The sequence below is a fragment of the Comamonas sp. Tr-654 genome (assembly GCF_011752915.1).
Lineage (GTDB): Bacteria > Pseudomonadota > Gammaproteobacteria > Burkholderiales > Burkholderiaceae_C > Comamonas.
Genome location: NZ_VWWQ01000006.1, coordinates 115,344 through 172,620, shown reverse-complemented (window position 1 = coordinate 172,620; position 57,277 = coordinate 115,344). Strand labels below are relative to the sequence as shown.

46 protein-coding genes, 14 tRNA genes and 1 other RNA gene (2 of these 61 only partly in view) are annotated in these 57,277 nt (G+C 60.1%); 44 read left to right on the top strand and 17 right to left on the bottom strand.

What is annotated here, in order from left to right; all coding sequences use genetic code 11:
- Positions 1-1,087: the 3' portion of an acetate--CoA ligase gene (gene acs / locus F3J24_RS18855; protein WP_167009621.1), read on the top strand. Its footprint begins 908 nt before the window's first position; only the last 1,087 of its 1,995 coding nucleotides appear in the window; its start codon lies off the left edge, out of view; its stop codon occupies positions 1,085-1,087.
- Between the two features lie 141 nt (positions 1,088-1,228).
- Positions 1,229-1,684 carry a hypothetical protein gene (locus F3J24_RS18850; RefSeq protein ID WP_003057208.1) on the top strand — a complete coding sequence of 152 codons (456 nt, stop codon included), beginning with the start codon at positions 1,229-1,231 and terminating at the stop codon, positions 1,682-1,684.
- A 108-nt stretch (positions 1,685-1,792) separates the two neighbouring features.
- Here F3J24_RS18850 and argG read toward each other — a convergent pair whose 3' ends face one another.
- From argG to F3J24_RS18830, 4 genes are all read right to left on the bottom strand, one after another.
- The gene (gene argG / locus F3J24_RS18845; RefSeq protein WP_003057205.1) at positions 1,793-3,130 is read right to left on the bottom strand and encodes an argininosuccinate synthase; all 1,338 of its coding nucleotides are present in this window, start codon (positions 3,128-3,130) and stop codon (positions 1,793-1,795) included.
- A gap of 106 nt (positions 3,131-3,236) precedes the next feature.
- A complete protein-coding gene (locus tag F3J24_RS18840; RefSeq protein ID WP_003057202.1) occupies positions 3,237-3,554 on the bottom strand; it encodes a pyrimidine/purine nucleoside phosphorylase in 318 nt (105 codons plus the stop codon).
- A 149-nt stretch (positions 3,555-3,703) separates the two neighbouring features.
- On the bottom strand, positions 3,704-4,450 hold the full coding sequence (locus tag F3J24_RS18835) for a glycine zipper 2TM domain-containing protein (RefSeq protein WP_167009619.1): 747 nt from the start codon (positions 4,448-4,450) through the stop codon (positions 3,704-3,706).
- Between the two features lie 125 nt (positions 4,451-4,575).
- Positions 4,576-4,938: an ArsC family reductase gene (locus tag F3J24_RS18830; protein ID WP_167009617.1), complete on the bottom strand. Its 363-nt coding sequence runs from the start codon at positions 4,936-4,938 to the stop codon at positions 4,576-4,578.
- Between the two features lie 100 nt (positions 4,939-5,038).
- Between F3J24_RS18830 and folC the strand changes: the two genes are divergently transcribed.
- From folC to F3J24_RS18705, 25 genes are all read left to right on the top strand, one after another.
- On the top strand, positions 5,039-6,364 hold the full coding sequence (gene folC / locus F3J24_RS18825) for a bifunctional tetrahydrofolate synthase/dihydrofolate synthase (RefSeq protein WP_167009615.1): 1,326 nt from the start codon (positions 5,039-5,041) through the stop codon (positions 6,362-6,364).
- A gap of 58 nt (positions 6,365-6,422) precedes the next feature.
- Complete coding sequence (locus tag F3J24_RS18820) at positions 6,423-7,373, top strand: SPOR domain-containing protein (RefSeq protein WP_167009613.1); 951 nt, start codon at positions 6,423-6,425, stop codon at positions 7,371-7,373.
- A gap of 28 nt (positions 7,374-7,401) precedes the next feature.
- On the top strand, positions 7,402-7,899 hold the full coding sequence (locus F3J24_RS18815; protein ID WP_167009611.1) for a CvpA family protein: 498 nt from the start codon (positions 7,402-7,404) through the stop codon (positions 7,897-7,899).
- Positions 7,900-8,095: 196 nt separating this feature from the next.
- On the top strand, positions 8,096-9,604 hold the full coding sequence (purF, locus tag F3J24_RS18810) for an amidophosphoribosyltransferase (protein ID WP_003057182.1): 1,509 nt from the start codon (positions 8,096-8,098) through the stop codon (positions 9,602-9,604).
- A gap of 304 nt (positions 9,605-9,908) precedes the next feature.
- Entirely contained in the window at positions 9,909-11,120 is a 1,212-nt protein-coding gene (locus tag F3J24_RS18805) for an O-succinylhomoserine sulfhydrylase (RefSeq protein ID WP_167009956.1), read from the top strand.
- A gap of 150 nt (positions 11,121-11,270) precedes the next feature.
- Complete coding sequence (gene gltX / locus F3J24_RS18800; protein ID WP_167009609.1) at positions 11,271-12,677, top strand: glutamate--tRNA ligase; 1,407 nt, start codon at positions 11,271-11,273, stop codon at positions 12,675-12,677.
- A 67-nt stretch (positions 12,678-12,744) separates the two neighbouring features.
- Positions 12,745-12,820: transfer RNA gene (locus F3J24_RS18795), tRNA-Ala, on the top strand.
- A 46-nt stretch (positions 12,821-12,866) separates the two neighbouring features.
- Positions 12,867-12,942 (top strand) — tRNA-Glu (locus tag F3J24_RS18790).
- A 48-nt stretch (positions 12,943-12,990) separates the two neighbouring features.
- Positions 12,991-13,067: transfer RNA gene (locus F3J24_RS18785), tRNA-Asp, on the top strand.
- Positions 13,068-13,153: 86 nt separating this feature from the next.
- Positions 13,154-13,229 (top strand) — tRNA-Glu (locus F3J24_RS18780).
- 48 nt (positions 13,230-13,277) lie between these two features.
- A tRNA-Asp gene (locus tag F3J24_RS18775) sits at positions 13,278-13,354 on the top strand.
- Positions 13,355-13,362: 8 nt separating this feature from the next.
- Positions 13,363-13,438, top strand: a tRNA-Ala gene (locus F3J24_RS18770).
- A gap of 46 nt (positions 13,439-13,484) precedes the next feature.
- Positions 13,485-13,560, top strand: a tRNA-Glu gene (locus F3J24_RS18765).
- 48 nt (positions 13,561-13,608) lie between these two features.
- Positions 13,609-13,685: transfer RNA gene (locus F3J24_RS18760), tRNA-Asp, on the top strand.
- 8 nt (positions 13,686-13,693) lie between these two features.
- Positions 13,694-13,769: transfer RNA gene (locus tag F3J24_RS18755), tRNA-Ala, on the top strand.
- A 46-nt stretch (positions 13,770-13,815) separates the two neighbouring features.
- Positions 13,816-13,891, top strand: a tRNA-Glu gene (locus tag F3J24_RS18750).
- Positions 13,892-13,939: 48 nt separating this feature from the next.
- Positions 13,940-14,016, top strand: a tRNA-Asp gene (locus tag F3J24_RS18745).
- A 277-nt stretch (positions 14,017-14,293) separates the two neighbouring features.
- Complete coding sequence (locus tag F3J24_RS18740) at positions 14,294-14,692, top strand: hypothetical protein (protein WP_167009607.1); 399 nt, start codon at positions 14,294-14,296, stop codon at positions 14,690-14,692.
- 330 nt (positions 14,693-15,022) lie between these two features.
- Positions 15,023-16,309, top strand: coding sequence for a TolC family protein (locus F3J24_RS18735; protein ID WP_167009955.1), 1,287 nt, complete (start codon positions 15,023-15,025; stop codon positions 16,307-16,309).
- Positions 16,310-16,355: 46 nt separating this feature from the next.
- Positions 16,356-17,564: an efflux RND transporter periplasmic adaptor subunit gene (locus tag F3J24_RS18730; protein ID WP_167009605.1), complete on the top strand. Its 1,209-nt coding sequence runs from the start codon at positions 16,356-16,358 to the stop codon at positions 17,562-17,564.
- Positions 17,565-17,568: 4 nt separating this feature from the next.
- A complete protein-coding gene (locus F3J24_RS18725) occupies positions 17,569-20,658 on the top strand; it encodes an efflux RND transporter permease subunit (RefSeq protein WP_167009603.1) in 3,090 nt (1,029 codons plus the stop codon).
- Between the two features lie 20 nt (positions 20,659-20,678).
- Complete coding sequence (locus F3J24_RS18720) at positions 20,679-21,014, top strand: P-II family nitrogen regulator (RefSeq protein WP_003057166.1); 336 nt, start codon at positions 20,679-20,681, stop codon at positions 21,012-21,014.
- Positions 21,015-21,161: 147 nt separating this feature from the next.
- Positions 21,162-21,237: transfer RNA gene (locus F3J24_RS18715), tRNA-Ala, on the top strand.
- 46 nt (positions 21,238-21,283) lie between these two features.
- Positions 21,284-21,359 (top strand) — tRNA-Glu (locus F3J24_RS18710).
- A 48-nt stretch (positions 21,360-21,407) separates the two neighbouring features.
- A tRNA-Asp gene (locus F3J24_RS18705) sits at positions 21,408-21,484 on the top strand.
- Between the two features lie 91 nt (positions 21,485-21,575).
- Here the strand turns inward: F3J24_RS18705 and F3J24_RS18700 are convergent.
- Together F3J24_RS18700 and F3J24_RS18695 are read right to left on the bottom strand one after the other, a co-directional pair.
- Positions 21,576-22,334 (bottom strand): 3-hydroxyacyl-CoA dehydrogenase, encoded by a 759-nt coding sequence (locus F3J24_RS18700; protein ID WP_167009601.1) that lies wholly within the window; start codon positions 22,332-22,334, stop codon positions 21,576-21,578.
- Between the two features lie 274 nt (positions 22,335-22,608).
- Positions 22,609-23,157 carry a phasin family protein gene (locus F3J24_RS18695; protein WP_003057161.1) on the bottom strand — a complete coding sequence of 183 codons (549 nt, stop codon included), beginning with the start codon at positions 23,155-23,157 and terminating at the stop codon, positions 22,609-22,611.
- Between the two features lie 352 nt (positions 23,158-23,509).
- Between F3J24_RS18695 and F3J24_RS18685 the strand changes: the two genes are divergently transcribed.
- The 7 genes from F3J24_RS18685 to F3J24_RS18655 all read left to right on the top strand — a co-directional run bounded on the left by F3J24_RS18685 (position 23,510) and on the right by F3J24_RS18655 (position 31,622).
- On the top strand, positions 23,510-24,001 hold the full coding sequence (locus F3J24_RS18685; RefSeq protein WP_167009599.1) for a thioesterase family protein: 492 nt from the start codon (positions 23,510-23,512) through the stop codon (positions 23,999-24,001).
- Positions 24,002-24,219: 218 nt separating this feature from the next.
- Positions 24,220-25,455, top strand: a complete 1,236-nt coding sequence (gene pncB, locus F3J24_RS18680; protein WP_167009597.1) for a nicotinate phosphoribosyltransferase — start codon at positions 24,220-24,222, stop codon at positions 25,453-25,455.
- An 81-nt stretch (positions 25,456-25,536) separates the two neighbouring features.
- Positions 25,537-26,955 (top strand): sodium:proton antiporter, encoded by a 1,419-nt coding sequence (locus F3J24_RS18675; protein ID WP_167009954.1) that lies wholly within the window; start codon positions 25,537-25,539, stop codon positions 26,953-26,955.
- A 62-nt stretch (positions 26,956-27,017) separates the two neighbouring features.
- A complete protein-coding gene (locus tag F3J24_RS18670) occupies positions 27,018-27,995 on the top strand; it encodes a D-glycerate dehydrogenase (RefSeq protein WP_167009595.1) in 978 nt (325 codons plus the stop codon).
- Between the two features lie 139 nt (positions 27,996-28,134).
- Positions 28,135-28,542, top strand: a complete 408-nt coding sequence (locus tag F3J24_RS18665; protein ID WP_167009593.1) for a tautomerase family protein — start codon at positions 28,135-28,137, stop codon at positions 28,540-28,542.
- Between the two features lie 279 nt (positions 28,543-28,821).
- Positions 28,822-30,432, top strand: a complete 1,611-nt coding sequence (gene rmuC / locus F3J24_RS18660; protein ID WP_167009952.1) for a DNA recombination protein RmuC — start codon at positions 28,822-28,824, stop codon at positions 30,430-30,432.
- Complete coding sequence (locus tag F3J24_RS18655; RefSeq protein WP_167009591.1) at positions 30,429-31,622, top strand: MFS transporter; 1,194 nt, start codon at positions 30,429-30,431, stop codon at positions 31,620-31,622. The genes rmuC and F3J24_RS18655 overlap by 4 nt, the downstream gene beginning before the upstream one ends.
- A 64-nt stretch (positions 31,623-31,686) precedes the next feature.
- Here F3J24_RS18655 and lapB read toward each other — a convergent pair whose 3' ends face one another.
- The 9 genes from lapB to gyrA all read right to left on the bottom strand — a co-directional run bounded on the left by lapB (position 31,687) and on the right by gyrA (position 43,805).
- Positions 31,687-32,844: a lipopolysaccharide assembly protein LapB gene (gene lapB / locus F3J24_RS18650; protein ID WP_167009588.1), complete on the bottom strand. Its 1,158-nt coding sequence runs from the start codon at positions 32,842-32,844 to the stop codon at positions 31,687-31,689.
- A complete protein-coding gene (locus tag F3J24_RS18645; protein WP_167009586.1) occupies positions 32,834-33,169 on the bottom strand; it encodes a lipopolysaccharide assembly LapA domain-containing protein in 336 nt (111 codons plus the stop codon). Before F3J24_RS18645 ends, lapB begins: the two co-directional genes overlap by 11 nt.
- Before the next feature lie 109 nt (positions 33,170-33,278).
- The gene (locus tag F3J24_RS18640; RefSeq protein WP_043006739.1) at positions 33,279-33,599 is read right to left on the bottom strand and encodes an integration host factor subunit beta; all 321 of its coding nucleotides are present in this window, start codon (positions 33,597-33,599) and stop codon (positions 33,279-33,281) included.
- Between the two features lie 109 nt (positions 33,600-33,708).
- Positions 33,709-35,391: a 30S ribosomal protein S1 gene (gene rpsA / locus F3J24_RS18635; protein WP_003057144.1), complete on the bottom strand. Its 1,683-nt coding sequence runs from the start codon at positions 35,389-35,391 to the stop codon at positions 33,709-33,711.
- Positions 35,392-35,586: 195 nt separating this feature from the next.
- Positions 35,587-37,647: a bifunctional 3-phosphoshikimate 1-carboxyvinyltransferase/cytidylate kinase gene (locus F3J24_RS18630; RefSeq protein ID WP_167009584.1), complete on the bottom strand. Its 2,061-nt coding sequence runs from the start codon at positions 37,645-37,647 to the stop codon at positions 35,587-35,589.
- Positions 37,648-37,753: 106 nt separating this feature from the next.
- Positions 37,754-38,650, bottom strand: coding sequence for a prephenate dehydrogenase/arogenate dehydrogenase family protein (locus F3J24_RS18625; RefSeq protein ID WP_167009582.1), 897 nt, complete (start codon positions 38,648-38,650; stop codon positions 37,754-37,756).
- The gene (gene pheA, locus F3J24_RS18620) at positions 38,650-39,750 is read right to left on the bottom strand and encodes a prephenate dehydratase (protein WP_114864415.1); all 1,101 of its coding nucleotides are present in this window, start codon (positions 39,748-39,750) and stop codon (positions 38,650-38,652) included. Before pheA ends, F3J24_RS18625 begins: the two co-directional genes overlap by 1 nt.
- Before the next feature lie 122 nt (positions 39,751-39,872).
- On the bottom strand, positions 39,873-40,982 hold the full coding sequence (gene serC, locus F3J24_RS18615) for a 3-phosphoserine/phosphohydroxythreonine transaminase (RefSeq protein WP_167009580.1): 1,110 nt from the start codon (positions 40,980-40,982) through the stop codon (positions 39,873-39,875).
- A 129-nt stretch (positions 40,983-41,111) separates the two neighbouring features.
- Positions 41,112-43,805: a DNA gyrase subunit A gene (gene gyrA / locus F3J24_RS18610; RefSeq protein ID WP_167009578.1), complete on the bottom strand. Its 2,694-nt coding sequence runs from the start codon at positions 43,803-43,805 to the stop codon at positions 41,112-41,114.
- A 229-nt stretch (positions 43,806-44,034) separates the two neighbouring features.
- Between gyrA and ompA the strand changes: the two genes are divergently transcribed.
- The 10 genes from ompA (at position 44,035) to F3J24_RS18560 (ending at position 55,268) form a co-directional block, all read left to right on the top strand.
- Positions 44,035-44,682 (top strand): outer membrane protein OmpA, encoded by a 648-nt coding sequence (gene ompA, locus F3J24_RS18605; RefSeq protein WP_003057138.1) that lies wholly within the window; start codon positions 44,035-44,037, stop codon positions 44,680-44,682.
- Positions 44,683-44,765: 83 nt separating this feature from the next.
- A complete protein-coding gene (gene ubiG / locus F3J24_RS18600; RefSeq protein WP_167009576.1) occupies positions 44,766-45,479 on the top strand; it encodes a bifunctional 2-polyprenyl-6-hydroxyphenol methylase/3-demethylubiquinol 3-O-methyltransferase UbiG in 714 nt (237 codons plus the stop codon).
- 5 nt (positions 45,480-45,484) lie between these two features.
- Complete coding sequence (locus F3J24_RS18595; RefSeq protein WP_167009574.1) at positions 45,485-46,150, top strand: HAD-IA family hydrolase; 666 nt, start codon at positions 45,485-45,487, stop codon at positions 46,148-46,150.
- Positions 46,151-46,163: 13 nt separating this feature from the next.
- Positions 46,164-46,540: a transfer-messenger RNA gene (gene ssrA / locus F3J24_RS18590) on the top strand.
- Between the two features lie 217 nt (positions 46,541-46,757).
- Positions 46,758-48,002 carry an integrase arm-type DNA-binding domain-containing protein gene (locus tag F3J24_RS18585; RefSeq protein WP_167009572.1) on the top strand — a complete coding sequence of 415 codons (1,245 nt, stop codon included), beginning with the start codon at positions 46,758-46,760 and terminating at the stop codon, positions 48,000-48,002.
- A gap of 785 nt (positions 48,003-48,787) precedes the next feature.
- On the top strand, positions 48,788-49,852 hold the full coding sequence (locus F3J24_RS18580) for a hypothetical protein (RefSeq protein WP_167009570.1): 1,065 nt from the start codon (positions 48,788-48,790) through the stop codon (positions 49,850-49,852).
- Entirely contained in the window at positions 49,852-50,388 is a 537-nt protein-coding gene (locus F3J24_RS18575) for a hypothetical protein (RefSeq protein ID WP_167009568.1), read from the top strand. Before F3J24_RS18580 ends, F3J24_RS18575 begins: the two co-directional genes overlap by 1 nt.
- Positions 50,385-50,840, top strand: a complete 456-nt coding sequence (locus tag F3J24_RS18570; RefSeq protein ID WP_167009566.1) for a hypothetical protein — start codon at positions 50,385-50,387, stop codon at positions 50,838-50,840. The genes F3J24_RS18575 and F3J24_RS18570 overlap by 4 nt, the downstream gene beginning before the upstream one ends.
- 12 nt (positions 50,841-50,852) lie before the next feature.
- Positions 50,853-54,203 carry a DEAD/DEAH box helicase gene (locus F3J24_RS18565; RefSeq protein ID WP_167009564.1) on the top strand — a complete coding sequence of 1,117 codons (3,351 nt, stop codon included), beginning with the start codon at positions 50,853-50,855 and terminating at the stop codon, positions 54,201-54,203.
- Between the two features lie 441 nt (positions 54,204-54,644).
- Complete coding sequence (locus F3J24_RS18560; RefSeq protein ID WP_167009562.1) at positions 54,645-55,268, top strand: tyrosine-type recombinase/integrase; 624 nt, start codon at positions 54,645-54,647, stop codon at positions 55,266-55,268.
- A 308-nt stretch (positions 55,269-55,576) separates the two neighbouring features.
- Here F3J24_RS18560 and F3J24_RS18555 read toward each other — a convergent pair whose 3' ends face one another.
- Positions 55,577-56,998, bottom strand: a complete 1,422-nt coding sequence (locus F3J24_RS18555; protein WP_167009560.1) for a hypothetical protein — start codon at positions 56,996-56,998, stop codon at positions 55,577-55,579.
- A protein-coding gene (locus tag F3J24_RS18550) for a caspase family protein (protein ID WP_167009558.1) crosses the window boundary here: on the bottom strand, positions 56,995-57,277 show its final stretch. Its footprint extends 899 nt past the window's final position; 283 of the gene's 1,182 nt are visible here — the last part of the coding sequence; its start codon lies off the right edge, out of view; it ends in the stop codon at positions 56,995-56,997. Before F3J24_RS18550 ends, F3J24_RS18555 begins: the two co-directional genes overlap by 4 nt.

Below are 57,277 nucleotides of genomic sequence, written 5' to 3'. Positions count from 1 at the left end.
CGATGTCAGGGACAGCGATGTCTTCTGGTGCACGGCCGACATCGGCTGGATCACCGGCCACAGCTATGTGGCCTATGGCCCGCTGGCGGCCGGTGCCACGCAGATCGTCTTCGAAGGCGTGCCGACCTTCCCCAATGCGGGCCGCTTCTGGCAGATGATCGAACGTCACCAGTGCAGCATCTTCTACACGGCACCCACAGCCATCCGCTCGCTGATCAAGGCGGCGGACTCCGATCCCAGCGTCCACCCGAAGAACTGGAATCTGTCCAGCCTGCGTCTGCTGGGCTCGGTGGGCGAGCCCATCAACCCCGAAGCCTGGATGTGGTATCACAAGCATGTGGGCGGCGAGCGCTGCCCCATCGTGGACACTTTCTGGCAGACCGAGAACGGCGGCCACATGATCACGCCGCTGCCTGGTGCCACGCCTCTGGTGCCCGGCTCCTGCACCCTGCCTCTGCCTGGCATCACGGCGGCCATCGTCGACGAGGCAGGCAACGAGATCCCCAACGGAGCAGGCGGCATCCTGGTGGTGAAGAAGCCCTGGCCTTCGATGATTCGCACCATCTGGGGTGACCCAGAGCGCTTCAAGAAGAGCTACTTCCCCGACGAGCTCAAGGGCTACTACCTGGCTGGTGATGGCGCCGTGCGCAGCGAAGACCGCGGCTACTTCCGTATCACGGGCCGTATCGACGATGTGCTCAATGTCTCGGGCCACCGTATGGGCACCATGGAAATCGAGTCGGCCCTGGTAGCCAAGACCGACCTGGTGGCCGAGGCAGCCGTGGTCGGCCGTCCCGACGACCTGACAGGGGAAGCCATCTGCGCCTTTGTGGTGCTCAAGCGCGGCAAGCCCACGGGCGAAGAGGCCAGGCAGATCGCGGCCGAGTTGCGCAACTGGGTGGCCAAGGAGATCGGCCCCATTGCCAAGCCCAAGGACATCCGCTTCGGCGACAACCTGCCCAAGACCCGCAGCGGCAAGATCATGCGCCGTCTGCTGCGTTCGCTGGCCAAGGGCGAGGCGATCACCCAGGACACCAGTACCTTGGAGAATCCAGCGATCCTCGAGCAATTGTCGGAGACCAATTGAGCTGGCGAATGCCGCTGATCTGAACGCATGAAGACGACAAGGCCGCTGGCAACAGCGGCTTTGTCATTTCTGGCGCTTGCTGATGCAAGCCGATGCGATCTTGGGTTAAAACAAGGCATCTCGGAGTACAAGGAGAAGAGCATGAACTTTCGCACTATCTGCATTGCCATCATCGTGGCCCTGATTGCCGTGTTGGCCGCCTTCAACTGGACGGCGCTGTCCACGCCTGCAACGGTTTCGCTGGGCCTGACCGAAATCCAGGCGCCGCTGGGCGTGCTCATGCTGGCGCTGACGATTTTGCTGAGCGTGTTCTTCATCGCCTATGTGCTGTGGATGCAGGGCTCGGTGTTGCTGGAGGCGCGTCGCCATGCCAAGGAGATGCAGGCCCAGCGCGATCTGGCCGACAAGGCCGAGGCCTCGCGTTTCACCGAGCTGCGCAGCGTGCTCGAAGCCTTGCATGCCAGGGACAAGGAAGAGGTGATGGCCCGGCTTGATGTGCTGGAGGCGCATCTGGTGCAGCGTGCCCAGGAGTCGGACAACAGCACGGCAGCCTATGTGGGGCAGCTGGAGCAGCAGGTGCACCAGATCAATCGCTGACATTGCAGTATTGATAGCTTCAATCGCTTTATCTGCAAGCGATTGAGGCGTATTTGGCATGAAAAAAGCCGCTGCATTGCAGCGGCTTTTTCGTGGACGCGGACCGAATTACTTCTTGTCGTTGCCCAGTTGTGGCAGAGCGTTGGCGCTGCTCACGCTCAGCAGGCCGGCTTGCGAGTAGATGGCCAGCTTGGCGCGGGTGTCGATCAGGTCCAGGTTGCGCATGGTCAGTTGGCCGATGCGGTCGATGGGGCTGAAAGGTGCGTCTTCGACCTTTTCCATGGACAGGCGCTCGGGAGCGTAGGTCAGGTTGGGCGACTCGGTGTTCAGGATGGAGTAATCGTTGCCGCGGCGCAGTTCCAGCGTCACGGTGCCGGTCACGGCGCGGGCCACCCAGCGCTGCGAAGATTCGCGCAGCATGATGGCCTGGGGGTCGAACCAGCGGCCCTGGTACAGCAGACGGCCCAGGCGCAGGCCGTTGATGCGGTACTGCTCGATGGTGTCTTCGTTGTGGATGCCGGTCACCAGGCGCTCATAGGCAATGTGCAGCAGGGCCATGCCGGGGGCTTCGTAGATGCCGCGGCTCTTGGCTTCGATGATGCGGTTCTCGATCTGGTCGCTCATGCCCAGACCGTGGCGGCCGCCGATGCGGTTCAGCTCCAGGAAGACTTCCACGGCATCGGTGTATTCCTTGCCGTTGATGGCCACGGGGCGGCCTTCTTCGAAGGTGATCGAGACTTCTTCGGCCTTGACTTCGACCTCGGGCTTCCAGAAAGCCACGCCCATGATGGGGTTCACGATGCGGATACCGGAGTTCAGGAACTCCAGATCCTTGGCTTCGTGGGTGGCGCCCAGCATGTTGGAGTCGGTGGAGTAGGCCTTTTCGGCCGACATCTTGTAGCCGAAACCTTCCTTGGTCATGAAGGCCGACATTTCGGCACGGCCGCCCAGCTCGTCGATGAAGTTGCTGTCCAGCCAGGGCTTGTAAATCTTCAGTGCGGGGTTGGTGAGCAGACCGTAGCGGTAGAAGCGCTCGATGTCGTTGCCCTTGAAGGTCGAACCGTCGCCCCAGATGTTGACGTCGTCTTCCTTCATGGCAGCCACCAGCATGGTGCCGGTTACGGCACGGCCCAGGGGCGTGGTGTTGAAGTAGGTGATACCGCCGGTGGAAATGTGGAAGGCGCCGGACTGGATGGCGGCAATGCCTTCATTGGCCAGCTGGGGGCGGCAGTCGATCAGACGGGCCTTTTCTGCGCCATATTCCATCGCCTTGCGGGGAATTTCGTCGTAATCGGCTTCGTCGGGCTGGCCCAGGTTGGCCGTGTAGGCGTAGGGCAGGGCACCCTTGTTCTTCATCCAGCGCAGGGCGGCAGAGGTATCCAGGCCGCCGGAGAAGGCGATGCCGACCTTCTGGCCGACGGGAACATGTTGCAGAATGGTTTCCATGAGATTTCTCTTCAAAGTGATAGCTGCAAGCGCTTGATGGGTAAGCGATTGGGGCTGAAAAGGCTTGAAATTCTCGGGTCTGGCCCGGAGCGGGGCCAGGCGCGGATCAGGCGTAGTGGCAGATGTAGTGGTAAGCCTCGGTCACGCGGATGTCGAACTTGGAGTTCGCGGGAATCTGGAAGCTTTCGCCGGCCGAGGACTTCTTCCACTCGTCGCTGCCGTCGAGCTTGTATTCGCAGGAGCCGCCCACGCATTCCATGATTTCTGCAGCTGCGGTGCCAAAGGTCAGCGTTGCAGGCAGCACCACGCCCACCGACTTCTTGGTGCCGTCGGCCAGCGTGAAGCTGTGGCTGACGCACTTGCCGTCAAAGTAAACATTGGCCTTGGTGGTGAGGCTGACGCCTGCGATGGTTTCGGTGGTCATGGAAGAAGTACGCTGTGCGTGGTCGAAGATCAAAAGCATCGATTTTAGGCCACGGGATTTGCACCTGCGCGAATGCTTGGCAAAGGCAGGAAAAACAAGAGCCCCTTGAAGGGGCTCCTGGGCGGCCTGTAAGGCCGGATCGACTCGGGTCAGCGGCGCCAGCCGTGGCCGCCATGCCAGCCCGGGCGGTAGCCGGGTCGGTAGTAGTGGCCGGGGCGGGTGGCGTAGTAGGCACCCGCACCGATGGCTGCGCCGATCAGCAGCGGCGCCACATAGTCAGAGGCCGAATAGGTCGAGCCTACCGAATAGGTGGGCGCCACGGGTTGAGGGGCGTAGTAGCCGCTGTCGTAATTCTGCGGATAGCTGGTGCTGTAGGCGCCCTGGGGAGGCGTCTGGGTGCTGTAGTAGCCGTCGTTGCTGTAGACCGGGTCGTTGGCCACGGGCTGCACATTCAGCGCAATCCATTGGCCGGGCGGGTTGGCGGTCTGCGTGGTGTAGCTGCGACCGTTGTACTCGTAGGTCACGTTGTATCCCACGGTGCGGTTCTGGTAGAAGGTCTGCGTGCTGCACTGGCGCATGTTCTGGTACTGCACCGGGCCGGAGGCTTCGGCCTGATTGCCCAGCATGGCACCGCCGACCACACCGGCGGCGGTGGCTGCTGCACGGCCGCCACCGCCGCCGATGGCATTGCCGATCAGTCCGCCAGCAATGGCTCCAACCACGGCGCCTGCACCGGTGGGGCGAGGAGCGACCGCCACCGGCTGGTCACTGCAGACTTGCTGCGGCACGGCGACTTGCTGGGTGATGGGGGTCGAGGACAGCACGCGGCCGCGCTCCTGGGCATAGGCCCCGGTGGCGGCCACGGCGGCCAAAGTCAAAACTGCCAGAGTTTTCATCAACATCTCTCCTGTCTCTGAAGCTTTAACGCATCAGATCACCAAAAAGTTTAGGGGATCTGCGTAAATCCCAGCACTCGACTCCGTAAAACTAGGTAAAGCAATGTGTGAATGTGAGCGGTTGCTCAGGCGCTTCGCGTCGCATTCCAGTCATCGGCCTTGAAGCCGACGGTGATTGTCCCGTCAGCCCACTCCACCACGGGGCGCTTGATGGTGCTGGCGTGTTCCTGCATCACGGCGGCGGCACTGGCCGCGTCCACGGCACTGTTCCTGGTCGTGTCATCGAGCTTGCGCCAAGTCGTGCCCTGGCGGTTGAGCAACTTTTCCCAGCCCACGGCCTGCATCCACTGGGGCAGGCGCTCGGCGGGAACGCCTTGCTTCTTGAAGTCGTGGAACTGGTAAGTAATACCTTGCTCACTGAGCCAGCTGCGTGCTTTCTTGACGGTGTCGCAGTTGGGGATGCCGTAGACGGTGGTGATCTTGCTCATGGTGTTCGGTATCGGTGAAACGGTTGGAGTCAGATGTAACGCATTTGCCAAGTGCCGGCAGCCATAGGGCCTCTGACAGTGGGCGACAATAGCGCCCAGTATGCACACCATATTTCCCACCTTGGATGCTTGGCTGGCTTATTGCGAGCGCCTGCATCCCCAGAACATCGCCCTGGGTCTGGATCGCGTGCGTGAAGTCGCACAGCGCATGGGCCTGCAATTCGACTGCCCCGTCATCACGGTGGCCGGCACCAATGGCAAGGGTTCGACCTGCGCCATGCTGGAGGCCGTGGCACTGCAGTCCGGCTTTCGTCCCGGTGTCTATACCTCACCGCATCTGGTTCACTTTGAAGAGCGCTGCCGTGTGGGCGGCGAGATCGTCAAGGCCGAGGAACTGATTCCGCATTTCGAGGCGGTGGAGCAGGCCAGGGTCAAGGACGGTAAAGAGGTTGCACTCACTTACTTCGAGTTCACCACGCTGGCGATATTGCGCCTCATGAGTCTGTCCAGGCTGGATGTGGCGATTCTAGAAGTGGGCCTGGGTGGTCGTCTCGATGCCACCAACATCATCGATGCCGACTGCGCCATCATCACCAGCATTGATCTCGATCACATGGAGCTGCTGGGTCCGGACCGCGAAAGCATTGGCCGCGAAAAAGCCGGCATCATGCGCGCCGGTCGTCCCGTCATCGTCAGCGACCCCGTGCCGCCGCAAAGCGTGATCGATCACGCCGCCGAAATCGGTGCAGACCTCTGGCGCTTCGGCAAGGATTTCAATTACGACGGAGACAAGCAGCAATGGGGCTGGGCCGGTCGTGGTCGCCGTTATGCGGGGCTGGCCTATCCGGCGCTGCGTGGTGCCAATCAGCTGATGAATGCCTCCGGTGTCCTGGCCGCCTATGAGGCCATCCGCGGCAAGCTGCCGGTGACGGCACAGGCCGTGCGCACGGGCTTGTCCATGGTGGAGCTGCCCGGTCGCTTCCAGATCGTTCCTGGTCAACCCACGCTGGTGCTGGATGTGGCGCACAACCCTCATTCGGTGGCGGCGCTCACGGCAAATCTCGATGCCATGGGCTACTTTCCGACCACGCATGCCGTATTCGGCGCCATGGCCGACAAGGACTGGGAGCCCATGCTCACCAAGGTGGGGCCTCTGGTCGACCGCTGGTATTTCACCGACCTGCCCACGCCGCGTGCCGACTCCGCGGAAAACCTCAAGGCCAAGCTGCAGCAGTTGCAAGCCCAGGGCGTGATCCGCAAAGATGTGAGCATGCAGACCTTTGCCAATCCCCAGCAGGCCCTGGATGCCGCAGTCGCGGCCACGGAGGCGGCTGATAGAATCGTGGTCTTTGGATCGTTCTTCACCGTGGGCGGAGTGTTGCAAAACGGCACGCCTCGTCTGAACGCCAAACACCTGACTCACTGAGTCAGCGGCCTACCGCCCCGGCTTTTGCCGGGTGGCAGGCCTCAACAAGTCCTCACTCATGGCATTTTTCAATTTCCGTTGGCCTGGCAAAAAAGACGAAGCGGAGTCCGTGGCCGGAGCCAAGCGCCCCAGTCGCCTGGCCCAGGGCGAAAGCGTGGAAGCCATGCGCCGCCGCGCACGTCATCGTCTCATCGGGGCGGCCGTGCTGGTGCTGATTGGTGTGGTGGGCTTCCCGCTGTTGTTCGACACGCAGCCACGTCCCATCCCGGTCAATATCCCGATTGAAATTCCCGATCAGGCCAATTCGGCCCCCGAGGTCGTGCCTGGCACCCAGGTGGCGAGCCAGATGGCCTCACCGTCAGGGCGTGTTGCTGCCAATGCTTCCCTGGATGACGGTGAAGAAGTGCTTGCGCCCTCGGCTAGGCCTGCCACCCCTGCGGCTGCCGCCATTGCGCCGGCTGCTCCTGTAGTCGGGGCTGCGGTGACAGCGGCAGCCGTCGGCTCCGCCGCTGTGGTGGCATCTCAGGTCAAGCCAGAGCCCAAACCAGAAGTCAAGCCTCAGCCTAAGCCCGAGGTAAAGCCTGAGCGCAAGCCGGAGCCCAAGCCCGAAAAGCCCAAGCCAGAGGTCAAACCTGAGGTCAAACCTGAGGTCAAGAAGCCGGAAGCCAAACCCGAGCCCAAGCACAAGCCTGAAGCACCCAAGGTGGACGAGGCAGCCCGTGCCCGTGCACTGCTGGAGGGGCGCAGTACCTCGGAAGCTGCTCCGGCCAAGGAGGCTGCAGCGACCAACGAGCGCTTTATCGTTCAGATCGGTGCCTTCGCTGAAGTCGGCAAGGCCAACGAAATCAAGGGCAAGCTGGGGGCAGGAGCCTTTACTCAGACCGTAGATACCAAGGACGGCAAGCGCACACGAGTTCGCATGGGGCCTTTCAAGAGCCGCGAGGAGGCCGAGAAGGCTGCGGCCAGGGCCAAGTCCCTGGGCTTGCCCGCATCGGTGTTCAAGGCTTGAGCCCGGTTTTTCGGCAACGGTTTGATTGATGAGCACGCTGGACTGGATGTTTGTGGCCGTTGTGCTGGCCTCCTTGTTGCTGGGAGCCTGGCGCGGTCTGGTCTACGAAGTCCTGTCTCTGCTGGGCTGGCTGGTGGGCTTTGTGGTCGCACGCAGCTGGGCGCAAGAGGTGGCGGTATGGCTGCCGCTGGACGGCTGGGACATGCAGCTGCGTTATGCGGCTGGCTTTGTGCTGCTGCTGGTGGGATCCATGTTCGCCTGGGGAGTGATCTCCTGGTTGTCCAAGCAGTTGATTGAGGCCGTGGGGCTGAGGCCTGTGGATCGCACCTTGGGCGCCTTGTTCGGCGTCTTGCGCGGCGGTCTGCTGCTGCTGGTGCTGGCACTGGTGATCCAGTACACGCCGCTGCACAAGGCCTTGTGGTGGCAGGACTCGACTCTGGCGCCCTGGCTGAGCGAGGTGCTGGGCTGGGCGCTGCCGGCACTGCCGCAGGAGTGGGGGCAGTATCTGCCCAGGGCTTCCTCTTGAAGCGAAGTTTTTTGCCGCAATTTACCTCAGGGTGGAAAGTGGCTAAGGCGCTTGCTGTAAAACGCAGTGGGTGCCGACGAGAGTTTGGTGTTGGCGTGATCCGCCATGCCGGATATCAAAGCGCAGGCTAGCCAATGGGTGGCGAAGCAGGCGAGTGTGGCGAAGGGCGACTTTCGCGAACAGATGGAACGCAACTATGTGTGGAATCGTTGGTGTGGTGAGCACCACACCCGTGAATCAGCTGATTTATGACGCTTTGCTGCTGCTGCAGCACCGTGGGCAGGATGCAGCCGGCATCGTGACCCAGCAGGAACGCAAGTTCTTCATGCACAAGGCCAAGGGCATGGTGAAGGATGTGTTCCGCACCCGCAATATGCGTGCTCTGCCTGGTGATGTAGGTCTGGGTCAGGTGCGTTATCCCACGGCGGGCAATGCCTCCAGCGAAGAAGAGGCTCAGCCCTTCTACGTGAATGCGCCCTTCGGTATCGTCATGGTGCACAACGGCAATCTCACCAATGCCAAGCAGCTGCGCCGCGAACTGGCGGATACCGATCACCGCCACACCAACACCGAAAGCGACTCCGAAGTCCTGCTCAACGTGCTGGCGCACGAGATCGGTCGCGCCTCCAGCGGCGCTCCGCTGCAAAGCGAGGAAATCTTCAAGGCCGTGCGTGCGGTGCACAAGCGCATCAAGGGCTCCTACGCCGTGATCGCGTTGATCGCCGGCTACGGCCTGCTGGCTTTCCGCGATCCCTTCGGCATCCGTCCGCTGTGCATGGGTCGCGGCAATGACGGCACCATCATGCTGGCCAGCGAGTCTGTGGCACTGGAAGGTACAACCCATCAGTTCGAGCGCGACATCGCTCCCGGCGAAGCGATCTTTGTGCACAACGACGGCCGTATCGAAAGCCAGCAATGCGCTGAAAAGACCCAGCTCAATCCCTGCGTGTTCGAGTATGTGTATCTGGCACGTCCCGACTCCACCATGGACGGCATCTCGGTCTATCAGGCTCGTCTGAACATGGGTGAGACGCTGGCCAAGCGCGTGATCTCCATGGTGCCTCCCAATGAAATCGATGCGGTGATCCCCATCCCCGAGTCGAGCCGCCCCAGCGCCATGCAACTGGCCCAGTTGCTGGGCAAGCCCTATCGCGAAGGTTTTGTGAAGAACCGCTATGTGGGTCGCACCTTCATCATGCCCGGCCAGGGAGCACGCAAGAAGTCGGTGCGCCAGAAGCTCAACGCCATCAGCAGCGAGTTCAAGGGCCGCAATGTGCTGCTGGTCGATGACTCCATCGTGCGCGGCACCACCTCCAAGGAAATCGTGCAGATGGCGCGCGATGCAGGTGCCAACAAGGTGTATCTGGCGTCCGCTGCGCCTCCCGTGCGTCACCCCAACGTGTATGGCATCGACATGCCCACTCGCTCCGAGTTGGTCGCTCACGGCCGTACGGTCGAGGAAATTCGCCAGGTCATCGGCTGCGACGCGCTGATCTATCAGGACGTGGAAGCCATGAAGCAGGCCGTGGGCAAGATCAATGCCCAGGTGAGCGGCTTCGAGGCCTCCTGCTTCGACGGCATCTACATCACCGGCGATATTTCCGATGAAGAGGTGACGGCGCTCAACGAGGGCCGCAATCGCGGCAGCGAAGAGGAGAGCGAAGACACTTCGCGCCTGTCCCTGCCCAATGCTCAGGAAAGCTGAGCGCTGGCGTTTGATCGCAGCGAATGACTGAGTGTGAAAGGGTTGCTGAGGCAACCCTTTTCATTCGGGAGGACAATGGCAGAGCTGCGCGGTCGGTGTGCTCTTTAATAGTGAGCGCATGACGTATGTCCATAAAGTGTTTGAGCCCGATTTGACTCAAGTTTTGTGGCATGTGAGCAAGGCATATTCAAGGACCGGCACGGCGAGTGCCGCCGGTCAAGCTGGTAGAGCAGCATGCGTGCGGGCCTGATTGGCGGTCTGCAGCGGACTCATGACCGGTACCAACCATCTGGATTTGACGATTGTGACCAACAAGACATTACCCGAAGGTTTGCATCCTGAAACTCTGGCCGTGCGCGAAGCGGTCGAGCGCAGCCAGTGGGGCGAGCATTGCGAAGCCCTGTACATGACCAGCAGCTTTGTGCAGCCCGATGCGGCGACCGCAGCGCGCCGCTTTGCCAACGAAGAGCCGGGTTTCACCTATAGCCGCACCGGCAACCCCACGGTCACCAGCTTTGAAAAGCGTCTGGCGGCCATGGAGGGTACGGAATGTGCGGTCGCGACTTCCACCGGCATGTCGGCCATTCTGCTGGTGGCGTTGACGGCGCTCAAGACAGGCGATCACGTGATCTGCTCGCAGTCCATGTTCGGCTCCACCATTAAGCTGCTGGGAACCGAGATGGCGCGCTTCGGCGTGGAAACCACGTTTGTCTCGCAGACCGATATCGAAGCCTGGAAGGCGGCCATCAAGCCCAACACGCGCATGCTGTTTGCCGAGACGCCCACCAACCCGCTGACCGATCTCTGCGACATCGCCGCACTGGCCGAGCTGGCACACGCCAACAACGCGCTGCTGGCCGTGGACAACAGCTTCGCGACTCCCGTGCTGCAGCAGCCCGTGAAGTTCGGTGCCGACCTCGTCGTGCACTCGGGCACCAAGTTCCTCGACGGCCAGGGCCGCGTCATGGCCGGTGCGGTCTGCGGCACCATTGCCCTCGTGGACAAGGTCATGGGCACCTTCTTGCGCAGCGGCGGTCTGAACATCGCTCCCTACAACGCCTGGACGGTGATGAAGGGCCTGGAAACCCTGGCTTTGCGCGTCAAGGCGCAAAGCGCTGCGGCGCTGGAGTTCGCCGCCTGGCTGGAAGCCCATCCCAAGGTGGCGCGTGTGTACTACCCGGGCCTCAAGAGCCATCCCCAGCACGAGCTGGCCATGCGCCAGCAAAATGGCATGGGCGGTGCCGTGCTGGCGTTCGACGTGGTGGGCGAGGGTGCCGAGCAACTGCGTGCCAATGCCTTCCATGTGGTGGACAGCACGCGTCTGTGCTCGATCACTGCCAACCTCGGTGATGTGAAGACCACCATCACCCATCCGGCCAGCACCTCGCATGGTCGTCTGACCGAGGAGCAGCGTCAGGCTGCTGGCGTGGGTCAGGGTCTGATTCGTATTTCCGTGGGCCTTGAGCATCTGGAAGACCTCAAGGTCGACCTGGCTCGCGGACTGGATACGCTGTGAAACACCCCCTGAGTCGCTTCGCGCATTTCCCTTCAAGGGGGACTATGCCTGCGCTGCGAGGCGACTCTTGCTCGGCATCTCTGACCGAGATTGCGTGCGTATCAAGCGCCGCAGCCTTGGCACAGGGAATGCCGTACAAGGATTTCTGATATGACAAACAAAATTCGCACCCGCTTTGCCCCTTCGCCCACGGGCTTCATCCATCTGGGCAATATTCGCTCGGCTCTCTACCCCTGGGCTTTTGCGCGCGCCAATGGCGGCGACTTCGTGCTACGCATTGAGGACACCGATCTGGAGCGTTCCACCCAGGCTTCCGTGGACGTGATCCTGGAAGGCATGGAATGGCTGCAACTGGACCACGATGAAGGTCCGTTCTACCAGATGCAGCGCATGGATCGCTACAAGCAAGTGCTGGCCACGCTGCAGGAAAAGGGTTATGTCTACCCCTGCTATATGAGCATGGAGGAGCTGGACGCGCTGCGTGAAAAGCAGATGGCCGCCAAGGAAAAGCCCCGCTACGACGGCACATGGCGCCCCGAAGAAGGCAAGGTGTTGCCAGCGATTCCTGAGGGCGTGAAGCCCGTGCTGCGCTTCAAGACTCCTCAGTCCGGCGTGGTGGCCTGGGAAGACAAGTGCAAGGGCCGTATCGAGTTCCAGAACTCCGAGCTGGACGATCTGGTGATTGCACGCCCCGACGGCACGCCCACGTACAACTTCTGCGTCTGCGTGGACGATATGGACATGAACATCACCCATGTCATCCGTGGCGACGACCATGTGAACAACACGCCGCGCCAGATCCACATCTTTGAGGCGCTGGGTGCCACCGTGCCGACCTTTGCCCATCTGCCCACCGTGCTCAATGAGCAAGGCGAGAAGATGAGCAAGCGCAACGGTGCCAAGGCCGTGACCCAGTACCGTGATGAAGGCTATCTGCCCGATGCCATGGTGAACTATCTGGCCCGCCTGGGCTGGAGCCACGGCGACGACGAAATCTTCAGTCGCGCCCAGTTCCTGGAGTGGTTCAACCTGGATCACCTGGGTCGCAGCGCCGGTCAGTTTGACGAAGCCAAGCTGCGCTGGGTCAATGCCCAGCACCTGAAGGCCATGGACGACGCCGAGCTGGCCCAACTGGTCAAGCCCTTTGTCGTCAAGGCGGGTGTGGCCGAGAGCCTGATCGGTGCCGATGACCGTCTGGTGCGCATTGCTGCCTTGTTCAAGGATCGTTGCGAGACCCTGGTGGATCTGGCCAACTGGGCCAAGGTCTTCTATGTAGACAGCGTGGAGCGCAATGCTGAAGACTATGCCAAGCATGTGACCGAAGCGGCCAGCCCCGTGCTCGATGCATTTGCTGCCGTGGTGGAAAACGTGGAATGGACCAAGGAAGCCATTGCGGCTGCGATCAAGGAGTTGCTCAAGGCGCAGGGTGTGAAGATGCCCGTGCTGGCCATGCCTGTGCGTGTTCTGACGGTGGGCACAGCCCATACGCCGTCGGTCGATGCGGTGCTGGAATTGCTTGGACGTGAAAAAGTTATCGCGCGTTTGAAAAATCGCTAAAAACCTGTCTATAATTCGAGTCTCTGCAAAACGCGACTGATTAAAAGGTTGTCTTGCAGAGAGTTTTGGGGGTATAGCTCAGCTGGGAGAGCGCTTGCATGGCATGCAAGAGGTCATCGGTTCGATCCCGTTTACCTCCACCAAAATTTAATGACGGCGAGTCGCAAGACTCGAATCGTTCTAGGAATTGACCCTATCGTCTAGAGGCCTAGGACATCACCCTTTCACGGTGAGTACCGGGGTTCGAATCCCCGTAGGGTCGCCAAGTTTGAAGCGCTTGTAGCTATATAATGTGTAGCAAAGCTTCCTGCCAGGAGTGGTAGTTCAGTTGGTTAGAATACCGGCCTGTCACGCCGGGGGTCGCGGGTTCGAGTCCCGTCCACTCCGCCACTTTGGCTAGTCGCTTGATTAAAAAAGCGCCTTTATTTTCAGAAGGCGCTTTTTTAATCGGTGCGAAAGCAAAGATTCTAGGTTATGACCCTATCGTCTAGAGGCCTAGGACATCACCCTTTCACGGTGAGTACCGGGGTTCGAATCCCCGTAGGGTCGCCAAGTTTGAAGCGCTTGCAGCTATATAATATGTAGCAAAGCTTCCTGCCAGGAGTGGTAGTTCAGTTGGTTAGAATACCGGCCTGTCACGCCGGGGGTCGCGGGTTCGAGTCCCGTCCACTCCGCCACAGTTTTTGGGGGTATAGCTCAGCTGGGAGAGCGCTTGCATGGCATGCAAGAGGTCATCGGTTCGATCCCGTTTACCTCCACCAAAATTTAATGACGGCGAGTCGCAAGACTCGAATCGTTCTAGGAATTGACCCTATCGTCTAGAGGCCTAGGACATCACCCTTTCACGGTGAGTACCGGGGTTCGAATCCCCGTAGGGTCGCCAAGTTTGAAGCGCTTGCGGCTACATAATATGTAGCAAAGCTTCCTGCCAGGAGTGGTAGTTCAGTTGGTTAGAATACCGGCCTGTCACGCCGGGGGTCGCGGGTTCGAGTCCCGTCCACTCCGCCACAGTTTTTGGGGGTATAGCTCAGCTGGGAGAGCGCTTGCATGGCATGCAAGAGGTCATCGGTTCGATCCCGTTTACCTCCACCAAAATTTAATGACGGCGAGTCGCAAGACTCGAATCGTTCTAGGAATTGACCCTATCGTCTAGAGGCCTAGGACATCACCCTTTCACGGTGAGTACCGGGGTTCGAATCCCCGTAGGGTCGCCAAGTTTGAAGCGCTTGCAGCTACATAATATGTAGCAAAGCTTCCTGCCAGGAGTGGTAGTTCAGTTGGTTAGAATACCGGCCTGTCACGCCGGGGGTCGCGGGTTCGAGTCCCGTCCACTCCGCCAGATTCAAAAAGCCGCAATCAAGCAATTGATTGCGGCTTTTTTCTTGCCGGTCATCCTCTGGCAAATCTGATGTGCTCCTGACTTTCTAGCAAGATACCCTTGCCATGCAAGTGCTATGGCGATACGCTATCGTTCACCCTTACAGATGTTGACAAAAGTTATTCATGTGGGAACTTTTGTTGCTAATCAGTACACCATCTTGTCACCATCGGGCCTGTTTCCCGGTGACTGTCCCTTCCCTTCATCGTTGTCCGTTTAACCACCGTTTTTTCTATCCATGCGCCCGGCGTCTTCCTTTCTGCTGTCGCTGCTGATGTTTGCCTCCATCATCGGAGTGCAACTCATCGCCATGTGGCCCGCAGGCTCGCAAGATGTGGTAGCCATGGCTTATGTGCTCGACGCAGAGCCGCATGAGTACGGTGTCGATGTGCTGCAGGAGTTCGAGGACGATGTGGAAGACGATACGGTGGAGTTCTCCATTCATCGTCCCCCTCGCACTGCCGAGCTCAATCCTGCGCAGGACGATCGCAATGAACTGTTTGGCCCTCCCGAAGCGGTAGCTGTGGGTGTGGCCGATATCCGGGTGCCTCCTCAGGAGCATGTGGTGCACCCTACCTATCCCTGGCCGGAAAGCATGCTGCGTCCGCCCAATATGAGCCTGCCGCTGGCAGGCTAGCTCCAGCGCACCTGACGACTCCACGTCGCTTTGCTTGCGCCGGGCTTGACTCCCCCCGATACCTGCTGTCCCTTGTTTCAGAGCCTGCTGGCCTGGAATGTGCTTGTCTGCAGAACATGGCTCTGAGACAGGTCTAGGGCGGCTTCACCTGCTCAGGTGTAACTGATCCTGCATTGCATGCGGCGGCTGCCGCATGTGCATGACGGGGTTTCGACCCTTTCCTCACTTTATCTGCCCTCAAGAAGGCAGCTGTGTTCTATGTTCAATAGATCGAGAGTGCCGGCTTCTTTCCCGGCCAAGGCCAGCAAGAATTCTTCTGGCCCTGCACCATTGCGCAGCCTCAAGCGCTCGGCCGTATTCGGCCTGTGTCTCGCTGCGACTCTGGCCGCGCATGCTCAGCATGCCAGCGGCGCACCACAAACCAGCAGCACGATTTCCGATCAGGTGCAGCCCAAGCTGACCCTGACGCAATTGGTGCAGACCGTGCTGGACAACAACCCTGAACTGCGTTCCGTTCAGCAGTCGAGCGTCACCGCTCAGGCGGCTGTGGTCAGCGCCGGTGCTCTGCCCAATCCCAAGCTGGAGTGGAGCCGTGGCGACAACAAGGCGCGTCTGGCATCGGCTACGCCTGGCAATGTGCAAACCATGGCGATTTCGGTTCCCATCGAAATGCCTTCGGTGCGTGCTGCGCGCATAGAAGCTGCAGAAGCCGGGCAGCGGGCATCGGTGCACCAGATTGCCGCATCGCGCAATGCCCTCATTGCCCAGGTCAAGCTCAAGGCCTATGAGGTGGTGCTGCGGCAGGCACAGGCACAGGCCGCCTATGACGCCGTCAAGCTGCTGGAGCAGGCCCACGAGCGGGTACGCGTGCGTGTGTCCAGTGGTGAGGCAGCGCGTTACGAAATCATCAAGGCCGATGCCGAACTGATCAACGCGCGCCAGCAGGAGCAATCTGCCCGCTTGCTGGCGGAGCAATCCCAGCTCACGCTCAATCGGCTGGCCGCAGGCCAGTTGCCCAGCCGCTTTGACCTGGCCTTGTCTTTGCAGGACCCGGTGGCCCAGGCCCAACTGAAGAACATCAACTGGCAGTCCCATCCGGAACTGCTGCAGCTGCAGTCCGAGGTGGACAAGGCCGAAGCGCACAAGAGCGGTGCCAAGGCCAGCCGCTGGCCGGGTCTCGAGCTGCGTTACGCACAGACGCGCGAGCCCGATATCCGCAACAACACCGTCGGCGTGAGCATGCAGATTCCGCTGTTCGATCAGCGTCGCGGCCCGATTGACGAAGCCGCTTCGGAAGCCGAGCGTGCGCGGCTACGCATGGAAGGCCGCAGGGCCGAGCTGGAGCAGCAGATGCTGCAGGCCTGGAAGGTCATGGAAATGGCGCAGGTACGCATCAAGGCATTGAGCGAAGGGTCGGTGCGTGAGGCTGAATCGGCCCTGCGTGTGGCCGAAGCCGCTTACCGCTATGGCGAGCGAGGCATTCTCGATGTGCTGGATGCCCAGCGCGTGCTGCGCACGGTGCGTGCCGACCTGCTGGAAGCCCGCTATCAGCTGCAATCGGCCCGGATCGAGCTGGACTTCCTGGCCGGTCGCTATGCCGGGCCTTCCTCGCTTTGAGCTTTCAAAGTCAAGACCACGTTTTCGCATTTTTTGAATTCGCTTTATGTCTTCTCATCATCATTCCAGGACTGCGCGTCCTGCCTCTCTGGTTCTGGCACTGGCGCTGGCCGGGCTGACAACATTGACCCTGACTGGCTGTGGCAAGGACGAGCAGGCGACTGCCGCGGTTGCTGCTGCAGATACCAAGGCTGAGCTGGACCCCATGGAGGTGGTTGTCTCGGCCGAAATGGCGACCAACTTCAAGACTGCAGCGGTAGCGCAGGCCGAGGTCGCATCGGTGCAGGAAATTGCCGGTCGCATCGAAGCCAATGAGCGCAGGGTTACCCGCATCGGTGCGGCCGTGACAGGCCGTGTGACCGAGGTGCTGGCCGAAACCGGCGATCGCGTCAAAACAGGTCAGACCCTGGCGCGCGTCGCCAGCCCCGAGCTGACCACGGCTCAGCTGGCCTATATGCGTGCCAGCGCCACAGCGACTCTGGCTGAGCGCTCCGTAGAACGGGCGCGTCAGCTGATTGCTGCCGACGTGATTGGCTCTGCCGAACTGCTGCGCCGCGAATCCGAAGTGCAGATTGCCCGCGCAGAGCTGCGGGCGGCAGGCGATCAGCTCAAGCTGATGGGCTTGTCCGCCGATGCGCTGAGCAGCTTGCGCGCCAAGGGCAATGTCGCGCCGAATGCGGCCATCACGGCTTCTGCCGCCGGCATCGTGATCGAGCGCCAGGTCAGCCAGGGTCAGGTGGCGCAGCCTGGAGATCCTCTGTTCACCGTGGCGGATCTCTCCAATGTCTGGGTGGTAGGCGCCTTGCCCGAGCAGATTGCGCGCAGCGTGCAGACTGGCCAGAACGTGCAGGTCGATGTGCCGGCGCTGGGGTTGACCGTCGAGGAAACGCCCATCTCCGGCAAGATCATCTACGTGGGTGACACCGTGTCACCCGAAACCCGCACCGTGACCATCCGTACTCAGGTGGACAACAAGGATCTGGCGCTCAAGCCCCAGATGCTGGCCACCATGAAGATTCAGGGAGCCATGGAAAAGACTCTGGCGATCCCTGCGCTGGCAGTGGTTCGCGAGAACGACAAGGACCATGTCTACGTCAAGAAGGCCGAAAACCACTACCGCCTGACTCCCGTGGAGTTGGGTGCGACCAGCGGTGGTCTGCGGCCTGTGATCAAGGGGTTGAGCGAAGGCACGCAGATCGTGGTCGACGGTGCATTCCACCTGAACAACGAGCGCAAGCGCGCAGAACTGGAGTAAGCCCATGATTGCCTCCATGATTCGTGCCGCGCTATCGCAGCGGCTGGTGGTGGTCGTGCTGGCGCTGGTGATGTGTGGATTCGGCCTGCGTGCTGCCATGAATCTGTCGGTGGATGCCTTCCCCGATGTGACCAATGTGCAGGTTCAGGTTGCCACCGAAGCTCCCGGCCGCTCGCCCGAAGAAATCGAGCGTTTTGTGACCGTGCCTCTGGAAATCGCCATGACGGGCTTGCCCGGCCTGGCCGAGATGCGTTCGCTCAACAAGAGCGGTCTGTCCATCATCACGCTGGTGTTCACCGACGCGACCGATGTGTACTTTGCCCGCCAACTGGTGACGGAGCGTCTGATTGAAGTCACGCCGCGTATGCCCGAAGGCATTGTGCCGGTGCTGGGCCCGGTATCCACGGGCCTGGGCGAGGTCTACCAGTACACGCTTGATCATCCCGATGATGGCGAGCGCGAGCTGACCCAGGCGGAGCTGACGGAGCGCCGCACCATCCAGGACTGGGTGGCGCGGCCCTTGCTGCGCTCCATTCCCGGCGTGGCTGAAATCAACTCCCAGGGCGGCTATGTCAAGCAGTACCAGGTGCTGGTCGACCCCGCCCGTCTGCGTCACTACAACCTGACTGTGCGCCAGGTAGTGCAGGCCGTGGCGGACAACAATGCCAATGCCAGCGGCGGCATTCTGCCCCAGGTTACCGAGCAGTATCTGATCCGCGGCGTGGGCATGATCCGCTCCCTGGACGACATCGGCAACATCGTGCTCAAGGAGCAGGGCGGCGTGCCAGTCTATGTGCGCGACGTGGCCAAGGTGCAGATCGATGCCGAGGTCCGTCAGGGCGCCATCATCAAGGGCGGCTATACCGAAAGCGTATCCGGCATCGTGCTGATGATGCGCGGAGGCAATGCCAAGGAGGTCGTGACCCGCGTGAAGGAGCGCGTGGCGGAGATCAACTCCAAGGGCATGCTGCCTGGCGGTCTGCAGATCGTTCCCTACTACGACCGTACCGATCTGGTCGATTCCGCCCTCTGGACCGTGGGCAAGGTGCTGATCGAAGGCATCTTCCTGGTGGTGGTGGTGCTGTTCATCTTCCTTGGCGATGTGCGCTCGAGTCTGATCGTGGTCGCGACGCTGGTCATCACGCCGCTGACGACCTTCATGCTGATGAACAGATACGGCATTTCTGCCAACCTGATGTCTTTGGGAGGGCTGGCCATTGCCATCGGCCTGATGGTGGATGCCACCGTGGTGGTGGTAGAAAACGTGTTTCACAAACTGGGGCAGGCTGGTGATTCGCGTGGCGAACGCATTCGCACCGTGCTGTCTGCCACCGTGGAAGTGGCTACGCCCACCATCTTCGGTATTGCGATCATCATTCTGGTGTTCCTGCCGCTGATGACGCTGCAAGGCATTGAAGGCAAGATGTTCGGCCCGCTGGCGCTGACCATCGCCATGGCTCTGGCCATCTCGCTGGCAGTTTCGCTGTTCCTGTCGCCTGTGCTGTGCTCCTACTTCCTCAAGGGCGGCGCAGACCACGATACCAAGCTGATCGCCTTCCTCAAGCGCCACTATCTGCGTCTGCTCAATGTTGCTACGGTGCGCAACCGCATGACTCTGGCCGTGGCCGTGGCGCTGCTGATCGGCTCGCTGGGACTGTTCCCGCTGCTGGGCAAGTCCTTTATGCCGACCATGAAGGAAGGGGCGTTGACGCCGCAGATCAACCGCGTGCCCAGTATTTCCCTGGATGAATCCATCCGCATGGAAATGGCTGCCATGAAGGAAGTGGCGCAAGTGCCGGGCGTGAAGTCCGTGGTGTCCAAGCTCGGCCGTGGCGAATCGCCAGCCGACCCCGCAGGTCCAAATGAGTCCGACCCCATCGTGCTGCTGGACCCCGAGTCCGAGCGCAGCCAGGACGAGATCGACGAGGACATTCGTCAGCGTCTGTCCAAGATTCCCGGGGTGCAGATCGTGCTGTCACAGCCCATTTCCGAGCGTGTGGACGAAATGGTGACGGGCGTGCGCTCGCAGCTGGCCGTCAAGGTGTTTGGTGATGAACTGGATGATCTCAAGGACGTCTCCGAGCAGGTGGCACGTATTCTGAAGAGCGTCTCCGGCAGCACCGATATCCGTGTCGAGCGACTCTCGGGGCAGCAGGCGCTGACGGTTGACATTGATCGCAAGGCAATTGCCCGCCACGGTCTGAACGTGGCTGATGTGCAAAGCCTGCTGGAGTCCGCCATCGGCGGCAAGGATGTCACGACCTTGTACGAGGGCGAGCGTCGCTACTCCGTGGTGGTGCGCTTCCCTGAGTCCTATCGCGGCTCTCCCGAAGCCATCGGTGCTGCATTGCTGACCACGGCCACCGGCGCGCAAGTGCCGCTGAGCAGTCTGGCCAGGATCGAGCTGGTGGACGGGCCGGCACAGATCAGCCGCGAAGGCGGCAAGCGTCGTGTGGTGGTGGGAGCCAACGTGGAAGGGCGTGACCTGGCAGGCTTTGTGGCCGAGGTCGAACAGCGCCTGGACAAGGAAGTCAAGCTGCCCGACGGCTATTACTTCAAGTTCGGCGGTCAGTTCGAGAACATGGAGCGCGCCATGGGCACGCTGCAGGTGATCGTTCCGCTGACCATCGTCGCCATCTTCTTCCTGCTGTTCCTGCTGTTCAATTCGATCAAGCTGGCAAGCCTGATCATTCTGGTTCTGCCCTTCGCTTCGATTGGTGGCCTGATCGGACTGTTTGTCACGGGCGAATATGTCAGCGTGCCGGCTTCCGTGGGCTTTATTGCCTTGTGGGGTATCGCCGTGCTCAATGGTGTGGTGCTGGTCTCCAGCATCCGCCATCTGCGACAGGAGGGAATGGCGGTGGCCGAGGCTGTGCGTGAAGGCTGTACCCAGCGTTTCCGTCCGGTGATGATGACTGCCACCGTGGCCTTGCTGGGTCTGGTGCCGTTCCTGTTCGCGACAGGTCCGGGCTCCGAAGTTCAGCGTCCGCTGGCCATTGTGGTGATCGGTGGTCTGATCACATCGACCCTGCTGACCCTGGTGGTGCTGCCCACGCTGTACCGCTGGTTTGACGAGAAGCCGACCGAGGCTTGATTTGAGAAAGGAGTGATCCGATGACGATGAAAGAAATCCGCGCCATCGTGCGTCCCAGCCGGTTGGAGCGCCTGCGTACCGAGTTGCGTGCGATTCCGAACTTTCCCGGTGTGACAATCTTCAAGGCCGAAGGTTTTACCGCCCCTGCTGCCGTGGACAAGCGCACGGTCAAGGATGAGCTGACCGATTTTTCGGACAAGCTCATGGTTTGCGTGATCGTGGAGGAGTCCATGGTGGCGGTGATTCGCGAAGCCATCGTCGCTGCCTGCCGCACCGGCCAGATTGGCGATGGTCTGGTCTGGACGGTGGATATCGGCGAAATGCATCGCATCCGCGATGGTGGTGCAGTGAGCTGATATTGCCCGCTGGCTGACAGGAAGGGATGCGTTCTGCATCCCTTTTTTCATGCTTTCGACAAATTGTTGGTGGTTTGGAAAAAGCAGAGAAAACCCTGTGCTACAATTTTTGCATTGCAGCGGAGAAACACTGTTTCATTGCTTCAAGGGGGTATAGCTCAGCTGGGAGAGCGCTTGCATGGCATGCAAGAGGTCATCGGTTCGATCCCGTTTACCTCCACCAAAATTTAATGACGGCGAGTCGCGAGACTCGAATCGTTCTAGGAATTGACCCTATCGTCTAGAGGCCTAGGACATCACCCTTTCACGGTGAGTACCGGGGTTCGAATCCCCGTAGGGTCGCCAAGTTTGAAGCGCTTGCAGCTGCATAATATGTAGCAAAGCTTCCTGCCAGGAGTGGTAGTTCAGTTGGTTAGAATACCGGCCTGTCACGCCGGGGGTCGCGGGTTCGAGTCCCGTCCACTCCGCCAGATTCAAAAAGCCGCAATCAAGCAATTGATTGCGGCTTTTTCTTTGCCCGGAAGTCGAAGAAAGGCCTTGCGACAAGGCCTTTGATCTTTATTACCTGGGTGCCATGCGAATGGCGCCGTCCAGGCGGATGACTTCTCCGTTGAGCATGTCGTTTTCCAGAATCTGCTTGACCAGCTTGGCGTAATCCTCTGGCTTGCCCAGACGGCTCGGGAAGGGCACGCTGGCGGCCAGCGCATCTTGCACTTCCTGGGGCATGGTGAATAGCATGGGGGTGCCGAAGATGCCGGGAGCAATCGTCATATTGCGGATGCCGCTGCGCGCCAGGTCGCGGGCAATGGGCAAGGTCATGCCGACCACGCCACCCTTGGATGCCGAGTAGGCAGCCTGTCCGATCTGGCCGTCGTAGGCTGCGACGCTGGCGGTGGAGATCAGAACGCCGCGCTCGCCGGTAGGCTCCGGCTCATTCTTGCTCATGGCATCGGCTGCCAGTCGGATCATGTTGAAGGTGCCGACCAGGTTGACCATGATGGTCTTGGTATAGACGGCCAGGCCGTGCGGGCCGCTCTTGCCTACGGTTTTTTCGGCCGGTGCAATGCCGGCGCAGTTGATCAGGCCGGCCAGCTTGCCCAGGCTGGTGGCTTTGGCGACCACGGCCTGACCATCGGCCTCATTGCTGACATCGCAGCGCAGATAGACGCCGCCGATCTCGCTTGCCACGGCCTCGCCGCGCTCTGCATTCATGTCGGCAATCACGACCTTGCCGCCGTTGGCGGCCAGCATGCGCGCCGTACCTTCACCCAGGCCCGAAGCGCCACCGGTCACGATGAATACGCGATCCTGAATCTGCATGAACTGTCTCCTTGTTCGGTGTCTACTGACGTTGACGTAAACGTCAATTATGCACAGAGCAGAGGAGCTGGCGACCTGAGGAAAGCGCGCATAAAAAAAAAAGCCCAATCACGGGGATTGGGCTTTGAAGGGATCCATGAAACGGGGGTTTCAGGAGGATCCAAGGAGACAACTTGCGCAAGGTCGGCATTCGCATTGATGCATGCCGACCTGACATGCTGGCAATTATAGGGTAAACCCTATGCTTTTGCCAAGCATGCCAATAACCATGTGTTTAACGCTTGGCAGTGGTAGTGGCCTTGACAGCTTCGGTTGCTGTCTTGGTGGCCGCGTTGAAATTGGCTTCGGCCATGTCGGAGGCTTGCTTCACCGCCTTTTGCACGGATTCGAAAGCGTTGTTGGCGGCAGAGACGGCGCTCTTGACCATGGCCACAGCGGATTCGGAGCCGGCAGGTGCATTCTTGGTGGAGTTATCCAGCAGGGAGTTGAAGCTCTTGCGGGCTTCGGTGGACTGCACTTCCAGAGCCTTGTTGAATTCGCCGGCGGTGTTGCTGGCAATGTCATACAGATGGCGGCTGTAGGAGGCGGTCTTCTCGGCCAGAGGCTGGAACAGGCCGGCTTGCAGAGTCAGCAGCTCCTGGGCGTCCTTGACGCTAAGCACGGCTTGGGTGTGCTGGGCAGCTTCGGTCAGGGCAGCACGCGAAGCGGTGACGTTCAGTTCCACCAGCTTTTCCACGCCTTCGAAAGCTTTGCTGGTCAGGCCGAACAGCGTCTCGAAGTGGGCTTTTTGTGCGCTCAGGATTTGGTCAGGGGTCAGGCTCATAGCAATTCTCCAAAATTACGGATCTAACAAAGGGATCGGACCGGAGGAAACTTCTGCTCTGACATGGCCGCTAGCTCTGAGCCAGTTCTATGTTGCAGTGCAGCATGAGTGCATTGTGGAAGAGAATTTGCAGCAATGCAAGCATTAATTTGTTGCGTTGCAGCAAAAAGATTAATGACTCTTTGTTTTCAATAAGTATTTGATTTTTAAAAACTTTGTTATGTCCGGTAACTGACAAAGAAATGCATGACTGTGCTTTTTGGTGCGCTGCGTCATGTGTTGGCGAGCGGTGACTTCCGGGCCCTGTCGCGGTGGTGCTGGCGGCTTCAAGGCAGCTCTGCAAAATGCCTGCATGACTGCATCCTCCAATCATGGCAAACCCGTGCGCGCCCAGCCGCAGGCGCGTGACTCCTATCCCGTGTTTCGTGACATCAGCACGCGCTGGTCGGACAACGATGTCTACGGTCATGTGAACAACGTCATTTACTACAGCTGGTTTGATACCGCAGTCAATGCGTATCTGATAGAGCAGGGTGCGTTGGATATCCATGCAGGGCAGACGATCGGCTTGGTGATAGAGACTCAGTGCAATTACTTTGCCTCGCTGGCTTTTCCGCAGTGTGTGCAGGCAGGCATTCGCGTCGCCCATCTGGGCAGCTCCAGCGTGCGCTACGAGGTGGGGCTGTTTGCACAGGGCGAGAGCCAGTCGGCTGCCGCCGGGCATTTTGTGCATGTCTACGTCGACAGACAGTCGCGCCGGCCCGTGGCCTTGCCCCAGGCCTTGCGTGCGGCCCTGCAGCCGCTGCTGTGTGCAGAGCCAGTTGGCGAATATCAAAAAAGATAGCTTCTTGCGTATGTCTGTCAAGTGATCAAGAGTGATTTGAATCAGGTATCCGGCGGCGCTTGCAAAGCCGGTATCGGCAGGAAGCGCTTCGGAGCAGCGACCACGGTGCGGGGTGTGGAATCGCCTACACTCGTGAATCTCTGCTGAGGCGGGCGCAACCTGTGTTTTGAGCCAGCCTTGTTCCATGACTGAACGGACCGCCAGGCCCACCGTCGTCCATGATCATCACCAGTCTGCTAGACACTGACCTGTACAAATTCACGATGATGCAGGTGGTGCTGCATCAGTTTCCGGGCGCGCAGGTGGAGTACCGCTTCAAATGCCGCAACCCAGGCGTGCAGCTGGCTCCGTACGTCAATGAAATCCGCGAAGAGATCCGTTCTCTGTGCAAGTTGCGCTTTCAGGATGCCGAGTTGGCCTATCTGAGTTCGCTGCGTTTCATCAAGAGCGATTTTGTTGATTTCCTGAGCCTGTTCCAGCTCAACGACAAATACATCACGGTTACGCCGCTGGCCAGCGGCGAGATCGACATCACCATCCAGGGCCCCTGGCTGCACACCATACTGTTCGAGATCCCGGTGCTGGCCATCGTCAACGAGGTGTATTTCCGCAATACCCAGCCTGTGCCCAACTTCCTGGAAGGACGCAAACGCCTGGACGAGAAGATCGAGCTGCTGCAGGCGCCTGGCCTGGAGTCGCTCAAGATTGCCGATTACGGCACCCGCCGGCGCTTTTCTAGGGCATGGCATGAAGAGGTGCTGCGTGTGCTCTGCGCCAGACTGGGGCACTCGGGGGCGGCGCGCGTCAACGGCCAGCGCAAGGGGCAACTGGCGGGCACCAGCAATGTGCTGTATGCAATGAAGCTGGGCTTGATCCCGCTGGGCACCTTGGCCCATGAATATCTGCAGGCCTGCCAGTCGCTGGGCCCACGCCTGCGCGACAGCCAGATCTTCGGCTTCGAGTCCTGGGCGCGCGAGTACCGGGGCGATCTGGGCATTGCGCTGTCCGACGTCTATGGCATGTCGGCCTTTCTGCGTGATTTCGATCTGTACTTCTGCAAGCTGTTTGACGGCGCGCGCCATGACAGCGGTGACCCGTTTGACTGGGGCGAGCGCCTGATCGCGCATTACAAGGCCAACAAGATCGATCCGCTGAGCAAGGTGCTGATCTTCAGCGACGGACTGACGATTCCCAAAACCATCGGGCTGTTCGAGCGCTTCAACGGTCGCTGCCAGCTGGCGTTCGGCATCGGCACCAATCTGACCAACGATCTGGGCAATCCTCCCGAGCATGTGCCCTTGCAGATCGTGATCAAGATGACCCGCTGCAACGGCCAGCCCGTGGCCAAGCTCTCGGATACGCCGGGCAAGAGCATGTGTGACGATGAGAAATACCTGGCTTATCTGCGGCAGGTGTTCAGCATTGCGCCGCCGGAGCCGGTCGCGCCGGCATAGAAATCAAGAATCAGAGGCTGCAGCCGCGCCGGCTGCAGGGCCAGAAGCAGGGAGGATGTGCGTTTGATCAGCAAATCTTGGATGAAGGCCGCAGCCGCCGCGCTGCTGACGCTGGCGGTGGGCGCTGCGCGAGCCGCAGAGATCGATGGCGCGGCCATGTCCGTCGCCTGGGGCATACCGTTTGTGGGCATGCTGCTGTCGATTGCGCTGATGCCGCTGGCGCTGCCGCAATTCTGGCACCACCATTTCGGCAAGGTCACCGCCGGCTGGGCGCTGGCATTCATGCTGCCTTTTGCGCTGGTCCATGGTCTGGGTGCAGCGGGCGTGAATCTGGTGCATGCCTTGCTGGCCGAGTATCTGCCGTTCGTGATCCTGCTGACCGCCTTGTATACGGTGGCCGGCGGCATCTATGTGCGCGGCAATCTGCGTGGGTCGCCGGGACTGAATACTGGCATTCTGGCCATTGGAGCGGTGCTGGCCAGCTTCATGGGGACGACAGGCGCTTCCATGCTGCTGATCCGCCCCTTGCTGCGCGCCAACGACAACCGTCGTCATCAGGCCCATGTGGTTGTGTTCTTCATCTTCATCGTCTCCAATGCCGGGGGCGCACTGACGCCGCTCGGAGATCCGCCGCTGTTCCTGGGATTTCTGAAGGGGGTGGATTTCTTCTGGACGGTGAGCCACATCTGGGGTCCGATGCTGTTCCTCACGCTGGCGCTGCTGGCCGTCTTCTATGTGATAGATCACAGGCTGATGGGGCATAAGGGTGAGACCGATATGCCGGATCCCACGCCCAGCATGGACGCGACCGGCGCCCAAAGCCGCCTGGGCTTTGAAGGCCGCGTGAACTTTGTGCTGCTGATGGTGGTGGTGGCTCTGGTGCTGGTCAGCGGCATCTGGCGCACTCCTGCGGGCTTCGAGATTGCCGGCACCCATGTCGGTCTTCCCGGTCTGGTGCGCGATCTGGGCCTGCTGGCCGTGGCGCTGCTGTCGCTCAAGCTCACGCCGGCTGGCGTGCATCGGGCCAACGAGTTTGGCTGGGGGCCCATGCAGGAAGTGGCCAAACTGTTTGCGGGTATCTTCCTGACCATCATTCCCGTCATTGCCATGCTCAAGGCGGGTGCCGAGGGGCCGTTCGGTGCCGTGGTACGAGCCGTGACCAATGCCGATGGCACGCCCAACCCGGCCATGTATTTCTGGGCCACGGGCCTGCTGTCTTCCTTCCTCGACAATGCTCCCACCTATCTGGTGTTCTTCAATACCGCAGGCGGTGATCCGGCGCACCTCATGACCGATATGGCGCTGACGCTGACAGCCATCTCCGCCGGCGCTGTGTTCATGGGCGCCAATACCTATATCGGCAATGCACCCAATCTCATGGTCAAGGCGATTGCCGAGGATCGGGGCGTGAAGATGCCGGGCTTTTTCGGCTACATGGTCTGGTCGGTCTGCGTGCTGGTGCCGCTGCTGGTGCTAATCACCTGGATCTGGTTTCTTTAGGCCGTGAAAGCGCGGCCAGGCAGTAGTGCTGCCATCACCTATCACTTGAAGAGGAAACAACGATGAGCAACAAGCCTCGCATTCTGATCGCCCGCGCCATTTCACCCGAGGTGGTGCAGCGGCTGCAGCAGCACTTTGAAGTGCAGTCCAATCAGGACGATGTGGTCTGGTCACCAGCGGAGCTGGCGCAGCAGTTGCAGGGCAAGGATGGCGTGCTGACCACGGGTTCGCAGCGCATCGATGCCGAGTTGTTGGCTGCCTGTCCGCAACTCAAGATCGTGGCCAATATGGCGGTGGGCTACAACAATTTCGATGTGCCCGCGATGACAGCTGCAGGCGTGCAGGGCACGAATGCCCCCGATGTGCTGACCGAGACTACGGCCGATTTCGGCTTTGCCCTGCTGATGGCCACGGCGCGCCGCATTACCGAGAGCGAGCACTATCTGCGTGCCGGGCTCTGGAAGGATTGGCATTACGACTTGTTTGCCGGTGCCGAGGTGCATGGCAGCACGCTGGGCATTCTGGGCATGGGTCGCATCGGCCAGGCAGTTGCGCGTCGTGCGGCCTACGGCTTTGGCATGGAGGTGATCTATCACAATCGCTCGCGTCTGGACGCTGGGCTGGAAGCCGAGTGCAAGGCCAGCTATGTCGGCAAGCAGGAGTTGCTCGAACGTGCGGACCACCTGATGCTGGTGCTGCCGTTCACCCCCGAAAACCGCCACACCATAGGCGCGGCAGAAATAGCCCTGATGAAGCCCACGGCCACGCTGATTAATATTGCGCGCGGCGGCATCGTGGATGATGCAGCGCTGGCCCAGGCGCTGAAAGACGGGCGCATTGCCGCAGCGGGGCTGGATGTGTTCGAAGGCGAACCGGCCGTGCATCCCGAGCTACTGACGGTGCCGAATGTGGTGCTGACACCCCATATCGCCAGCGCAACCAAGGGCACGCGTACGGCCATGGCCGCTCTGGCAGCGGACAATCTGATCTCCTTTCTGGCCGGCAAGGGGCCGTTGACACCCGTCAATCAGCTTGGCTGATGCGTCTCCATTAGGTCGGCTCTCGTCACATCAGTTTGAGGGCGGATGCGTGATCTGAGCGCTTTTTCGGCTTTGATAATTTCTGCCCGCCTAGCGTGTGAATGCGCAGCGGGCTTTTCTTATTTCAAGCGAGACAGCAATGCCTTTTATCCGCACCAGCGTCCACAAGGACACCACGCCCGACCAGCGCCAGGCCATCGTCAACGGGATTCATCAGGCCCTGATCGACGGCATCGGCATGCCTGCCGATGAGTTGTTCAACATGGTTGACGACTATGACGAGCAGAAGTTCTTCTTCAGCAGCACCTTCAACGGCTACCAGCGCTCGGGTCGTGTGGTGGTGGTGGAGATCACCATGCGTCGTGGCCGCAGCGATGCCATGAAGCGTTCCCTCTACGCCCATATCGCAGCCAATCTCGAAAAAGATGCGGGTGTGGCCCCCAGCGATGTGTTCATTTTCACGCACGAAAACGACTATTCCGACTGGTCGGTGGGCGGCGGCAAGTTCGCCATGGCCATTGCCCAGCAGGTCGGCCCCGACGCCTGATTCCTGCGCCAACCGATTGCTGCCTCGCTGTCGCCAAGGCTGCAACCGGGAGCAGCACTTTTGTCTGCATTGGATTTTTCGTGGCTCTGGGGACTGATAATTTGCCTGCGCGCTAGTGCTTGCAAACCTCAGTCTGCAATGCCGGCCGCGAAAGTTTAATGCAAAAGAAGCCTGTAGCGCTTTGCTGTAAAGCGCTTCTAGCTATGAAAACAAGAGTGTGAAAGGCGTGGCAAGACAGTGACTACGTGGTGGCTTGGGTTGGCGGCAGTGGCCGCATTGATGGTGGCCCTGCTCCTGGTGCTGCTGTGGCGGCTGCAGGGGTTGCGTCGTCAGGCGGAGCTGGCTCTTGGTCCTGATGCGATGAGGCTGCAAGCCCAGCTGCTGCAGGGATTGCAGGCACTTGATGTCAGGCTGCAGCAACTTGAGCGCAGCAGCCAGAGTACCCAGATGACGGTGGCCAAGAGCGATGGTGCCCTGGACCGTGTCACCCAGCATGTGCAGACCCAGCTCGCTCAGGCCCAGCAGGATGCACTGGCCGCGCGGCGCGAGCAGGCGGTGGCGCTGGCTGCCTTTCGTGAAGAGGTAGGCCAGCTTGCGCAGCGGCTGACGGGCGACAGCCAGCAAGCCCGTGCGGCACTGGCCCAAAGCAGTTCGGAGCAGGCCGTCCATGTCCAGCAGCGCTTCGAGGCATTGGCCGAGACGACGCGCGGCACGCTGGACTCGCTCAAGGGCGATATCCAGCAGCAGCTCACGCATATGAGCACCAATATGGGTGCTGCGCTCAAGGATCAGCTGGGCAGCAACGGCGAGCAGCTGCGCCATCAGTTTGCCGTGTTGCAGGATGCGGTGAGCCAGCAGCTGGCTGCGCTGACGCAGGGCCAGCAGACCACGGCCGAGCAGTTGCGTGCAACGCTCAACGAGCGCCTTGCCACGATTCAGAGCGACAACGCCCTCAAGCTCGACGAGATGCGCCGCACCGTCGATGAAAAACTGCATGCCACGCTGGAGCAGCGTCTGGGCGAATCCTTCAAGCTGGTCAGCGACCGGTTGGAGCAGGTGCACAAGGGACTGGGCGAGATGCAGACCCTGGCGGGCAGCGTAGGCGATCTGAAGCGCGTGATGACCAATGTGAAGTCGCGCGGCACCTGGGGCGAGCTGCAGCTGGGCAGCATCATCGACAATGTGCTCACGCCCGAGCAGTACGCCAGAAACGTCAAGACCGTGCCTGACAGCGATGAGCTGGTCGAGTTCGCCATCCGGCTGCCTGGGCGCAACGACGAACAACCCGTATGGCTGCCCATCGATGCCAAATATCCGGTCGAGCATTACCAGCGCCTGCAGGATGCCCAGGACAGCGCAGATCGCGTGGGCATCGTCGCAGCGGGCAATGCCTTCGAGACATCGATTCGCGGCGAAGCCAGAAAGATTGCGAGCAAGTACATCGCACCGCCGCACACCACGGACTTCGCCGTCATGTATCTGCCCACCGAGGGCCTGTTTGCCGAGGTGCTGCGCCGTCCAGGCCTGGTCGAGGCGCTACAGAACGAGCACCGCATCGTGGTTACCGGTCCCGCGAATCTGGCCGCCATGCTCAGCAGCCTGCAGATGGGCTTCAAGACGCTGGCGATCGAGAAGCGTTCCTCCGAGGTCTGGGGTGTGCTCGGTCAGGTCAAGACCGAGTTCGGCAAGTTTGGCGAGGTGGTTGAGGCCACGCGCAAGTCCATCGATGCCGCTGCGCGCAAGTTCGATCAGGTGGGTGTGCGCACGCGCGCCATTCAGCGTCATTTGCGCAATGTGCAGGAGCTGCCGAATGAAGCCGGGCGGGAGCAGCCCCTGTTTCCGGCCACATCGCCCGGAGGCGATCAGACCGCCAGCGAGGACGAAGAATGAATGCAGCCCTGCTGCGCCTGATCCTTGCGCAAGTCTGTATCCACGGCACCATGACCGGAATGCGCATGGCCACGCCGCTTTTGGCGCTCAAGGAGGGCTATAGCGCCGCTGCGGTCGGCATGCTGCTGGCGCTGTTCGCACTGACCCAGGTGTTTCTGTCGCTGCCCGCCGGGCGCTATGCGGACCGTCACGGGCTCAAGCGCCCGCTCATCATCAGTGTGGCAGCCGCATGTTCCGGAGCGGGAGTGGCCGTGCTGTTCCCGATCTATCCGGTGCTGTGCCTGAGCGCTTTGCTGACGGGCGGCGCAGCCGGCATGGCGCTCATCGCCCTGCAGCGCCATGTGGGGCGCATGGCACACAACAAGGACGAGTTGCGCAAGGTCTTCAGCTGGCTGGCGATTGGCCCGGCCATTTCCAACTTTCTGGGACCGTTTGCGGCCGGGCTGCTGATCGACTATGCAGGCGGAGAAGCAGCCAGCACCACGGGCTTCAGGGCCGCCTTCCTGCTGCTGACCCTGATGCCTCTGGCGGCCTGGTTCTGGGCCAGAACGGTGCAGGAGCTGCCGGCGCTGCAGACCGAGAGCACGAAGCAGAAGGCAACGGCCTGGGACCTGGTGCAGAACCGGGGCTTCAGGCGCTTGTTGCTGCTGAACTGGGCGCTTTCCTCTTGCTGGGATGTGCATACCTTTGTCGTGCCCATTCTGGGTCATGAGCGCGGACTGCCTGCCTCGGTGATCGGCAGCATCCTGGGTGCTTTTGCGATTGCAGCGGCCGTGATCCGCCTGTTGATGCCCATCATCACGCGCCACATGGCCGAATCGCAAGTGGTGCTGGGCGCCATGGTTGCTGCCTGCGCCCTGTTCATCGCTTACCCCTTCATGCCCGGTGCCTGGAGCATGGGCGCCTGTTCGGTCTTGCTGGGCGTGGTGCTGGGATCGGTGCAGCCCATGGTGATGAGCATGATTCATCAGATCACCCCTCCCGAGCGCCATGGCGAGGCGCTGGGGTTGCGCATGATGGCCATCAACGGCTCCAGCGTGCTGATGCCGGTTCTGTTCGGCTCGCTCGGCACGGTGGTCGGTGTCTCGGCTCTGTTCTGGGCGGTGGGGGCGCTGGTCGGCGTGTCCTCGCGCCTGCCCTGGCTGATCGGCAAGCAGGATATGCCGACGGATGAGTGGGGCGGCCATTAGCCGGTGCGGCTGCGTGCATTAAAAAAGAGCGCCCTGGGCGCTCTTTTGTCTTCTGGAAGTGCGTTTAGAGCTCTTCGACCCTGCGTGCCGGATAGCTGTCCCAGCTCTGGCAACCGGGGCAATGCCAGAAATGGGTACGCGCCTCAAAGCCACAGGCTGCACAGCGGTAGCGGGTTAGGGGTTTGGTGGCATGGTTCAGTGCCTTTTGCACGGTGGCATGGTACTGCTCTTCGGTCAGGGTCTCGCCTTCCAGCCATTGGGCGGCTGCCACCAAGGATGACTCATGCTCCAGATGCTTCACCAGGCGCTGGCGGCCGGGCGCTGCTGCGTCACCGCTTTTCTGATCGATGGCGACCAGTGCCTGCAGCAGATCCAGCGACGGTGCCTGCTCATAGTGCTTGAGCAGCAGCTTGTGGGCCTCGCCCAGTGCACCGGTTGCTTCGGCCACTTCCACCAGCAGACTGGCCGCCAGGGGCAGGGCTGCGGGGCTGTTCTGTGCCAGTGCCTGAAGGCTTGACAAAGCCTGCGCGGACTGCCCCTGCCGATGCTGGAGCTGGGCCAGCTCCAGACGGGGGCGCGGAGCTTGCGGCGCGGTCTCCAGAGCCTGCCCAAGTTGTGCAAAAGCCTTGTCGAGCTGGCCATGGGCCACCTGGGATTGCGCGTCTTCGCAGAGGTAATGGGCCAGCCGGGTGCTGAAGTCCCCCTGGCCTGCGGCCTGCATCTTGCGCACGATGGCCGCTGCCTGGGCCCAGTCGCGCGAGCGCTCGTAAATGGCCAGCAGCGCCAGGCGTGCCTCGCCTTCGTACTGCGTGCCTTCCAGCCGGTTCAGAGCCTCCTCGGCGCGGTCCAGCAGGCCGGCCTTGAGAAAGTCCTGTGCCAGTGCATGCTGGGCACGGTCCCGGTCAGGGCGGGTGAGGTCGGCGCGGCTGAGCAGGTGCTCGTGAACGCGCACCGCACGGTTGTATTCGCCGCGGCGGCGGAACAGATTGCCCAATGCAAAGTGCAGTTCGGTCGTGTCGGGGTCGTTCTGGACGGCCTCGATAAAGGCATCGATGGCCTTGTCCTGCTGCTCGTTGAGCAGAAAGTTCAGGCCCTTGAAATACGCCTTGGGGGCCTGGCGGTTGTCGGCACGCACCTGGCGCAAATCCCAGCGGGAGGCCAGCCAACCCAGCACAAAGGCTGCAGGCAGGCCCAGCAAAATCCAAGTCAGATTAAATTCCATGCACGTCGCCCGGCGCAATGATCGAAGAAGAGCTCTGTTCCTTCACCACAGGTGCTGCACTGGCAGCGTTGACTGCGGCGTTCGGCGCCTGTTGAGTGGCCTGTGCTTCGCGTGCGGCGCTGCGATGCTTGAGCCAGCGTGGCACCATGCCCAGCACTCCAACAAAAAGGCCTAGCGCAAAAGCCGCCAGAACCACCAGCACCAGAGGTGCCGTCCAGGCCGTGCCAAAGAAGAAATGCACGGTGGCGTCTTGCTGGTTGTTGAGTGCGAATGCGAACAGAGTGAAAAAAATGGCTGCCTTGAGCAGCCACAGCAGGTATTTCATGCTTCCCTTTATGCGCCTTGTGTGACGGGAAGATTTTAGGCCAGCCTATGTGCGGACTGGCAAACGGCGGCATGCTCAGCTCTGATTTGGCTGACGGTGCCTACGGACTTCAGGCGGTCTGCGGCTGCTGGGCAGCGGAGTCGTCGGCCTTGAGATTGTCCACGGCTTCGCGCAAGGCCTTGCCGGGCTTGAAATGTGGAACGCGCTTGGAAGGAACCTGAACGGACTCGCCCGAGCGGGGGTTACGGCCTATGCGGGGTTGGCGGTGATTGATGGCAAAGCTGCCAAAGCCGCGAATTTCGATACGGTGACCGCGCACCAGGGCATCGCTGACGGCATCCAGAATGGTTTTGACGGCCTGCTCGGCATCACGTTGGTTGAGTTGGCCAAATTGGGCGGCAAGTTCTTCGACGAGATCGGATCGGGTCATCGGGTGGCGGAGGCTCTAGGTTGAAAACAACAACGGGCGCTCAGGGCGCCCGTTGTCTTTGACGCTTGGCGGTCAGCCAGGCGAGCTGGCTGACCGGCTGATGCAAGATTTACTTGTCAGCGTCCAGCTTGGCGCGCAGCAGAGCGCCCAGGCTGGTGGTACCAGCGTTTTCCTTGGAGGACTGAGCCGACAGGGAAGCCATGGCGACTTGCTGTTCAGCGTGATCCTTTTGCTTGATGGACAGCTGGATGTTGCGGCTCTTGCGATCCACGTTCACCACCACAGCAGTCACTTCGTCGCCTTCCTTCAGGACGGAACGAGCATCTTCCACGCGGTCTTGCGAGATTTCGGAAGCGCGCAGGTAGCCGATGATGTCTTCACCCAGGTCGATTTCAGCGCCCTTGGCGTCCACAGTCTTGACCTTACCGGTCACAACTTGGCCCTTGTCGTTCACGGTCACGAAGGTCGTGAAGGGATCGCTGTCCAGTTGCTTGATGCCCAGGGAGATGCGCTCGCGCTCAACGTCCACGGCCAGCACGATGGCTTCGACTTCTTGACCCTTCTTGTAGTTACGAACGGCGGCTTCGCCGGCTTCGTTCCACGACAGGTCAGACAGGTGCACCAGGCCGTCGATACCGGCAGCCAGACCCACGAACACGCCGAAGTCGGTGATGGACTTGATGGGGCCCTTCACGCGGTCGCCGCGCTTGGTGTTCTGGGCGAATTCTTGCCAGGGGTTAGCCTTGCACTGCTTCATGCCCAGGGAGATGCGACGCTTGTCTTCGTCGATTTCCAGAACCATGACTTCCACTTCGTCGCCCAGGGACACGAGCTTGGTGGGAGCAATGTTCTTGTTGGTCCAGTCCATTTCGGAAACGTGCACCAGGCCTTCGATGCCGGGTTCCAGTTCCACGAATGCGCCGTAGTCAGCAATGTTGGTGACCTTGCCGAACAGACGGGTAGCGGAGGGGTAGCGGCGAGCCACGCCCATCCAGGGATCGTCGCCCATTTGCTTCAGACCCAGGGACACGCGGTTCTTTTCGGTGTCGAACTTCAGGATCTTGGCAGTGATTTCCTGGCCAGCAGTCACCACTTCGGAGGGGTGACGCACACGGCGCCATGCCATGTCGGTGATGTGCAGCAGGCCGTCGATACCGCCCAGGTCCACGAACGCACCGTATTCGGTGATGTTCTTGACCACGCCCTGAACAATAGCGCCTTCCTTCAGGGTTTCCATCAGCTTGGCGCGCTCTTCGCCCATGGAGGCTTCCACCACAGCGCGGCGCGACAGCACCACGTTGTTGCGCTTGCGATCCAGCTTGATGACCTTGAATTCCAGGGTCTTGTTTTCGTAGGGAGTCAGGTCCTTGATAGGACGTGTGTCGATCAGCGAACCGGGCAGGAAAGCGCGGATGCCGTTGACCAGAACGGTCAGGCCGCCCTTGACCTTGCCGGAAGTGGTGCCGGTCACGAATTCGCCGGATTCCAGAGCCTTTTCCAGCGACAGCCAGGAAGCCAGACGCTTGGCGGTGTCACGGGACAGGATGGTGTCGCCGTAGCCGTTTTCGATGGAGCCGATGGCCACGGACACGAAGTCACCCACTTGGACTTCGACTTCGCCCTGGTCGTTCTTGAACTCGTCGAGGGGCACGTAGGCTTCCGACTTCAGGCCGGCGTTCACCACCACGAAGTTGTGCTCAACGCGCACGACTTCAGCGGTGATAACTTCGCCAGGACGCATTTCGGTGCGTGTCAACGACTCTTCAAAAAGGGCGGCAAAAGATTCAGACATGTAGTTCCTTGCCCGCAATCAGGTTTCCGTCGGCACCATTGCCAAGCGTTTTTAAGACTGATTGCGGAGGTTGTGGGTTTGGGCCCACGGGGTTAAAGGTTAACAACCTTGCTGCCGGTTCGCGGTCTGCGAAAGCCTGGCATCAAGGGCCAACAAGCCAGATGCGGGCTGCCTCGAAAACTTCAAGTTGAAGCCTCAAGAGCGGCCAAACGGCTGGCGTTCCTGCCACCACGACAGCACCTGGGCAACCACTTCTTCAATGGCCATCTCGGAGCTGTCGAGCTGCAAAGAATCCTCGGCGGGCTTGAGCGGAGCGGTGGCGCGATTCATGTCGCGCGCGTCTCTTGCCTCAAGGTCTGCCAAAAGGGTGGACATATTAGCTGAAATTCCTTTGGAAATCAACTGTTTATATCGGCGCTCCGCGCGGCACTGGGCAGATGCCCACAAATAGACCTTGAGCGGAGCGTGGGGGAAGATGACCGTACCCATGTCGCGGCCGTCGGCCACCAGCCCGGGCAGGGCCTGGAAGGACAGCTGCAGATCCACCAGCGCGGTGCGCACGGCGGGCAGGGCCGAGACGCGCGAGGCGTTCATACCGGCTTCTTCGCTGCGAATGGCCAGGCTGATGTCCTCGTCACCCAGCCAGACACGCTGCTGCGCATCGAAGCGCACGGGCATGTCCAGCGCCATCTCGGCAATGGTTTCCTCGTTCGACTCGTCAAGCGTCATGCCGGCACGCGATGCGGCCAGGCCGGTGATGCGATACAGCGCGCCTGAGTCCAGCAACTGGTAGCCCAGGGCCCTGGCGACTTCTGCGGCAATCGTGCCCTTGCCGGAGGCCGTGGGCCCGTCGATGCAGATCACGGGGATGTGCTCGCGCTCGGCTTCGCTGACGGAGAACAGCGCCTCGAAATAGTCAGGGAAGGTCTTGGCCACGCATTTTGGGTCTTCGATGCGCACGGGCAGCTTGGCCGGGTTGAAGGCCGCCAGCGAGAAGCACATGGCGACGCGGTGGTCGTCGTAGGTGTGGATGCTGGCTGCTTTCCAGGCGGCCTTGCCCGCCGGGGGGCTGATGCGGATGTAGTCCGCACCTTCTTCTACCGAGGCGCCGAGCTTGCGCAGCTCGATCGCCATGGCGGCAATGCGGTCGGTTTCCTTGACGCGCCAGCTGGCGATGTTGCGCAGCGTGGTCACGCCGTCGGCATACAGCGCCATGGTACCCAGCGTCATGGCCGCGTCGGGAATATGGTTGCAATCGAGGTCGATGGCTTTCAGAGGCCAGCTGCCACGGCTGACCTGCAGCCAGTTGGGGCCGCTTTCGATCTTTGCGCCCATGGCCTGGGCGGCCTCGATGAAGCGGATATCGCCCTGGATCGAGTCCTGGCCCACACCCAGAATGCGGATGCTCTTGGGCTGCGGCGCGTTGTCGGCATCGGCGTCATCGGTGGTGCCGGTGGCAATCGCGCCCAGCGCGATGAAATAGCTGGCCGACGAGGCGTCTGCCTCCACATGGATGGCGCCTGGCGACTGGTAGTGGCTGCCTGCGGGGATCACAAAGCGCTGCCAGCGGTCGTTCTTCACGGCAATGCCGAAGCGCGCCAGCAGCTCCAGCGTGATGTGGATATAGGGCTTGGAGATCAGCTCGCCCACCACCTCGATGCTGATGTCACGTTCCTTGGCTAGCAGGGGCAGGGCCATCAGCAGCGAGGTCAGGAACTGGCTGGAGACATCGCCGCGCACCTTGATGGACTCGCTGCCTAGCTGGCTGAAGTCGGGCTGGCCGATCTTCAGGGGCGGAAAGCCTTCGTCCTTCAGATAGTCGATCTTGCAGCCCAACTGGCGCAGCGCGTCGACCAGGTTGCCGATCGGGCGCTCGTACATACGGGGAACGCCGGTCATCTCGAAGTCGCCGCCCAGCACCGACAGCGCCGCAGTCAGCGGGCGCATGGCCGTGCCGGCATTGCCCAGGAACAGCGTTGCCACTGTGCCGGCCGGCAGCTGGCCGCCGATGCCGGTGACGTCAATGGCCTGGCCGGGCGTGACGGCATCGGGGCTGATCCGGCAGCCCAGCTGCTTGAGTCCGGCCAGCATGACGCGGGTGTCGTCCGAATCCAGCAGGTCGTGAATGGTGGTGGTGCCCTGGCTCAGTGCGGCCAGCAGCAGCACGCGATTGGAGATGCTCTTGGAGCCGGGCAGGCTGACGGTGCCGTTGGCGGAGTCCAGTGCGGGCAGATCCAGAAATTCGGTGGTGAACATAAAACTCTCGTAACCCCTGCGCAGCCTGGCTGCTTCGACACCGGGCTGCGCGGCGGGCGTTGCCCGGTGTCTGTGGCGGTTGGGTGAATAGATCGACGCCGCTAGTTTAAGAGCCTCGCTTGCCGCCCATGGTCCATTCGGCGCGCGCGGCGCTGGCCAGGGTCAGGCGGTCCTGCAGGCCCTGGCCGTCGTTGGCCTGCATCAGCCCTTCGAGCTGCTCCAGCGCCTGGCGGAACTGACGCGACTGGGCCAGCACCTGATCGCGGTTGGCCAGCAGCACGTCGCGCCAGAGCTTGGGGTCGCCTGCACCAATGCGGGTGAAGTCGCGGAAGCCGGGGCCGGCCAGCGCCAGCATATCGTCGGCACCGGGCTGGTTCAGCACGCTTTGCATCATGGCAAATGCCAGCAGATGGGGCAGGTGGCTGACAGTGGCGAGTGTGCCGTCATGGGCCTCGGGCGACATGGCCGTGACCTTGCATCCCAGCGCCTGCCACAGCGCCTGGGCCTTGGCCAGATGCGCGGTCAGCGTGCGCTCCGTCGGAGTCAGCACGACCTGGGCGCCCTGATAAAGCTTGACATCGGCGTGTTCAACGCCGGCCACTTCCTTGCCGGTGATGGGGTGGGCGGGCACAAAGCTGCCGATCTGGTCACGCAGCGCCGAACGTGCTGCCTGCACCACATCGACCTTGGTGGAGCCTACGTCCATGATCATCATCTGGGGCGTGACCAGATGCTTGATGGACTTGAGTGTGGCCTCGGTGGCCGCCACGGGGACGGCCAGCAGCACCAGATCGGCGCCGGCCGCCGCCAGCAGGGCGGAAGGTGCCTCCACGTCGATCACGCCCATCTGGCGGGCGCGCTCGGTGGTCGACGGCGATTTGCTGTAGCCCACCACGCGCTTGACCAGGCCGGCCTTCTTGAGTGCCAGCGCGAAGGAGCCGCCCATCAATCCGCAGCCGATCAAGCCGAGCTGCTCGAACGGCTGCAATTCCTGAGCTCCCATCACTTGCTCACCGGGTAGGTGCCCAGCACCTTGTAGAACGCGCACAGGCCTTGCAGCTCCTGCAGGGCGGCGGCCACATTGGCCTGGGCCGGGTGGCCTTCGATGTCGATGTAGAAGTAATACTCCCATTGACCGGTGCGGGCCGGGCGCGACTCGAAGCGCGTCATCGAGACGCCATGCTTCTTCAGTGGCACCAGCAGGTCATGCACGGCGCCAGCCGTGTTGGGTACCGAGACCACCAGGCTGGTGCAGTCGCTGCCGCTGGGCGCGGCCGTGGCCAGCGTGTGCGGCAGGCAGATGACGGCGAAACGCGTGCGGTTGTAGGCATCGTCCTGGATCGCGTGGCTGACGATGTGCAGGCCGAACTGCTGGGCGGCACGTTCGCCGGCAATGCCGGCCCAGTTGGGGTGCAGGGCCGCCAGGCGCGCGCCTTCGGCATTGCTCTCCACGGGGCGACGTTCGGCATGGGGCAGATGCTTGGACAGCCAGCCCTGGCACTGGGCCAGAGCCTGGGGGTGGGCGGCCACGACTTCGATGCCGTCCAGCGTATTGCTGGTGCGCATCAGGTTGTGGCGGATCAGCATGCTGACTTCGCCCACCACATGGCAGGGCGTGTGCAGGAACATGTCCAGCGAGCGTGTGACCACGCCCTCGTTGGAGTTCTCCACGCCCACCACGCCGTACTGGGCGCTACCGGCGGCCGTGGCATGAAAGACTTCCTCGAAGCTGTTGCAGTACATCAGGTCGGCCGCGCCGCCGAAGTACTGGATCGCCGCTTCCTCGCAGAAGGTGCCGGCAGGGCCGAGCACGGCCACGCGCTGGGGGGATTCCAGCGCCAGGCAGGCCGACATGATCTCGCGCCAGATGGCGGCCACATGTGCGCCCTTGAGCGGGCCGGGGTTGTTGGACTTGATCTTCTCGATCACCTGGGCCACGCGGTCCGGGCGGAAGAAGGCCGAGCCTTCTGCTTTCTTGAGCTCGCCCACCTGCTCGGCCACATGGGCGCGCTGGTTGACCAGTTCCAGCAACTGGCGGTCCAGGGAGTCGATCTGGTTGCGCAGCGACAACAGCTCGGGGCTGGCTTGGGGTTCTTGGCTCATGAATCTCTCAAATTTCGTAGCTGCTAGCGCAAGTTGAACAAGGATTTCAGACCAAAACCTTGGTGAAGTACTTGCAGATAAAGCGCTGGCAGCTCATCTTTTTACAAGGCTAAAGGCGGGGCTCAGGCCTGACGTTGCTCGAAGTCCCGCATGTAGTCGACCAGCGCCTGCACGCCTTCGATGGGCATGGCGTTGTAGATGCTGGCGCGCATGCCGCCCACGGACTTGTGGCCCTTGAGCTGCAGCAGGCCGGCCTGTTTGGCGCCGGCCAGGAAGGCGTCGTTGCGCGATTCGTCGTTCAGGAAGAACGGGATGTTCATGCGCGAGCGGCAGTTCGCGGCCACCTTGTTCACATAGAACGAGGACTGGTCCACATAGTCATAGAACAGCTTGGCCTTGGCGATGTTGCGCGCTTCCATGGCTGCCACGCCGCTGAGGCCGCCTTCCGACTGGCGCTTGAGCCACTGGAAGGTCAGGCCGGCCATGTAGATGCCCCATGTGGGAGGCGTGTTGTACATGCTGCCGTTGTCGGCCACGGTTTTGTAATCAAACGCCGAGGGGCAGACGGGCAGGGCATGGCCCAGCAGGTCTTCGCGCACGATGACGATGGTCAGGCCCGCGGGGCCGATGTTCTTCTGCGCGCCGCCAAAGGCCAGGCCCACGCGGCTCCAGTCGATGGAGCGCGAGGCCACATGCGAGGAGAAGTCGATGACCAGGGGTGCATCCGAGCCCAGGGCCTGAAGGTCGGGCAGCTCGTGGAACTCCACGCCGTGAATGGTCTCGTTGCTGCAAATGTGCACGTAGCTGGCGCCGCGGCTCAGATTCCAGCTGCTGGCGGCGGGAATCGTGGTGTAGTCGCTGTCCTTGGCGCTGGCAGCCACGTTGGCATCGCTGGCGTACTTGGCGGCTTCCTTGGCCGATTTCTGGCTCCAGCTGCCGGTCACCACAAAGTCCACCACGCCGGCGCGCGACAGATTCATGGGCACGATGGCGTTTTCGGCAATGCCGCCGCCCTGCATGAACAGGATCTTGAAGTGGGCGGGAACGGCCAGCAGCTCGCGCAGATCGGCCTCGGCGGCTTCGTAGATGCTGATGAATTCCTTGCCGCGGTGGCTCATTTCCATCACCCCCATGCCGGAGCCGTGCCAGTCCAGCATTTCGGCGGCTGCGGTTTGCAGCACTTCTTCAGGGATGGCGGCGGGGCCTGCGGAGAAGTTAAAAGGGCGGTTCATCAGATTTACGCTCAAAACATGTGAAAGCGCTTGTCTAGCTTGCGCTTTCAGCTATCAAAACATTGGGCCACGGGCATGGATCATGCCCGTGGCGTCTGGTCCGTATCGGGGCAGCCCGGGGCTGGCCGATCAGGATGCGTCGCCGGACTCGGCAGCACCTTCGGCGGTGCTGCCGGAGTCTTCGGCTTCGCCGTCCTCGCCAGCATTGTCGTTCGCATCATTTTCGACGATGCGCTGTAGGCCGATGAGCTTGGCGCCTGCGTCCAGATTGATCAGCGTCACGCCTTGCGTGGCGCGGCCCAGCTCGCGGATTTCCGCAACCCGGGTACGCACCAGCACGCCGGTGTCGGTGATCAGCATGATCTCGTCCTCGGGCGCCACCAGGGTGGCAGCCACGACCTTGCCGTTGCGCTCGGACTGCTGGATTGCAATCATGCCCTTGGTGCCGCGGCCGTGGCGGGTGTATTCGCTGATGGCCGTGCGCTTGCCGTAGCCGTTTTCGGTGGCGGTCAGCACGCTTTGCGAACCCGCTACCACGTTGCCGGTGCCGTCGTCGGCCTCGGCGACCAGCATGGCGATCACGTTCTGATGCTCTTCGATGTTCATGCCGCGCACGCCGCGCGCATTGCGGCCCATGGGGCGCACATCGTTCTCGTCAAAGCGCACGGCCTTGCCGCCGTCGCTGAACAGCATCACGTCATGCTTGCCATCGGTCAGCGCTGCGCCGATCAGGTAGTCGCCTTCGTCCAGGCCCACGGCAATAATGCCGGCCTTGCGCGGGTTGCTGAACTCGGTCAGCGCGGTCTTCTTGACGGTGCCCATGCTGGTGGCCATGAAGACGTAGTGATCTTCGGGGAAGCTGCGGTTTTCGCCGGTCAGCGGCAGCACCACGTTGATCTTCTCGCCGTCCTGCAGCGGGAACATGTTGACGATGGGGCGACCACGCGAGCCGCGCGAGCCCGATGGCACTTCCCAGACCTTGAGCCAGTACATGCGGCCACGGTTGGAGAAGCACAGTAGATAGTCGTGCGTATTGGCAATGAAGAGCTGGTCGATCCAGTCGTCTTCCTTGGTGGCTGTGGCCTGCTTGCCGCGGCCGCCGCGCTTTTGTGAGCGGTACTCGGACAGGGGCTGGCTCTTGATGTAGCCGGTGTGCGAGAGCGTCACCACCATGTCGGTGGGCGTGATCAGGTCTTCGGTGGACAGGTCCTGCGCGCTGTACTCCACGGTGGAGCGGCGCTCGCCCTTCTTGGACTGACCGAACTCGGCCTTCACGGTGTTGAGCTCTTCGCCAATGATGATGGAGACGCGCTCGGGCTTGGCCAGGATGTCCAGCAGGTCTTCGATGACCGCCATGATGTCCTTGTACTCGGCCACGATCTTGTCCTGCTCCAGACCGGTCAGGCGTTGCAGACGCATCTGCAGAATTTCCTGGGCCTGGGTTTCGGACAGGCGGTACTGGCCGTTTTGCTGCATGCCGAATTCGACTTCCAGGCCCTCGGGGCGGTAGTCGTCGGCATTGACCACACCGCCGTCGGTGCGCGTGCGGGTGAGCATCTCGCGCACCAGCTTGCTGTCCCAGGATTTTTCCATCAGCGCGGCCTTGGCCACGGGAGGTGTGGGAGCGTTGCGGATGATGGCGATGAAGTCGTCGATATTGGCCAGTGCTACGGCCAGACCTTCCAGCACATGGCCGCGGTCGCGCGCCTTGCGCAGCTCGAACACGGTGCGGCGGGTCACCACTTCGCGGCGGTGCTCCAGGAAGACCTGGATCAGATCCTTCAGATTGCAGAGCTTGGGCTGGCCGTTGACCAGCGCCACCATGTTCATGCCGAAGGTGTCTTGCAGCTGGGTCAGCTTGTAGAGGTTGTTGAGCACCACCTCGGGCACTTCGCCGCGCTTCAATTCGATCACCAGGCGCATGCCGGACTTGTCCGACTCGTCCTGGATATGGCTGATGCCCTCGATCTTCTTTTCGTGCACCAGCTCGGCCATGCGCTCCTGCAGCGTCTTCTTGTTGACCTGGTAGGGCAGCTCGTCAACGATGATGGACTGGCGCTGGCCCTTGTCGATGTCCTCGAAGTGGCACTTGGCACGCATCACCACGCGGCCACGGCCCGTGCGGTAGCCTTCCTTGACGCCGTTGATGCCGTAGATGATGCCGGCCGTGGGGAAGTCCGGCGCGGGGATGATCTCCATCAGCTCGTCGATCGAGGCATCGGGGTTCTGCAGCAAATGCAGGCAGCCGTCCACCACCTCGTTGAGGTTGTGCGGCGGGATATTCGTGGCCATGCCCACGGCAATACCCGAGGAGCCGTTGACCAGCAGATTCGGCAGGCGGCTGGGCAGCACCAGTGGCTCGCTCTCGGAGCCGTCGTAGTTGGGGCCGAAGTCCACGGTCTCCTTGTCGATGTCGCCCAGCATTTCATGGGCGATCTTGGACAGGCGGATTTCGGTGTAACGCATGGCAGCGGCGCTGTCGCCGTCCACCGAGCCGAAGTTGCCCTGACCGTCGACCAGCATGTGGCGCAGCGAGAAGTCCTGCGCCATGCGCACGATGGTGTCGTAGACCGCGCTGTCGCCGTGAGGGTGGTACTTACCGATGACGTCACCGACGATACGCGCCGACTTCTTATAGGGGCGGTTCCAGTCGTTATTGAGTTCGTGCATGGCGTACAGTACGCGGCGATGCACGGGCTTGAGGCCATCACGCGCATCAGGAAGCGCCCGGCCCACGATCACGCTCATGGCGTAATCGAGATAACTGCGACGCATCTCCTCTTCAAGGCTGATGGGCAGAGTTTCTTTAGCAAACTGGGTCATGTCTAGTGATACTTTGACGGCTGGAAAACAGCCATTTTAGGTCGAATGGCGTGTGGCAGCAGAGCAACATAACTGAGGAATTACATAGCTGTCCTACTTGTTGGTGCCTAGTTGACAACACTCTTGCATGTTACGTATGGCACAATCATTTCAACGTTTTTGGTGATGGTCACTGATGACGTCCACAGATTCGCAGCCCTGCTGCGGCTTTTTCCCCAAGAGGAGAACCATGAAGAAACTGAACAAAGTGGCGATGTTGTTTGCCTCTGCTGCCCTCGTGACAGCCGCTGGCGCACAAGTGAAGGCTGCTGACGGTGGCAAGACTATCGACAACTGGCAAAACGGCACCAGCGAACTGGTGTGGAAGAACGGCACGAACGAACTGTGCTGGCGCGATGCCAACTGGACTCCTGCTACTGCCGCTGTTGATTGCGACGGTGCTCTGAAGGCCCAGGTCACTGCAGCTCCTGCTCCAGCCGTTGTGCCTCCCGCTCCTGTGGCTCCCCAGCCTGCAGTGGCATCCAAGGTTACTTACTCTGCTGACGCTTTCTTCGACTTCGACAAGTCCGTGCTGAAGCCCGCAGGCAAGGCCAAGCTGGATGACCTGACCGGCAAGATCAAGGACATCAACCTGGAAGTCATCATCGCCGTGGGTCACACCGACTCCATCGGTTCCGATGCTTACAACCAGAAGCTGTCGGTGCGTCGCGCTGAAGCTGTGAAGGCTTACCTGGTGTCCAAGGGCATCGAAAAGAGCCGCGTGTACACCGAAGGCAAGGGCAAGAAGCAACCCGTGGCAAGCAACGCCACTGCTGCTGGTCGCGCTCAAAACCGTCGCGTGGAAATCGAAGTTGTGGGCACCAAGGCTGCTCAGTAATCTTTCGATTGCTACACAAAAAGCCCCGGCAACGGGGCTTTTTTTATGCCCGATCGATCATGGTAATCGCGGACAATGGCGGCATGAGCAACACTATCAATGCCGACCCGGCAGAACTGGAAAAATTCTCCAGCCTGGCCCATCGCTGGTGGGATCCCGAGAGTGAATTCAAGCCACTGCATCAGATCAACCCCCTGAGACTGGAATGGATCGACGCCCAGGCGCCCCTGGCGAACCAGCGTGTGCTGGATGTGGGTTGCGGCGGAGGCATTTTGGCGGACTCCATGGCGCGCAAAGGGGCCAAGGTGGTGGGTATCGACCTGGCAACCAAGGCTTTGCGCGTGGCGCAGTTGCACGCTCTGGAAACGGGGACGCCCAATATTCAATATCATGAGGTCAGCGTTGAGCAGCTGGCGCAGGAGCAGCCTGCCAGCTTTGATGTGGTGACCTGCATGGAAATGCTGGAGCATGTGCCCGATCCCGCATCCATCGTGCGGGCCTGCGCCCAGCTAGTCAAGCCTGGTGGCTGGGTGTTCTTTTCCACCATCAACCGCAATGCCAAGGCATTTGCGCTGGCGATCGTGGCAGCCGAATACATGCTCAAGATGATCCCCAAGGGTACGCATGAATACGCCAAGCTGCTGCGCCCCAGCGAGCTGGCTCGCTTTGCACGAGAAGCAGGCCTGGATGCCCAAGGCAGCAAGGGCATGGAGCACAACCCGATCTCGGGGCGCTACTGGCTGAGCAATGACACCTCGGTCAATTACATGCTGGCAACACGCCGCCCTCAGGAGTGACAGTCATGTGGAAACATGTGAGAGCCGTTCTTTTTGATCTGGATGGCACCTTGATCGACAGCGCTCCCGATCTGGGGGCTGCCGCAGACAAAATGCGCGTGGATCGCGGAATGCCCTCGCTGCCGCTCAATGCCTACCGCCATATGGCCGGAGCCGGCGCACGCGGAATGTTGGGCATTGCGTTTGGCATGACGCCAGAGTCTGTAGGCTTTGCGGAAATGCGCGAGGAGTTCTTTCGCAATTACGAGCAATGCATGACCGAGCGCACCTATGCTTTTGAGGGTGTACCGGAGCTGATCCAGGCATTGGAGGCTGGCCCATTGCTGTGGGGGGTGGTGACCAACAAGTCCATGCGCTTCACCGACCCGTTGACGCGTCAGATGCCATTGTTTGCTCAGGCTGCGGCCGTGGTGAGCGGGGACACGACACCGCATTCCAAGCCCCACCCCGAGCCCTTGTTTGAAGCCGCGCGACGCATGCAGATTGCTCCCGAGCATTGCATATATGTTGGAGATGATGAGCGCGATATCCAGGCGGGTGCTGCAGCGGGTATGAAGACGGTGGCAGCACGCTATGGCTACCTGGGTACAACGGCAGATACGGCTCATTGGGGGGCGGATGCCCACATCAATTCACCGCTTGAGCTGTTGAAGTTGCTGGGATGCGGCTAGAATAGGCGACTAAGGGGCTGTCCTGGTTTCGACGTGGGTTCGGGACCGGTGCGGTGCATGTCGAGCTTGAGTGATGCTCGTAAATCTCCATTCAAAAAACTAACTGCAAACGACGAACGTTTCGCACTCGCCGCTTAATCCGGTGAGCCTTGCAACAGCACGCTAGTGGGCTGGGCAAGGGGGTAGCAATACCTCCCGGCTGCAAGGGAATTTACATTAGCTGGCTGGATACCGGGCTTCTTGGTATTTGGCGAGATTTAAGGAAGCTGGCTACCCAGACAGCGTGTGCCTGCGGGGTTTGGGTGGCGAGATTCAAAACAGAGCACTAAACATGTAGATCTGTCCGGCGAAGGCTTACGGACGCGGGTTCAATTCCCGCCAGCTCCACCATCCACCCGTACAAAGGGGTTCAATGAGGTTCATTGGACCCCTTTTTCTTTTGGTAAATCAATGACTTATCGTCTTTTTGTGTCTTAAGTGATTTCACTGCTGCCAATGCATACATGGGGAACAGTTGGGGGAACACATGGGGGTAATGGTAAATTTACCCACTATTGTTCCCCCTGTCCCTCTGGGGAAGGGCTTTTTGAGAGGATTTGTTCCCCCTATGTTGACTGATGCACAGTGCCGAAACGCAGTCTGTTCCCCCGGTGCCAAGCGAGAGCGTTTTTCCGACGCAGGTGGCCTGTATCTTGAGGTCAGTCCTGCAGGGTCTCGGCGCTGGTTCTGGAAGTATCGAAAAGACGGCAAAGAGAGGCGTCTGGCGCTTGGCAGCTATCCGGAGGTCGGCTTGACGGCTGCTCGGAAAGCCAGAGATGTTGCTCGGCTGCAGAAGTCAGAAGGCGTTGATCCCGTCAAGGCACGCAAGCTGGAAAAATTGATCAACCCAACTGGGGTTGCTGACACTTTCAAGGCTGTAGCACTGGAGTGGTATGGCAAACAGGTGTCACGTTGGAGTCTTGGTCATGCAGAACGGATGCATCGTCAGCTAGAGCGTGATTTGTTTCCGTATATCGGTGAGCGGGAAATGACGCAGATCCAGCCCATGGAGTTGTTGTCAGTGCTGCAGAAAGTGGAAGCGCGTGGGGCGGTGGAGACCGCTGACCGTGCACTAATGCTGGCGCGGCAGGTCTGGCGTTATTGGTTGCCTACAGCCAGCAATACACAGCGTGACATCACCGAGGGTCTGAAGGCTCGTTTGACTCCATATCGAGGCAAGAAATTCCCTGCCATTGTGGAGCCCGAGCGTTTTGGAGAGCTTCTGAGGGCCATGCACGCATACAAAGGCGGTCCTTTTGTGCGCACTGCACTATTGCTTTCCCCATTGCTTTACCAGCGTCCTGGCAACCTTCGGACGATGGAGTGGGTTGAGTTGGACCTGGATGCTGCACTTTGGACTATCCCTAGCGCCAAGATGAAGCGCACGGTGCAGGAAAAGGAAAATGGTGAGCCGCACGTTGTGCCATTGCCCAAGCAAGCGGTGACGATGCTTCGCGAACTGCTGCCGCTCAGTGGCCGCGGGCAATATGTCTTCCCTAGCCAACGGGACCACGATCGTCCTATGTCGGATAACTCGGTGCGCACAGCTTTATATAGCCTAGGGTTTGGCGAAGAACAAAGCTGGCACGGCTTTCGGGCGAGTGCCAGAACCATGCTGGTTGATCAGCTTGACCTCGATCCACTGGCTATTGAGGCCAATCTGGCGCACGCTGTCAAGGATGCCAACGGACGTAGTTACAACCGGACGAAGTACTTGGCAAAGCGCTTCGATCAGGTTCAGCAGTGGGCTGACTACCTGGATTGTCTGCGGGCTGGCGGTACCGTGATCGAGCTGCAAAAGTGTGTAGGCTAATCGATGTGCAATGCATCGAGCTTTGGCTGCTCGAAAGAGCGGAAATCCGTGATCAGTAGTGTCTCTGGGGTTGCCTGGTCTGACTGCCGACCCTCGCAGGTCTAAGCCTGCTTTGCAGCGATTGCTGCCGTCCATGGCCTCCTCGCGAGCGTTCGGTTGCAACCACATAGCGGTTATCCGAGCGCCAAGGAGCAAGCCAGCCCTGCGACGGCTTTCAGGTGAGCAGCCGACGCTGGTCATCAGTACCCCCACCAAGGGGCTGCTAGATGTCCGCTATCGCGTGCACGGATAGGCGCTGCCGACCCGTTGCAGCCATTCAAGCTGCGCCGACCAGTGACTGCTTAGCAGCGATTTCTGTCGTTTATCGAGATAGCACCTAGCTTCCGGTTTCCGCTCCAAAGCAGTCATCAAGGCACTGATGCTGACGGTAGAGCTGTGACTGCTTTGGAATAAAGCTCCCAGAGTGGTCGCTACCGTCGGCAGAACTAGCCCGAAGGTCTCCTATCGTGGCGAATGAGTTGGAGCTGTCGACCCATAGCCGCTAGAGCAGCGGCTATGGTCACAGGTTTCCCAAAGCGCTGGGCGACGATCAGCCCAAGTGACTTTGGGCTCATATGTCAGCCTTGTAACTGTTACAGTTCGTAAAGCGCGCATCGCAATTCAGACTAGGTCGTGAAGGAGTGCTGTTGGAGTTCTATCCATCAAAAGCTAGGGTTAATCGTGCAACGTGCAAATCTGTATCTAACGCTCCAAGTACATCTTGGTGATATATCAAGGGCTGTTCCTTGAAGACTCATAGCTACTACTGTATTGCCGAAGACAGTCTGGCTGTCTATCTTCCTGTGCGCTGTTATGAGCTAACGTTAAAGCATCGTCTGCTGGAGCAACTGGGAAGTTTCTCCCATTTGCTGCTGGATGCGCTGACGTTGTTACCCGAGCAAGGGGTAGCGTGGGTGCTTGAGGTGACTGGGCTGAGCCCACAACAGTTGCAGCCCATCCTCAATCGCATGGAGGGGCTTGGCTTGATCAAAGAGGGTCAGCTGACCCGACGGGGTGAGATGCTCACCCGCTGGAAACGTCTGCTGCATGGTCAGAGACGCGATGTTTGGCTGGATGGTCAGCACAACAGCCATGATTTCTGCGGGGATGCATCGTTAGAGATTGCAGCGCTGCATGAAGCGGAGGAAGCGTTTGTCATCCGGCGCTGGCAGCGCAACACAGGCAAGCCAAGAGCCTGGTCCTGCCAGGACTGGAATGAAGATTGCGAACGCCAGAAAACACGCATCATGCGCGTTCCCACAGAGTATCTGGGCGCAGTTTTTGATACTTTCTATGACTGTTTTGGTGACTCGGGCTTCAATGTGAATGAGTGGGAACTCAGTGTCCGGTATGTGCCGCAAGAAAACGTGGAGATGGCCGCGCTCAAGGTGCCGCTGGACGTGGCAGATCTGCAGCCTGGCGGCACTTCTGAATACGCGCTGGTCAGCCCGGTAATTTGTCTGGATACCCACTATTGCCTGCCCGATGGTGCTCCAGCCGAATTGAAGGTGCACCAGCCAGAAAATCAACGACATATCGTGAGCTTTAGCAGTGCCGTCGTTGTCCCTCAGCATTTACTCGACGAACCGACCAGTACTTGGTGTTGGCCCGAGGTGGGGGCTGTTGACCGTCAGCAAGCGGCTGAACACTTGTTTCAAAACCTGGCAGTTTCAACACCTGTCGAAGGTGAGGCGCTCTTCAATCGCCAGCATAGCCTAGTGGAACGTTGGCAGGGCTTCGGCATCGATTGGGCCGTAGTAGCAGAGCGTTTGCAAGACATCGAGGGCATTCATCCGATCCGGGGGGCGTGATGAGAGCGATCGACATATTTGCCAATATTGCAGGCCAGACGCTGGAAGATGGTCACATCCAGAAATATGGTGCCATCTTGCTCAGAAGTGGGGTGAAAGGGCTGGCTAAGGTCCACCCGGCCGTCGTGTGGGTAGATGCTGGCGTGGCTGTCATTGAGGCCGCCGGTGCTTACTTTCACTACTGCGCAGCCACTGAGATCACAGAACAACTGCGTCAATACAACCAGATGCTGGAGACGACCCTGGCCCACGAATTGCGGATAGGGGCGCTCGACCTCAAAGCGTTGTGCAAGGAACGAAAAGGACGCCAGGCACGCATAGAGCGCGCTCTGGCTGCCAACCGGGGGCAGCTACAGCTCACGCAAAAGAAAATCCGTAAGCAACTGGATGTATTGAGGCACATGCACGGCTTGCTGCAAGAGCAGCGCTTGCAGTCAGGAAATTTCCAGGCACTGATAGGCCTGCAAGTCTGCCTGGACAGCTGCGTGGATGCCACTTTGTCACTACTGCTGAATTTGGATGGAGAACCAAGATGAAAGAACCGACGAAATCCCCGGCGAAAAAATCGACAGCTAAGAAGCCTACACGGGACAATCCGCAGCGTACGCAGAAGGTCGGCTCTGGTTTCACTGTGGGCCAGGCATTGGAGTTGGCGAACACTTCAGTGGACACCATGAAGGCGTACACAGAGTACAAAAAAGAGGTCGAGGTGACCAAGCGCGCCTTGATTGAAGGGCAGAAAGCCATCACTCTGGGTGAACAGGAACTGGAAAAGGCTCGCCTGACACATATCGCACGTCTGAACGAGTTAGACAACGCCGACAGAAGCGACCTCCGCAGCCATGAAGAAGCCATGGCAGAACTGTCTCATAAGGAGCGTAAGCTGGATACCAATGCTTCTCTGCAGGAGCGTGTGCTGGCACAGTTGGAGGCCCAGCAGATCACGGCTGAGGAAGCAGCGCTTTTGCTGTACGGAGCACAAGAGTAAATCGAGTCATCCATGGCTATCCCTTTTGTTCTAGCTGCGGGGGTCGCAGTGCTAGTCAGTGCCAAGGTTGTCAGTTGGATTTACAACGTCAAGACTGAGGAAGAGCAGAACAAGCAGCGCCACGAAAGAAAGCGCTCGGAAGAGATCCGTGCGCGCGCCGATGCTGCCAGACAGCAGCAAGCGGCAGAGCGCCTGAAGCTATTGAGACGGATGGGGAGGGAACACGCACAGTTCTTGCGCGAATCCATTCATGGCTGTCGCCTTGCTGTGGCGGATGTGCCTGACGAGCTGATAAAGCTGGAAAGAATGATCGGCGAGGAGGTGGTTGATAAGACCTCCAGTCCATACCGCAAGTCTGCGCTGCGCCGTGAATATGCACGTATCGAAGATGCTATTGTGCGCATGCGTGAATATCAACGGTACCTTGACCATCTGCAAGCACGCATACAGTCTTTGCTACAGGATGAGGCTTTCGAAGACCTGCTGCATTTGGATGCCGCAGAGCCTTTACTACCTCTGGACTGGCTGTATCCGGGCAAGCTAGTGTTGGTGTCCATGGACGAGTTAGGTCAGCCGCTACCGCGCTTCCAGCACCGCATTTCTTTCGGTCAGGATGATAGTGCCCAGAAAGCACTGGCCTTGAGCTATGGAGATGACATTCCAGTTCTCATCAAGTCCGTCCATAAACACTATGAAAAACTTTTCTATGGCTGTGTGGCTAGAGGAGCGGTTTACTACAACCACATCATGCAGGGCGAGCCCATTGCGTTTGTGGTTGAACGCATTCTTCGGAATAACGCTATAGGAACCCTCTGTGAGGGCATGGTGCGCGCTTGCCTGCCAATGTCACAACTGAAGCACCCGGGCGTACGATTGCTACCCGGCCAAAAGATATTTGTATACCCAACTGCCTATGACTTGTGCTTGAGCAAAAATCCCTTTGATGAGAGAAGCCGTGCCATCGAGGTGAGTGAGTTCAACTACCAGGCTCGAGGGGCTCAGAGCTACCAACAGCTTTATCTGGAGGTGGATGAGCACTTGCTCAAGGAGGTCTCTGACCAAGGCTTTTACGACGTCGAAGAACATTGGACGCTTCTGAGTTACAGCAGTACAACAGGAGAGATTTCCTTGGCCAAGGCCTCGGTACAACTCGATTGCGTAGTACGTAAGGACGGAGAAGTGCTCGAAGTTCGTAAGCTCACACAAACAGGTGGCTTATTGATTGGCCTAGATACGCCTTTTCGCTTCACAATTATTGCGCAGCGCCTAGCAAAGGCGGAGAAGGTAGGCTGGGCCTATGGGGTGCACGAGTTCTTGAGATTTTGTGCCCAATCTGCGCTAGACCTGAATGAATCTACGGAGCGTATGGCGCAGAGCCGCTTTTACCAGCGGTGGGAGCAGGTCATTGCCTACCAGCGTAGCCGCGAGGAAGGCGTATCGCTGGAGTTTCCTCTAGAACTCACGCGCCGAGAGGAGAACGCTCTGACCCTGCACCGCGGGCGATTCCCGTCACAAGATCAGGAGCAGTTTGACATTGTGTTCGACAAGTTGGGTGAGGTCTTGTCTGAGAAAAATACCCTAAATCCTGATTACTGCGTTCGCTTGCAGCGCTGGGATGAACAGCGAAGTGAATATATTCCGGCCATGCGTTTTGAGCGCCGTAGTCGGCCACTGTATGTCCGCCAAAAAGACAGCATTAGCATTGACGGTAACTTCTTGCTGCCTGATAACGAAGCAGCAATGTTGCGTCTGTCGATCAACATACCGAGCGCCTCACTCAAGCGGCAGAGCCAAGCGCTTGAAGACTTTTTCCAGGATCGCTTGGTCAATCCTGCATTGAAGAACATACTACTGTCACCAGAGCACTATCTGCCGGAGCAAGACGCGCGCCTGACGCCTGTCTCATGGTCTGGCGCCTTGGATAACAGCCAAAAGCGCGTGGTTGAACTGGCGCTCAGGGAGCGGAATATTGCGCTCATTCAAGGGCCACCAGGTGCAGGCAAAACCACGGCCATTGTGGAAATTCTCTACCAACTGTTTCGCCAGTGGCCCTATCGCCGTGTACTGGTGGTTTCTCAGCAGAACACGGCTGTAGACAATGCACTGGGCAAGTTTCTGGAGAAGCACAGTCACAGTCTAGAGCAGCCCATTCAGGCGATTCGCATTGGCAATACGGAAAAGATGAGTCCTGCCATTCAGCCCCTTGGCTTTGACCAGCAGCACGCTAGCTTTCTCGCAGGACTTGAGGCACGGGCGATCAACGCGGCTGTGCGTCTGCCTGAAGCAGAAAGCAATCTTTGCCATGTCTGGTGCGCGACGCTCAAGCAAGCAATGCAGTCTCGTAGTGGGCAGGAAGAATTTTTCATCACCCTGCTAGGCGATCGTAATGTGGTGGGTGCCACCTGTGTAGGTCTGGCCACCAACAAGGGCGGCATTGACCAGTTGCAGTTTGATGTAGCCATCATTGATGAGGCAGGGCGAGCCACGGTCCCGGAAATCCTCATTCCCATCTTGCGCTCCAAGAAGGTTATCCTAGTTGGCGACCACCACCAGTTGCCACCGAGCATTGCGCCTTTGCTGCGTGATGACGATGCCACCCAGGCGCTAAGTTTCCTACGAGACAATTTCCTCAGTGGAAGCTTTTTTGAGCTGATGTTTGAGCGCTTGCCGGAGGTGTGTCGGGAGGTTCTTGACAAGCAGTACCGTATGGCACCTGTCATTGGCAATCTGGTTGCGAATCTCTTCTACAGTCGCCGTGGGCAGCGAATGCTTTTCAACGGCCATCCAGACAGCCACTTTGAACCCAACTATCTGCTAAAGCAAAGTATCTATTGGGTGGATGTAAAGGGGCGGCAGCAACAACCCCATCACAGTATGAGTAAAGAAAATGTCTGTGAAGCTAGCGCCATCACAGACTTTCTGGCGGATCTGGCCGAAAGAGTGCATCGTCCCATCTCGGTAGCGGTCATTACGCCTTACAGCGCCCAGAAAGAGCGCGTACGGAAGCAGCTTCGCGACCTTGGCTGGCAGGATGGGCAACTGGGTTTGCTGCGTATTGAAGTCGATACTGTGGATGCTTTTCAGGGCAGTGAGGCTGATGTTGTTTGCTACTCTACTGTGCGCACGGAAGGTAGTCTCAACTTCATTCTTGATCGCAAGCGTCTGAATGTTGCCTGCTCGAGAGCGAAGCTGCACCTCCTGTTCTTTGGCGACATCCACTATTTGCGGAACTGGCGTGCAAAGAAGAAAGAGGGTGTCAACCTCTTCTCAGAGATCATGAAATACGCTAGCACTGAGCCTGTGGTGTTTAGGGAAGAAGACCCTTCGAGGTCGGAAAACTTTGCTTCTGCAGATTCTGTGTGAAAGCTAGGCCAGCTTCGACGATCTCCGTAGATGACATCAAAGCTTGGGATATCTCTGACCAAGGGAATTTGGGCAACACGGGTACGCGGTACAGTGCAAAAAAGCCGTGCAATGTGTGAAACCTAAGAACTCCATAAGGCAGGACAACACCACTGATCTCGCCACCTTGAACATCAGACAAAGCAGCTTTTAATGTCAGCTACCGGCAACTGTAGTCATTGTGTGGCCCACGTTGGAAGGCTGCAAACAGCCTGAAGCGGGCATCGGTGCCAAGACGCTGAACTTCCGCTTCTGGCCGAGATGTTGAATTCATGGCTACGCCGGGAAGCTGACAGTCATAAGGCTATGGCGGCCGAGCATCGCTAGTCGCTAAGAGGGAAGTCGAAGCCCACCCGCTCGAGAGCGCATCCTGTGTGGCCCTCAACTTGATGGGAGATCATCATGGGATCCACAGGTAATATCGCTCAGCGCGAGCCGTGGAACAAGGGCAAGATCGTCGGGCAGAAGGCTCCGTTCAAGCTCAAGGACGTCTGGGCGCTGCGCGTAAGGCTTCAGATGGAAGGCCGGGTGCGCGAGCTTGCTCTCTTCAACTTAGGCATCGATAGCAAGTTGCGAGGATGCGATCTCGTCGCTCTCAAGGTTCGGGATGTATGCCACGGCGACCAGGTGGCATCGAGTGCTGTTGTCATGCAGCACAAGACTCAGCGTCCAGTGCAGTTCGAGATCACGCAGGCTGCCCGTGACGCCTTGCGAGCTTGGATCAAGCTGGCAGGGCTGAGATCAGAGGACTTCCTGTTTCCAAGCAGGCTGCACGAATCGCCGCATCTGGGGACACGGCAGTACGCCAGAATCCTCGGTCACTGGGTTGACGAGCTAGGTCTAGACCGCATGGAGTACGGGACGCATTCGATGCGCAGGACAAAGGCGACACTGATCTACCGTCGCACAAAGAACCTGCGCGCTGTGCAGTTGCTGCTCGGCCACTCGAAGCTGGAGTCAACAGTGAGGTACCTGGGCATCGAAGTCGACGATGCCCTCGAGATATCTGAACAGACGGAGATTTGAAGTTGCCGCTGACGGTCACCCCGAAAATTGCGGTAGGGTGGCCGTCTTCAACGACTGCAACGCGGCGCTGGGCCAAACTGGCACTCTCGGCCAAGAACCGACCTTTGACTTGAAGGCATGCACGACAGCTTCAGGCAGAAACCGGCCATCAGCCTGACAGTGTCAAGGTCTCTGGTCTGATCTGTGGCGTTTCAAATGATGCTCGGAAAGGAATACGGACTCTCGGTCGATTCACCTATTGAGCATGCTGCACGGACTCTAGCAGCCTCGAGGCTCCGGGCCAGCGAGTGGAGCGAGGGTGAGTTCTCTTAGCGCGCAATCAACTGTGTTTCGTTTAGGACGTTCTGTAGGAAGAGCGTCTTCGCCGCGCTGCCGGATACCGCACGCTGCGGGGCAGCCAACAGTACGTCCACACTCAGTCGAAGGGTTTCCGCAGCCAACCGGAACTGTCGGCGCGAGGCCTCGTTGTCCAGGGTTGGGGGCTGTCTTATAGTCTCGAAGTCTGTGAGGACGGCCATTTGCCGGGCTGCTTCAGCCAGTAACTGACCACCGCGCACCTCTTGCCGCCGCTCGAACGCCTGATGAGCCGCCATCGGCTTGTCGGGCGCCTTGCCCGCGAAACCGAAACTCAGCCCGGCCGGTCGGGAAGACGCAAGCATCGTGCGCAGCGTCTTGGCGGTGCGCGTGTCCAGCGGCCGCTCTGCCTTCTCGGCCAGCGCCAGGAGGTCGCTGAGCAGCGAGTTGGCTTCCGCGAACAGCGGGATGCCATGGTCCAGGAAGCGCGACAGCGTCTCGACAGCAAGCTTGGCAGCCTTGTCCATGGGCATGCCGCGTTCGATTTGGCTTGTGGCGCGAATCAGCTTCGCGTCGGGAATCCATTCGTACCAGTTGGTCAGGTTGTCCAGCCATCGGGGGGGCAGACGATCCCAGTCGCGCTTGCGGAGCAGATAGTAGGCTGCGGCCGTCGCCGCAATGGGATCCATGACTTTGTCACGCAGCAACTGGTGTGCCAGTTTACTTCCGGGATCGAGCATCGATTCCACCGGGCTGAGCATGCCGGCGCGCAGGAACTCCATGATGGCCTCAGCATTGGGACTGTAGCCGCCCACCACTACCCGGGGCGTCACCACGCCGGACAGAGTGCGCAACGACGTCACGAGTACGCTGGTTTCCTCGCTGGGAAGTGACACGACCTGCGGTGTATCGCTGTCCAGACGCACCACAAGTGCACGTGGGTTAGGCGAAGACCGAACCTCCAGTTGAATTGCCTCCCGTGAACGAGGAAGGTTCGTCAACTGCTCCTCCATCGGAATCTGCCGCCAGCGCGGGGAATCGGGCGTCTTCTCCCATAGCTGGAACCAGGCGTCCTTCATGCCGGGGTGGCTCAATAAGGCGCCGCCATGCCGCTTCATGTTCAGGCGCATGGCGGACCATGCCATCCAATCGGAGGTTGCGGCATCGTCGCCGATACTGAATGCCACTTCATCGCGCCACATGCGATCGGGCGTCTGCAGCGGCTGTGTCTCGGTGGTGCCATTGGGCAGGGTTAATCGAACGAAGAGCGGAGCCTCGCCGCGTTCGTAGCGGAACTCCGTGGCGTGTCGGGTGGCGACCGCGCCCGTGCTGAGCACCTGGCCGCGCGCATCGACGACGTTCACGGGCAGGAAGGATGGAAAGTAACCTCGCTCGCCACGCACGTTTAGGCGGATCTGCAAACGATGCTGGCTCATGGCTGCACCTCCACGGGCAGATGGTAGTGCGGTGGCTCGAAGTACTGCGCGCCACTCGCATAGGGCTGATGCATCACCGAGGCGATCCGCACTTCGTACATACCCTTGTGCGCCTCGGTGCGCCAGATGCCATCCGCCTGGCCGCCTGTGATCGGCGGTACGGTACCGTCGGCCAGATTGTGGATCGTGTAGCTGCTGATCACACGCAGGGCTTCGGGTGAGAGCTCGATCTCTACCTTGACCTTGGGTATCTGGGTCGTCATGTGCAGCGGCGCATCC

Bases quoted from the DNA above. Each gene is read 5' to 3' on its own strand.
- F3J24_RS18840 (WP_003057202.1), bottom strand. From the start codon at position 3,554: ATGACCACCGAAACCATCGCAGGCGTCAGCCTCACCACCAAGGCCAAT.
- ompA (WP_003057138.1), top strand. From the start codon at position 44,035: ATGAAGAAACTGAACAAAGTGGCGATGTTGTTTGCCTCTGCTGCCCTC.
- F3J24_RS18595 (WP_167009574.1), top strand. From the start codon at position 45,485: ATGTGGAAACATGTGAGAGCCGTTCTTTTTGATCTGGATGGCACCTTG.
- F3J24_RS18670 (WP_167009595.1), top strand. From the start codon at position 27,018: ATGAGCAACAAGCCTCGCATTCTGATCGCCCGCGCCATTTCACCCGAG.
- F3J24_RS18815 (WP_167009611.1), top strand. From the start codon at position 7,402: ATGAGCACGCTGGACTGGATGTTTGTGGCCGTTGTGCTGGCCTCCTTG.
- F3J24_RS18645 (WP_167009586.1), bottom strand. From the start codon at position 33,169: ATGAAATACCTGCTGTGGCTGCTCAAGGCAGCCATTTTTTTCACTCTG.
- F3J24_RS18565 (WP_167009564.1), top strand. From the start codon at position 50,853: ATGGCTATCCCTTTTGTTCTAGCTGCGGGGGTCGCAGTGCTAGTCAGT.
- F3J24_RS18560 (WP_167009562.1), top strand. From the start codon at position 54,645: ATGGGATCCACAGGTAATATCGCTCAGCGCGAGCCGTGGAACAAGGGC.
- F3J24_RS18630 (WP_167009584.1), bottom strand. From the start codon at position 37,647: ATGTTCACCACCGAATTTCTGGATCTGCCCGCACTGGACTCCGCCAAC.
- F3J24_RS18585 (WP_167009572.1), top strand. From the start codon at position 46,758: ATGTTGACTGATGCACAGTGCCGAAACGCAGTCTGTTCCCCCGGTGCC.
- purF (WP_003057182.1), top strand. From the start codon at position 8,096: ATGTGTGGAATCGTTGGTGTGGTGAGCACCACACCCGTGAATCAGCTG.
- F3J24_RS18625 (WP_167009582.1), bottom strand. From the start codon at position 38,650: ATGGGAGCTCAGGAATTGCAGCCGTTCGAGCAGCTCGGCTTGATCGGC.
- F3J24_RS18830 (WP_167009617.1), bottom strand. From the start codon at position 4,938: ATGAGCAAGATCACCACCGTCTACGGCATCCCCAACTGCGACACCGTC.
- F3J24_RS18820 (WP_167009613.1), top strand. From the start codon at position 6,423: ATGGCATTTTTCAATTTCCGTTGGCCTGGCAAAAAAGACGAAGCGGAG.
- F3J24_RS18725 (WP_167009603.1), top strand. From the start codon at position 17,569: ATGATTGCCTCCATGATTCGTGCCGCGCTATCGCAGCGGCTGGTGGTG.
- F3J24_RS18835 (WP_167009619.1), bottom strand. From the start codon at position 4,450: ATGAAAACTCTGGCAGTTTTGACTTTGGCCGCCGTGGCCGCCACCGGG.
- F3J24_RS18730 (WP_167009605.1), top strand. From the start codon at position 16,356: ATGTCTTCTCATCATCATTCCAGGACTGCGCGTCCTGCCTCTCTGGTT.
- rmuC (WP_167009952.1), top strand. From the start codon at position 28,822: ATGGTGGCCCTGCTCCTGGTGCTGCTGTGGCGGCTGCAGGGGTTGCGT.
- F3J24_RS18850 (WP_003057208.1), top strand. From the start codon at position 1,229: ATGAACTTTCGCACTATCTGCATTGCCATCATCGTGGCCCTGATTGCC.
- ubiG (WP_167009576.1), top strand. From the start codon at position 44,766: ATGAGCAACACTATCAATGCCGACCCGGCAGAACTGGAAAAATTCTCC.
- gyrA (WP_167009578.1), bottom strand. From the start codon at position 43,805: ATGACCCAGTTTGCTAAAGAAACTCTGCCCATCAGCCTTGAAGAGGAG.
- F3J24_RS18640 (WP_043006739.1), bottom strand. From the start codon at position 33,599: ATGACCCGATCCGATCTCGTCGAAGAACTTGCCGCCCAATTTGGCCAA.
- F3J24_RS18570 (WP_167009566.1), top strand. From the start codon at position 50,385: ATGAAAGAACCGACGAAATCCCCGGCGAAAAAATCGACAGCTAAGAAG.
- F3J24_RS18700 (WP_167009601.1), bottom strand. From the start codon at position 22,334: ATGCAGATTCAGGATCGCGTATTCATCGTGACCGGTGGCGCTTCGGGC.
- lapB (WP_167009588.1), bottom strand. From the start codon at position 32,844: ATGGAATTTAATCTGACTTGGATTTTGCTGGGCCTGCCTGCAGCCTTT.
- F3J24_RS18720 (WP_003057166.1), top strand. From the start codon at position 20,679: ATGACGATGAAAGAAATCCGCGCCATCGTGCGTCCCAGCCGGTTGGAG.
- rpsA (WP_003057144.1), bottom strand. From the start codon at position 35,391: ATGTCTGAATCTTTTGCCGCCCTTTTTGAAGAGTCGTTGACACGCACC.
- folC (WP_167009615.1), top strand. From the start codon at position 5,039: ATGCACACCATATTTCCCACCTTGGATGCTTGGCTGGCTTATTGCGAG.
- argG (WP_003057205.1), bottom strand. From the start codon at position 3,130: ATGGAAACCATTCTGCAACATGTTCCCGTCGGCCAGAAGGTCGGCATC.
- F3J24_RS18740 (WP_167009607.1), top strand. From the start codon at position 14,294: ATGCGCCCGGCGTCTTCCTTTCTGCTGTCGCTGCTGATGTTTGCCTCC.
- F3J24_RS18685 (WP_167009599.1), top strand. From the start codon at position 23,510: ATGACTGCATCCTCCAATCATGGCAAACCCGTGCGCGCCCAGCCGCAG.
- gltX (WP_167009609.1), top strand. From the start codon at position 11,271: ATGACAAACAAAATTCGCACCCGCTTTGCCCCTTCGCCCACGGGCTTC.
- pheA (WP_114864415.1), bottom strand. From the start codon at position 39,750: ATGAGCCAAGAACCCCAAGCCAGCCCCGAGCTGTTGTCGCTGCGCAAC.
- F3J24_RS18675 (WP_167009954.1), top strand. From the start codon at position 25,537: ATGAAGGCCGCAGCCGCCGCGCTGCTGACGCTGGCGGTGGGCGCTGCG.
- pncB (WP_167009597.1), top strand. From the start codon at position 24,220: ATGATCATCACCAGTCTGCTAGACACTGACCTGTACAAATTCACGATG.
- F3J24_RS18665 (WP_167009593.1), top strand. From the start codon at position 28,135: ATGCCTTTTATCCGCACCAGCGTCCACAAGGACACCACGCCCGACCAG.
- F3J24_RS18655 (WP_167009591.1), top strand. From the start codon at position 30,429: ATGAATGCAGCCCTGCTGCGCCTGATCCTTGCGCAAGTCTGTATCCAC.
- serC (WP_167009580.1), bottom strand. From the start codon at position 40,982: ATGAACCGCCCTTTTAACTTCTCCGCAGGCCCCGCCGCCATCCCTGAA.
- F3J24_RS18575 (WP_167009568.1), top strand. From the start codon at position 49,852: ATGAGAGCGATCGACATATTTGCCAATATTGCAGGCCAGACGCTGGAA.
- F3J24_RS18695 (WP_003057161.1), bottom strand. From the start codon at position 23,157: ATGAGCCTGACCCCTGACCAAATCCTGAGCGCACAAAAAGCCCACTTC.
- F3J24_RS18555 (WP_167009560.1), bottom strand. From the start codon at position 56,998: ATGAGCCAGCATCGTTTGCAGATCCGCCTAAACGTGCGTGGCGAGCGA.